Source organism: Streptomyces sp. V2I9 (assembly GCF_030817475.1).
Taxonomy (GTDB): domain Bacteria; phylum Actinomycetota; class Actinomycetes; order Streptomycetales; family Streptomycetaceae; genus Streptomyces.
In genome coordinates this window covers 566,901-624,366 of record NZ_JAUSZJ010000002.1, presented here as the reverse complement: position 1 = coordinate 624,366, position 57,466 = coordinate 566,901, and the positions used below count along the sequence as shown (strand labels likewise).

Below are 57,466 nucleotides of genomic sequence, written 5' to 3'. Positions count from 1 at the left end.
GCACCGCGGCCGCCGAGGCGATGGCGCTCGCCCGGCGCGTCGGCAAGGTCAAGAGCGGCGTCTTCCTGGTCGACGCCGACACCCTTCCCCAGACCGTCGCGGTGATCGAGACGCGCGCCGAGCCGACCGGCGTCGAGGTCGTCGTCGCCGACCTGAGCGACGGCATCCCCGCCGATATCGCCGAGCGCGGCGTCTTCGGCGTCCTGCTCCAGTACCCGGGCGCCTCCGGAGCCGTCCGGGCCATCGAACCCGTCATCGCGCAGGCCCACGAGCTGGGCGCGATCGTCACCGTCGCCGCCGACCTGCTGGCCCTCACGCTGCTCACCTCGCCCGGCGCGCTCGGCGCCGACATCGCGGTCGGCACCACCCAGCGCTTCGGCGTCCCGATGGGCTTCGGTGGCCCGCACGCCGGCTTCATGGCGGTCCGCGAGAAGTTCGCCCGCTCCCTGCCCGGCCGCCTCGTCGGCGTCTCCGTCGACGCGGACGGCAACAAGGCGTACCGCCTGGCCCTCCAGACCCGCGAGCAGCACATCCGCCGTGAGAAGGCCACCAGCAACATCTGCACCGCGCAGGTGCTCCTCGCCGTGATGGCCGGGATGTACGCGGTCTACCACGGACCGGACGGGCTGCGGACGATCGCCCGGCGCACCCACCGCTACGCCGCGATCCTGGCCGAGGGCCTGCGCGCCTCCGGTGCCGAGGTCGTGCACGGCGCGTTCTTCGACACCCTGACCGTCCGGGCGCCCGGCAAGGCTGCCGGCATCGTCGCCGACGCGCGGGAGCGCGGGGTCAACCTCCGCCTCGTCGACGCCGACCACGTCTCCGTCGCCTGCGACGAGACCACCACCCGCGCGCAGCTCTCCGCCGTCTGGGCCGCCTTCGGCGCCGAGGGCGACATCGAGGCGCTGGACGCCACGGTCGCGGAAGCGCTGCCCGAGGCGCTGCTGCGCACGGACGACTTCCTGACCCACCCGGTCTTCCACCAGCACCGCTCCGAGACCGCGATGCTGCGCTACCTGCGCAAGCTCGCCGACCGCGACTACGCGCTGGACCGCGGCATGATCCCGCTCGGCTCCTGCACCATGAAGCTGAACGCGACCGCCGAGATGGAGTCGATCACCTGGCCCGAGTTCGGCGCGCTGCACCCCTTCGCCCCGGCCGAGCAGGCGCAGGGCTTCCTCACCCTCATCCGCGAGCTGGAGGAGCGCCTGGCGGAGGTCACCGGCTACGACGCGGTGTCCATCCAGCCGAACGCCGGTTCCCAGGGCGAGTTCGCGGGGCTGCTGGCCGTCAGGGCGTACCACCGGGCCAACGGCGACGATCAGCGCACCGTCTGCCTGATCCCGTCGTCCGCGCACGGCACCAACGCCGCCAGCGCGGTCATGGCGGGCATGAAGGTCGTCGTGGTGAAGACCGCCGACGACGGCGAGGTCGACGTCGCGGACCTGCGCGCCAAGATCGAGCAGTACCGCGACGAGCTGGCCGTGCTGATGATCACCTACCCGTCCACGCACGGGGTGTTCGAGGAGCACGTCGCCGACATCTGCGGCGAGGTCCACGACGCGGGCGGCCAGGTCTACGTCGACGGCGCCAACCTCAACGCGCTGGTCGGGCTCGCCAAGCCCGGCAAGTTCGGCGGCGACGTCTCGCACCTGAACCTGCACAAGACCTTCTGCATCCCGCACGGCGGCGGCGGCCCCGGCGTCGGTCCGGTCGGTGTCCGCGCGCACCTCGCGCCGTATCTCCCCAATCACCCCCTCCAGCCGGGCGCGGGCCCGGAGACCGGGGTGGGCCCGATCTCGGCCGCCCCGTGGGGCTCGGCGGGCATCCTGCCGATCTCGTGGGCGTACGTCCGGCTGATGGGCGGCGAGGGCCTCAAGCGGGCCACGCAGGTCGCGGTGCTCGCCGCGAACTACATCGCCAAGCGCCTGGAGCCGCACTACCCGATCCTCTACACAGGCCCGGCCGGACTGGTCGCGCACGAGTGCATCGTGGATCTGCGCCCGATCTCGAAGGCGACCGGCGTCTCCATCGACGACGTGGCCAAGCGCCTGATCGACTACGGCTTCCACTCGCCGACCATGTCGTTCCCGGTGGCCGGCACGCTGATGATCGAGCCGACGGAGAGCGAGGACCTCGCGGAGCTCGACCGGTTCTGCGACACCATGATCGCGATCCGCGCCGAGATCGAGAAGGTCGCCTCGGGGGAGTGGGCTGCGGACGACAACCCGCTGGCCAACGCCCCGCACACCGCCGCCGCGCTGGGCGGTGACTGGGAGCACGGCTACAGCCGCGAGGAGGCCGTCTTCCCGGCCGGGGTGTCCGCCGCGGACAAGTACTGGCCGCCGGTCCGCCGGATCGACGGGGCCTTCGGCGACCGGAACCTGGTCTGCTCCTGCCCGCCGCTGGACGCGTACGACGCCTGAGCGAGCCTGTCGTGAGGCGTGCGCCGTGAGCGCGGTGGACGCCGGACATGCGTCGGGGCCGGTGCGGAGACTTCTCCGGGCCGGCCCCTCGTCCGTACGGCTGTTCTCAGGCGGCCTTCACCAGCGGCCGGTGCGGAGCGATGATCTGCCCGTTCGGCAGCAACTCGCCGGTGTCCTCGAAGAGGAGGACGCCGTTGCACAGGAGGCTCCAACCCTGTTCGGGGTGGTGGGCCGTCAGGCGGGCGGCCTCCCGGTCGGGTGAGTCAGCGGTGGGGCAGGGTGGCTGGTGCTGGCACATGGATGGGTTCTTTCGCTGCGTCGAGTCGAGTGTCCTGCGGCTGGATGAGGTGTTCATGCCGCCCCCGTATCAGTCGGTCCGGTCCCAGTGTTGCCCTACGGGGAAGAATCCGCAGGGATTTCGCCGCAGCACCCGTACTCCTCCCTTGACGCATCACCCGCGCGGACGGTTCACCGCAACTGCACTGTCCCTTTGGGTGGTTCGGGGTGGCCGGATAGGGCTAGTCCGAGTGGGGCCGCACCGTTCCCGCGGCGCCCGTACCGTCTCCCCGGTGTGCGGGGGCGGTAGGGGCGCCGCAGGGAACCGGTGAACGCGACGGGGGTCAGGCCGAGCTGAGGAGCGGCCCGGGGGTCATGCGCATCGAGATGACGGGCAGCAGATCGGCGACCCGGTGCGGCCGGTGCGCCGCGATGCCCGGCGGGGCCGGCGCCAGGGGTACCAGGACGTCCGCCGGGGCGAGCATGCCGCCGGCGGGATCGGCCTCGGTGTCGCCGTGGAGCCAGAGGGCGATCATGTAAAGCTCCGGGATGGACAGCAGCCGCGCCTGGCAGGGGGTGGCCGACGCCTCCGCCTGCCGGACGGCGAGCTCGGTCGAGGCGAGGTAGGGGCCCTCGAAGAAGTGCGAGAACCGCCAGCCGTCGGGGGTGAGCACGGTGTCCGCCGCGGCGACCGGACGGCCCTCGCTCCGGATCAGGAAGCGCCAGGCCGCGAGACGCGTCAGGGGTGCCGTCCGGTCAGGAGCGATCCGGCCCAGCACATGCACGGGAAGCGGGAGTTCGGGGCTCAGTGGCCCCCGGGCGGACCGGAGAGCGGATGTTCGGGCTTCGCGGACGGCCGTGGGAGAACCGAGGGCCGCGAGAACGCTGCGCAGGGCGGGCGCGGGAGCCGGGAGGACATGCAGCGGCATGGTGGGTCGCCTCTCACTTCGGAGACACGGTGACGCTTGGGCGGGTGCAGACGACATTGTCGGCATGCGGGAGGGGCCGGAACGGGCCGGTGACGGGCGAGTCGTAGCAGCTCTCTGCCTCGTTGAGCGGAGTTTATATGACACTTGTTCACACAGTGTTTCCGCTAGCAGTCCGGGATAGGGTGCACAAGACGCCATCCGGTCTGAGAGATGCGACATTCCTGGTGATTTGTCATTCGGCCCCCGGTATCGACCTGGTGCTATTCCGGCGATGCGGTAGGCCGAAATTCGCCATCATTTTCGGGGTGCATACTCCGCCGAGAAATGCCGCGCGTCGTATGCCAGGGGAATGTGCCCCCGGTCTCCTTGCACCAGACTATCGGGTATCGGAGGACCTTGGGGGCGTTACGGATCACTCCCGCTGGGCATTATCGATCGTGATGCGAGCGGCCTGGCCCGCGGGCCGCCACTGGAGGAGGGACCCCTCGATGGGGGAGAAGGTCGTGGCGGGAGCCGTTGACCTGTCCGATCGACAGGCCTACCGCGCCAAGCTCAACCAGTGCCTGGAGGGGCTGGACAGACTCCTGGTGGAGCGGAGGTTCGACCGTCCCCGGAATCTGATGGGGCTGGAGATAGAGCTGAATCTGGCGGGTTCCGACGGGATGCCCCGGATGATGAACCAGCAGGTGCTCCAGCGCATCGCGAGCCGGGATTTCCAGACCGAACTGGGCATGTTCAACCTTGAGGTGAACATCGTCCCGCACCGCCTCGGCGGCCGGGTATTCGATCAGCTCTCGGAGGAGTTGCGTACCGGACTCGCCTATGCGCACCGCAAGGCGGGAGAGGTGGACGCGGGGATCGTGATGATCGGAATCCTGCCCACCCTGGGAGAGCACGACGTGGTCTCCGCGAATCTCTCGGACGTCGACCGCTACACCTTGCTCAACGACCAAATGGCGGCCGCCCGGGGGGAGGATTTCCTCCTGGACATCGACGGCGTCGAGCGACTGGTCTGCACCTCGCCCTCGATCGCCCCGGAGGCGGCCTGCACCTCGGTCCAGCTCCATCTCCAGGTGACGCCGGACCGGTTCGCCGACGTGTGGAACGCCGCCCAGGCGATCACCGGCGTACAGATCGCGCTGGGCGCCAACGCCCCGTTCCTCTTCGGCAAGGAGCTGTGGCGGGAGTCCCGGCCGCCGCTGTTCCAGCAGGCCACCGACGTACGCCCGCCGGAGCTGGCGAACCAGGGGGTGCGGCCCCGGACCTGGTTCGGGGAGCGCTGGATCGACTCCGCCCACGAGCTGTTCGAGGAGAACCTGCGCTACTTCCCGCCGCTCCTGCCGATCTGCGACGACGAGGACCCGCTGAAGGTGCTGGACGAGGGCGGGGTGCCCGAGCTGGCCGAACTGGTCCTGCACAACGGCACGGTCTACCGCTGGAACCGGCCGGTGTACGGGATCGCCGATGGGGTTCCCCATCTGCGGGTGGAGAACCGTGTCCTGCCCGCCGGGCCGACGGTCACCGACGTGATCGCCAACGCCGCGTTCTACTACGGGCTCGTACGGGCGCTCGCGGAGGAGTCCCGGCCGGTGTGGAGCCGGCTGCCGTTCGAGGCCGCCGAGGAGAACTTCACCGAGGCGTGCCGGCACGGTATCGAGGCCGAGATGCTCTGGCCCCGCTCCGGCCGCTCGGGCGGTCTGGCCAGGATCCCCGCCGTACGGCTGGTGCTGGACGAACTGCTGCCGCTGGCCGCCGCGGGGCTGGACGCCTGGCACATCGAGCCCGCCGACCGGGACCGCTACCTCGGGGTGATCGAGGAGCGGTGCAGGCGGCGCGTCAACGGCGCCTCCTGGCAGGTCGCCACGTACCACCGGGCCCTGGACGCCGGGCTCCGGCGGGAGGCGGCACTCGCGGCCACCACCCGCCGCTACGCCGAGCTGATGCACGCGGGGGAGCCGGTCCACACCTGGCCGGTGGGCTTCCCGGCGCCCTGACGGGCGCGGGCGCGTCGCACAGAGGTGGCGACGGGCGCGGGCTTCCGGCACCGACCCCGTGCGACGCGGTGCGGCGGGCGCCGGGGGCCGACGGGGCCCGTCCGGCCTGCGGGGCCTCGGGCTGCTTCACCGTGGCGCGGCCGCCCGGCGGCCCCCTCGCCCCTTCCGCGGGGCGCGGGGCGGCAGGGCGGTGGTCACTCCTGGCCCGCCCGGCCGTTCTGGCCCGCCGTCATGATCGCCCGCAGGATCACCGCCTGGATGTCCGCCGGGTCGCTCACCTCGTAGCCGTCGCCACCGGTGACGCGGGCGATCTCGGCGACCTCCTCACGGTCCGCGTCCGGGCCCACCGCGATGGCGATGACCGGGACGGGACGCTCCGGGTCGACGAGTTCCTTCAGCTCCGCGACCAGCGTGCTCCGCGAGATGCCGTCCTCGTCCTGGTTGGAGCCGTCCGTGAGGACCACCAGGGCGTTGAACTTCCCCTTCACGTACGTAGACCGGGCCTCCTGGTAGGAGGCCAGCACCGTGTCGTACAGCCCGGTCGCCCCGCCCGGGACCGGCCGCAGCCCCGCGAACGCGGCCGTGAGCTTCTCCCGGTGGGTCGCGCCGCCCGCTGCCGGGTCGCCGAGCCGCTTCGTCGGCATGAGCCGCCGGTAGTCCTTCTCACCGTCCAGCGTGGTGGCGAACTCCCACAGCCCGATCTCGTCGTTCGGGGTGAACTGGTCCAGCGCCTGGATCAGCGACTCCTTGGTGACGTCCATCCTGGACTGGCCCCGGCCCGGCACGAGGGTCGCCATGGAGCCGGAGGCGTCGACCACCGTGGTGAGCCGGGCGCTCTGCACGGTGATCGTCCACATCCCGAGCGTCTTCCGGAGCTCCTCGGCCGAGGGCGCCTCGGCGGCCGGTTCGGCGTACGGCTGGGGCTTCCTGCCGCCGGCCGCTGCGACGAGGGAGTCCCGCGCGCTTCCGTCGCCGGCCCGGAACCCGTGCTCGGCGAACGTGGACCGGGCGGCCTCGTCGCCCAGCAGGTTCATGAACCGCAGGGCCGCGCGGGACTCCTGGATGCTCAACTCCGGCTCGTTCACCAGCGTGTACGGGTAGTCCAGCAGCGGAGTGCCGTCCTCGGGATAGAAGAGGTCCAGCTTGCCCCCGCCGGTCGCCTCCGCGTTGTGCGTGAAGGCCGCCTGCTCGGAGATCAGGACCGCCTGGTTGCGCTTCGGATTGCCCTCCTCGGCCCCGGACGTGCTCCGCGCCAGGGTCTCCAGCACCTGCGCGTCGCCGTCCGACATCCGCTCGGCGAGCACCTTCGCGGTCTCCGCCACCCGGGTGTCGCTGTCCCCGCCCTGTCGCGCCGACGAGGCGCCGATGCCGCTGAGGGCCAGCAGCCCGGTCGCACTGCGCGCCGGGTCCGCCGCCCCCAGGCGTATCCGGTCCGAACCGAGCGTCCTGGCCACCAGCTCGGCCCAGGTGTACGTCTTCGCGGGCCAGTCGAGCGCCTTCGACGCGGACGGCACCATGGCCACGGCCACCGGTGAGGAGGCCACCGAGTCGGAGGGGGAGACGGGTACGCCCTCGCCCAGCCCCTTGGCCCGCTCCAGCCACAGTTCGGAGTCGGGCAGCCAGACCTGGAAGTCGGGTTCGGTGTCCCCGGCGGCGAGGGCGTCGGCGACCTTGTGCGCGTCGCGGGCGCGCACCTCCACGACCAGACAGCGCCCGTCCGCCCTGACCTCGTCCGCGCGGGCCCGCCCGGCGATGGACCGTACGGCGGGGGCGATGTCCGGGGAGGCGACCACGGACAGGTGTACCGCGGAGTCCTCGCAGGACTCCGAGAACGACAACAGGCCGCCCTTGGCCGCGACAGCCGTGCCCGTCGCCACGGAGAGGACGAGCAGGGTCGCGATGACGACCGTACGGCGCCGGCGCGCGGGGCTCGGGTGGTCCCGGCGTTCCTCCGCCGCGCGGCTGTCGGGCAAGCTATGACGTCCCATGTCGGTGGTGCCCCCCTTGATGACGGAACAAGGAAACGGGGGACCCGACCACCAGTGATGGTGGTCGTCCCCCGGCCTGTCGCGCATGATCTTCGTACCTGCATTCGAGACCCTAGCGGGACGGCCGGTGGGATGAGACGCGATTGCAGAACAAAAGGCAGGTGTGCAGGTGGAGTCCGTGCGCGTGGCTGATTCTCTTCCCCAAGAGGCCGTGTCACGAAGGATCTTGCGGTCCGAGACGGTGCTGGTCCTGGCGCTCTCGCTGGGTGCCAGTGGAGTCTCTGCCCTCATCAGTTTCGTCGGATCCCTGACGAAACCGGGAGGATTGAAGGACCAGGCGGCGACGCTCAACGGTTCGTACGCCCCGGACCGTCCCTGGCTTGATCTGGCGTGGCAAATGTTCGGGATCGCAACGGCTCTGGTGCCGGTCGCCCTGGTGGCGCATCTGCTGATCCGGGAGGGGACGAGCCTGCGGGCGATCGGCTTCGACCGCACCAGGCCCTGGTCCGACCTGGGCCGCGGAACCCTGGTCGCGGCCGGCATCGGCAGCGCGGGCCTCGCCTTCTACCTCGTGGCCCGCGCCACCGGGTTCAACCTGACGGTCGTGCCGGAGTCCCTGCCCGAGGTCTGGTGGAAGTTCCCCGTGCTGATCCTCTCGGCGATCCAGAACTCCGTCGTGGAGGAGGTCATCGTCGTCGGGTATCTGCTGCGCAGGCTCGGGCAGTTGGGCTGGACCCCGATGGCCGCCCTGGTGGCCTGCTCCCTCCTGCGCGGGTCGTACCACCTGTACCAGGGGATCGGCGGCTTCATCGGCAACGTGGTGATGGGCGTCGTCTTCGTGCTGCTCTACCGGCGCTGGGGCCGGGTGGGCCCGCTGGTCGTCGCGCACGCGCTCCTGGACATCGGGGCGTTCGTCGGTTACGCCCTGCTCGCCGGCCGGGTCGACTGGCTGCCGACGCCCTGAGCCCCGCCGGTGCCCCGGAGCGGGCCGCCGTCGCTCCCCGGTGCGGGGCCCGTCGCCCCGTCGTCAGAGCGAGGTGAGCAGTTCGCCGTCGATCACCGTGACCGCCGTTCCGGTCAGCAGGGTGCGCCCGCCGCGCAGCTGGGTTCGGACGAGGCCGGAGCGGGCGGACGCCTGTAGCCCGGTGAGGTCGTCGCGGCCGAGGCGGGCCGACCAGAAGGGGGCCAGGGCGGTGTGGGCGCTGCCGGTGACCGGGTCCTCGTCGATGCCGAGGCGCGGGAAGAAGCCGCGCGAGACGTAGTCGTAGCCGCGGGCCGGGTCCTCTGCCACGGCGGTGGCGATGATGCCGCGCCGGGAGTGGGCCACCAGAGCGGCGAAGTCGGGGGCGAGCCCCCGTACGGTCGCCTCGTCGCGCAGCTCGACGAGCAGGTCACCGACGTGCTTGCCGGTGTCGTGCACCGAGAGGGGGTCCGCCCCGAGGACGTCCGCGAGACCGGACGGCACCGGCTCCTCGGTCAGCGGGGAGGTGGGGAAGTCCAGGGTGAGGCCACCGTCCGGGGCGGCGGTCGCGGTCAGGATCCCGCACCGTGCGGCGAACCGGACGGTTCCCGTCGTGAGGCCCGTGGTGTGCAGGACGTGGGCGGTGGCGAGCATGGCGTGGCCGCACATGTCCACCTCGGTGGCCGGGGTGAACCAGCGCAGCGCCCAGTCGGCGTCGCCACCGGGCGGCAGGGGGTGGGCGAACGCGGTCTCGGAGAGGTTGACCTCGGCGGCGATCTCCTGAAGGCGTTCTGCGGCCGGGAACCCGTCGCTCTCCAGCAGGAGCACACCGGCGGGGTTTCCGGAGAAGGGGCGGTCGGTGAACGCGTCGACGATACGAATCCTCATGGGGCGACCGTAGAGCGCCGCGACGGAGGCGGACCAAGGCCAATTCCGGGTGGGCGGCCCCTGCCCGTCGGGACGGCGGAGCTCCGGGGCCGGGCTCCGGGCGCAACCGGGCCACCGGAGAGGCCGGTGCTGTCGGCAGTACCGGGGCTGTCGAATGGCGGTGCTGCCGGAATGGCGGCGCTGTCGGCCATGCGGGAGGGCCGGACCTGCCGCCCACCGGATTCCGCCGACAGCCCCGGACACGACGCAGGCGGTGAGAGGTGCGGGGATCGTCGTCGGCGAGGGCCCGTGCGGGGCCGGTGCCCGGCAGCGGTGCCCCACTGCCGGGCACCGCCGACCCCGCGAGCACCACGGTCGTGGCCCGGCCGGGCGACCGTGCCGCCGGGACCGGGCCCGGCAGCGCTCCCGCCCGTGCGGCTCGATCCGGTTCGCCCGGCCCGAGCCGCACGGGCCTGGAGCGTCACGCGACGGCGGTGCCCTCCAACTCGACCAGCAGGCCGGGAACCGCCAGCCGCGCCACCCCGAGCATGGTGCTGGCCGGTGCCACCCGCGCCGCACCCAACCGTCCCGCCAGCACGCCGTAGTGCCGAAGGAGCAGGTCGACGTCGGTGGTGCAGACGTTGAGGCGGACCAGGTTCGTGAGGGACATGCCCGCCTCGCCGAGGACGGCCTCCAGGTTGTCCAGGCTCAGCGCCAGCTGGGCCGCCATGTCGCCCTCGTGCCGGGGTGTGCCGTCGTCGCTCGTCGCGGTCTGCCCGGCGATGTAGAGGGTCCGGGTCTGCCCGGAGACGAGTTCGCCCTGGTTGAATCCCAGATCCACCGACCAGGTCACCGGGTTGACGGCCGTGCGTTCCACTGCCACTTCAGCTCCATTCGATGCGCGGGGTCACATACGTCCCTGATCCGCCGGCCGGGCGGCCGCCGTCTCCGACGCGTGCGACGTCGTGGGTGACGTCGTGCGGGGGAGCCTTCCAACCATTCACGACACCCTTCGTCAGGTATTTCGCTACCGTTCCCGCATGCGCGCCGACCGACTGGTCTCGCTGGTCCTGCTGTTGCGTCAGCGCGGGCGGCTGACCGCCGACACGCTGGCCCGTGAGCTGGAGGTCTCCACCCGCACCGTGCTGCGCGACATCGAGGCGCTGTCCTCGGCCGGCGTCCCGGTCTACGCCGAACGCGGCCGGCACGGCGGGTTCGCGCTGCTGCCCGGCTTCCGTACCGAGCTGACCGGGCTGAACCACGATGAGGCCCTCGCCCTGCTGGCCGCCGGGTCGGGGCGCGGTGAGCAGGTGTTCGGCCTCGGTTCCGCGCTCGCCTCGGCCATGCGGAAGGTGGTCGACGCCCTCCCCGAGAGCCACCGGACCACGGCGAGCGACGCGGCCCGGCGCTTCCTCGTCGATCCGGAGACCGACCTGCTCGCCCGGCGCGCGATCGTCCAGGAGGCGCCCGGCGCGACGATGATGGCGGTCCGCCGCGCCGTACTCGCCGGGCACAAGCTCCGCATCCACTACGCGGCCGCGGACCAGCCGGCGAGGTGGCGCACCGTGGACCCGATCGGCCTGGTCACCGTACGGGACCGGGGGTATCTGCTGGCCACGCGATCCGGCGAGGACCGCACGTACCGGCTGTCGCGTGTGCTGGACGCCGAGGAACTGCCCGAAGCCGCACAGCGGCCCGACCGGGTCGACCTGGACCGGATCTGGCGGGAACGCTCCGCGCGGTTCCTCTCCGGCGGCGACCACCTCACCGTGCGGGTACGGGTGAACCCGGTGCGGCGGGAGGAGCTGCTGGACACCGTGCTGGCCGTCCGGGCGGAAGATCCCGACGCGGACGGCTGGTCGCGGCTGGAGGTCGCCTTCCAGGACGCACGGCACGCCGAATGGGCGCTGTGGCAGCTCGGCACGGATGCGGAGGCCCTGGCCCCGCAGTCCTTGCGGAGCGCTCTGCGCGACCGCGCCGCCACGATCGCGGCCCGCTACGAGGACCCGGCCTGAGAGCCGATCGGCCGCGGCGCGTCAGCTCCGGGCGGTGTCGTCGCCCGTCTGCCCGGCGCTCTCGGCGGCGCCCGCCCTCTCGCGCATCTTGCGCACCAGCTCCGCCTTCTGGTCGGCCGCACCCTGGCGGTCGAGGTTGCGGTGCGGACCGTTGTTCTGCCGTTCGGCGCGGGACAGCCTCTTGCGCTGGCCGCCACCCTGGCCCACGGGGTTGTTGATGTTCTTGCTCACGGTCACGGGTTCTCCCGGTCATGGTGTGGAGTGGTCCACGGATTCATCGGTGGGGGGCGGGCGGCGACGTCGAGGGACGTCAGCGGCGGACCGTCACGCTCTCACTCGTGGATCGGCGTCTGGAATGATAAAAACGTTACCCGGTTCCGCCGGTCCCGCACACCAACCGCTCCGCCGCCCCGGCGCCGGCCGACCTTCCGGAAAGCGCGAAGGACAGGGGCGCGCCCCTGTGCCCACGCGAATCGATCATTCGGCGCGACTCCTGGAGCGCGCTCTCGCGGCCTTCTCGAGCTCGCCGCCCATCAGCGGGAGCGCCGTGGCGGCACGCCTGGCTGACGGTTCATCAGCTCCGTTGGGCTCCCTGCCGGGTCGGCCTGTTCTGCCAGATCACCGCCGCGTCGAAGCGGTCCGACGCGCGGGGGTGGGGGCCGTCGTCGTGGCAGTGGAAGGCCGTCCAGAAGAGGTCGGCGGGCAGGGCGTCGCCGGGTGCGTACACGCGGTAGACGTACTGCAGCCCGTCCTCGGCGAGCAGAGCGACCATCCAGAACACCCGTGCTCCGCCTCCCTCCGTTCCCGGTGCCACCGCCGTGTGCGCTGTGGCGTGAGGGACGTGCGCGCGGGGGCCGGTGGTTGCCTGACGCGGCGCGCGGGGCAAGGCGGCACGCGCCCCTGGGCCTCACAACGGTCCCCTGCGGGGCGATCTCATCCGCAAGGATGACGGATCGCACCGGCGTCCCCAACTCCGGTGGATGCCCGATGGGCCGCTCCGTCGAGGACTCCGGCGCCGTTCCCGTCTCGACAGGTGTCACGGGGGGTGACGGTGCTGTCCACGGCTGCCATGATGTGCCGATGCACGTGTCTTCGGGAGTTCAGGGCAGAAGCGCCGGGCTGGGCCTCGCCCTGATCTCGGCCTTCGCGTTCGGCGGTTCGGGAGTGGCGGCCAAGCCGCTGATCGAGGCGGGGCTCGACCCCTTGCACGTGGTCTGGCTCCGCGTCGCGGGCGCCGCCCTCGTCATGCTCCCGGTCGCCTGGCGCCACCGGGGCCTCGTACGGGAACGCCCCGCCCTCCTCGCCGGGTTCGGCCTGTTCGCGGTGGCCGGGGTGCAGGCCTTCTACTTCGCCTCGATCTCCCGTATCCCGGTCGGCGTGGCGCTCCTGGTCGAGTACCTGGCGCCCGCCCTGGTCCTCGGCTGGGTGCGCTTCGTGCAGCGCAGGCCCGTCACGCGGGCCGCCGCGCTCGGAGTGGTGCTGGCGGTCGGGGGCCTCGCGTGCGTCGTCGAGGTCTGGGCCGGGCTCAGTTTCGATCTCCCGGGACTGCTGCTGGCCCTCGGCGCCGCGTGCTGCCAGGTGGGCTACTTCGTCCTCTCCGACCACGGCGGCGGGCAGGGCGGCGGGGACGCCGCGGGCGAGCACGCGGATCCGCCGCACCCCGTCGGCGTCATCGCGTACGGACTGATCGTCGGCGCCGTCGTCCTCACGGTCGTCGCCCGCCCCTGGGGCATGGACTGGTCCCTGCTCGGCGGCGGCGCGGACATGAACGGCGACGAGGTCCCCGCCTGGCTGCTGCTCGGCTGGATCGTGCTGCTCGCCACCGTGCTCGCGTACGTCACCGGGGTCGTCTCCGTCCGGTTGCTCTCGCCCCAGGTCGCCGGGGTCGTCGCCTGCCTGGAGGCGGTCATCGCGACCGGGCTGGCGTGGGTGCTCCTCGGGGAACACCTCTCCGCGCCGCAGCTCGTCGGAGGCTTCACCGTGCTGGTCGGTGCGTTCATCGCCCAGTCCTCCGCGCCGAAGCCCCCGGCGGGTCCGGTCGCCGCCGGGGCCGGGACCGGTGTGGCGGCCGAGCCCGCGGTGGACGAGTTGTCCGGCGGCCGGACCCCGCACTAGGGTGCCGGCCATGCGTCTGACTGTGCTGCCGCCGCCTGCCGCCTAGCGCGAGCGGCCACTCCTGACGAGGACCGGGCTCGGGCAGTCCCCGAGCGGTTCGTCGCCGCCCGTGTGCGGAGCCGAGCGACCCCACCGTCCCGTCTTCCTCCGGAGAAGTCACATGTCCCTTCCCGTCGCATCCGCGCTGCCCGTCGGGCGGAGCCTGCTGTATCTCGTCGTCGCCGGAGTCGCCCGGGGCACCGCCGGCGCGGCCGCGTCCCTGGTCTTCCGGGTGAGCGGTCTCGGCCCGTTCGCCCTGTCGTTCTGGCGCTGCGCCGGAGGTCTCCTCCTGCTCGCCGGGGCACTCGCCCTGCGCCCGCGCCGCGCGCTCCGGGAACCCGAGCCCCGGCGCCGCCGACTTGATCCGCGTCCTCGGTACCGGCATCGGCCTCACCGTCTTCCAGAGCGCGTACTTCGCCGCGGTCGAGGTCACGGGCCTCGCCGTCGTCACCCTCGGCGCCGGGCCCGTGCTGATCGCCGTCGGCGCGCGCCTGATGCTGGGCGAACGTCTCGGGCGGGGCGGCCTGGTCGCCGTGACCGGTGCGCTCACCGGGCTCGTCGTGCTGGTCCCGGGCGGCGAGGGCGCAGACGTCGTGCCGACCGGGGTGCTGCTCGCGCTGCTGTCCGCCATCGGGTACGCGGCGATCACGTTGCTCACCCGATGGCTCGGGCGGGACGGCGGCGGTGACCCGCTGACCACCAGCGCCCGGGCGTTCGGCGTCGGAGCGGTGGGGCTGCTGCCCATGGCCGCGGCCGAGGGGCTGGTGCCGCACACCGCCGAGACCGGACAGGTGCTGTGGCTCATGGTGTACGTGGCGGCGGTGCCCACGGCGCTCGCCCACGCGCTGTACTTCGCCGGAGCGGCAGCCGTCCGCTCGGCCACCGTCTCCGTGATCATGCTGCTGGAGCCGGTGAGCGCCGCCGTCATCGCGGTGACCGTCCTGGGGGAGCGGCTGACGGCGGCCACGGTCCTGGGCACGCTGCTCCTGCTGACCGCCGTGGCCGGACTGGCGCTCGCGGAGGCGCGCGGCGCGGTGGTCGCCCGCCGGGAGGAGTCCGTGGCGGTGTGACGGTCCGGACGTGTCCGACGCGGCGGCCGCACTCCCCTGCCCGATGACGGCACCGGGAGTCTCGCCCGCCGCGGTGGCGCGGCCCTGCCGGGGGGAGACAGGGCCGCCGCGTGCTCCGGCGGACGCGGCGGTCAGTCCCCCGTCGTACCCCGTCGGAGCGCCGCCAGATAGTCCGGTACGCCGATGGACGGGTCCAGGTCGTCCGCCGGGACCGGCGCCGCGTAGCCCCGCGTGAGCGGCACGATGCCGGTCCAGTGAGGGAGGGTGCTGTCCTCGGGCTCGTCGTTGGGGCCGCCGGTGCGGACCTTCGCGGAGACCTCGTCCAGGTCCAGCCGGATCACGGCCGTCGCGGCGAGTTCCCTGGCATCGGCCGGCCGGGAGTCGCGGGAGCGCCCCGGCACCACCTGTTCCACGATCGCGTCCAGGGCGAGCCGCCGCTCTTCGGGGTCGGTCACCGTCACGGCCGTGCCGTGCACCACCACCGAGCGGTAGTTCATCGAGTGGTGGAAGGCGGACCGGGCCAGGACGAGGGCGTCGACATGGGTGACCGTCAGGCAGACCGGCAGTCCCGGATCCGCGCTCCCCGCCGAACGCAGCGGGCGCGAGCCCGTGGAACCGTGGACGTACAGCCGCTCGCCGATCCGGCCGAAGAGGGTCGGCAGGACGACCGGCGCGCCGTCGCGTACGAAGCCCAGGTGGCACAGGTAGGCCTCGTCGAGGATCGAGTGGACCGACGCGCGGTCGTAGGAGGCGCGCTCCTTGGAGCGGGTGGGGACGGTGCGGTCGGTGGGAAGGTAGGGAGCGGCGGACTCCGGGCCCGCGTTCCCGGACGGCGCGGTGTGCTGCATTGCCATCTCCATTGCACTAGTGCATAATATTGTTTGTGCTAGGAGAGTATCGGATCAGTGGGCGGCGCGCATCGGAGATTGCCGCCAGCATCGAACGCGGGGTCGGCTCCGGGGACCTCCCATCAGGTCATGTTCTGCCTCCCATGCGGGAGTTGGCCGCGCGGTTGGAGGTCAACCCCAACACCGTGGCGGCCGCCTACCGGACGCTGCGCGAGCGCGGGGTGATCGAGACGGCGGGCCGCCGGGGGAGCCGGGTCCGCCCCGCCCCGGCCAGTACGACGCGCGGCTCCCTGCGGGTCGAGGCGCCCCCCGGCGTACGGGATCTGGGCGAGGGCAATCCCGATCCGGCGCTGCTGCCCGACCTCGGTCCGGCGCTCGCCGCCGCTGCCGCCGCCGACGCGGGGAGCCCCGGCCTGTACGGGCAGGCCGCGGTGGTCGCGGAGTTCGCCGCGTACGCCCGGCGGGCGATGGACGCCGACGGGGTGCCCGACGGGCCGGTCGCCGTGACGTCCGGCGCTCTCGACGCGATCGAGCGGGTGCTCGCGGCGCACCTCCGGCCGGGCGACGCGGTGGCGGTGGAGGACCCCGGCTGGGGCGGCACGCTCGACCTCGTACCGGCGCTGGGACTGCGCGCCGTACCGGTCGGTGTGGACGACTTCGGTCCGCTGGTCGCGGACGTGGAGCGGGCGCTGCGGGCCGGGGCGCGGGCCCTCGTCGTCACCGACCGGGCGCAGAACCCGACCGGTGCGTCGCTGGACGCCGCCCGCGCGCGGGCGCTGCGCACGGTCCTCGCCCGCCATCCGGACGTGCTGCTGATCGAGGACGACCACGGCCACGCGATCGTCGATCTGCCGCTGCACCCGCTGGCCGGAGTGACGGCCCACTGGGCCTTCATCCGCTCGGCGGCCAAGGCGTACGGGCCCGATCTGCGGGTCGCCACGCTCACCGGGGACCCCGTCACGGTCGACCGGGTGGCGGGGCGGCAGCGGCTCGGGCCGGGCTGGGTGAGCCGCCTCCTCCAGCGTGCCGTGCTCCATCTGTGGACCTCGGACGCCGTCGACACGCGGGCGGTGGCCCGTTCCTACGGCGACCGCCGGGACGCGCTCGTCCACGCCCTCGCCGAGCGTGGGGTGGCGGCGCACGGCCGCACCGGGATGAACGTGTGGGTGCCCGTGAGCGATGAGACCGGGGCCGTGGCCCGGCTGCTCCACGCCGGCTGGGCGGCGGCTCCGGGCGCCCGCTTCCGGCTGGACGCGCCCCCGGCGGTGCGTCTCACCGTCTCCCCGCTGGGCGCGGCGGACATCGGGCCCCTGGCGGACGCGGTGGCGGCCGCCGCGGGGCCGGCCCGACCGGTCAGCTTCGGCTGAACCGGGAGGGGGCTGATCCGGGGCCCGACACGGCAGTGCGGGCGCGGCTTCGGGTGAGGGCCGCGCCGGCGAGCACGACCAGAGCCCCGACCGGGGTGTTCCAGCTCAGCCGTTCACCGAGCAGGGCGACGCCCGCCGCCGTCGCGATCACCGGGATGAAGTAGGTGACCATCTGGGCGGTCGTCGGACCGACCTCCTGGACCAGGCCGTACTGGAGCAGCACCGCGAGGCCCGTGCCCAGTGCCCCGAGGGCGAGCACGGAGAGCGTCGGCAGGACGGGGAACGAGGTGGGTGCGGCGGTGAAAAGGGGTGTCACCACGGCCAGTTGCGCCGTGGCGAGCAGCAGCTGACTGCCCGTCAACGCCAGCGTCGACGCTCCCGTCCCGGCCAGGGTGCGGCGGACGTAGATCCAGCCGACCGGGTAACAGAACGACGCGAGCAGCGCCATGCCCGTCCCCGGCAGATCCACACCGGAGAAGCCCTGCCAGGCGCCCAGCACCGTGAGAACGCCGAGGAAGCCGACGCCGAGCCCGGCCACCCGCCGGAGGGTCGGGCGGTCCTCCGAGAGGGCGACGACCGAGAGCGCCATGCCCCACAGCGGCGAGGTCGCGTTGCAGATCCCGGCCAGCGTCGAGGGGATCGTCAGCTCCGCGTAGGAGAACAGGGAGAACGGCAATGCGTTGAGGAGGAGGGCGGCGACCGCGAGGTGTCCCCAGGTCCGGGCCGAACGCGGCAGCCGTTCCCGGCGCATCGCCATGGCGGCGACCAGGACCGCCGTACCGGCCAGCAGCCGCCCGAAGGTGACCTGGAACGGGGCGTACCCCTCGGTCCCGACCTTGATCAGCAGAAAGCTGAACCCCCAGATGAGGGAGAGCGCCACGAACCGGACGCGCCAGTCGAGGGCCGGTCGCGGGGCGCCGGGTCGCCGGCCCGGCGGTGCGGGGGGCGGGGTTGGCGCGATCGGCCCGGACGGGGCCGGCGGGGGAGGGGCTGACGCCGGGGACGTGGCCGTCGGCTCGCGGGGGACGCTCATGGGAGTGAGCCTGCCGAAGGCATCACCGTAGAACAAGTGAATGTTTCTGAGGTCGATGACGTAGCAACGCTTATCGGTAACATCATCCCCATGTTGAACCTGGAGCGGTTGCGCACTCTGGACGCCCTCGCCCGGCACGGCTCGGTGACCGGCGCGGCCGACGGCCTCCACGTCACGACCTCGGCTGTCTCGCAGCAGATGGCGAAGCTGGAGCGCGAGGTGGGGCAGCGGCTGCTCGCCCGGAACGGCCGCGGCGTCCGCCTCACCGACGCCGGACGGCTTCTCGCGGATCACGCGGCGCGGATCCTGTCGCAGGTCGAGCTGGCCCAGTCCGACATCGAGGCCCAGCGGGGCGAGGTCGTCGGTGAGGTGCGGATCTCCGCCTTCCCGACGGCGGCACGGGGCCTGTTCCCCGCAGCGCTCACCTCCCTGCGTGCCGACCACCCCGATCTCACGGTTCGTACGCAGGAGTTGGAGCCCGAGCAGGGGTTGCGCGCGGTGCTGCGCGGGGACGTCGACCTGGCCGTCGTGCTGGACTGGAGCAACAAGCGTCTGCCCGTGCCCGGAGGCCTGTCCAAGGCCGAACTCGTGGACGACGCACCGGACATCGCCATGCCGGCCGGACACCCGCTGGCGGACCGCGACGCCGTGGAGCTGGAGGACTTCGCGGACGACCCGTGGGTGTCCTGGCCCGAGGGCGAATTCTGTTACGACTGGCTGATGTTCACCCTGCGCTCCCGAGGCATCGAACCGCGCATCGCCCATCTGGCGGGTGAACACCACACGCAACTCGCGCTGATCGCGGCCGGGTTCGGCGTCTGTGTGGCTCCCCGGCTGGGGCGCGGCCCGGTCCCCGACGGGGTACGGCTGGTGCCGGTACGGCAGACGATGCGGCGGCACGTCCACGCGGTCTGGCGTACGGACGCGGACCGCCGACCCTCGGTCCGGGCGGCGGTGGAGGCGCTGCGGGCCGCGGGTGCGCGCGTCACGGCCGCCGGGGGGTGAGCCGGGCGGCGTCCGGCGTGCCGGAGTGCCGTGCCCGTCCGGGTGAGGCATCCGTACGAGGCGCGAAGCCCGGCCTCGGTCGCCTCGGATCAGGCAGGACCGGCGAGCTTGCGGAAGTCCCAGGAGGTGACCCTCGCCGGGGTGAGCCGCAGCCAGGCGTGCCGTCCGTCGTGGGGCATGTCCGTGATGCCGAAGTACTTCACCGGGAACAGCCGCTCCGGATCGGTGAGTTCGGGGCAGGGTTCACCCGAGCGGGGCGCCTCGCCCACGAACTCCGCCCGGCCGGTGAGTTCCACCCCGCGCAGCTCCTCGTACCCCTCGCCGTCGTCCACCACCACAGCGATCCTGGGGTCCTTGAGGAGCTGGGACCAGCGCAGGCTGCGAGTGAGGGAGTACAGCCAGAGGGAGCTGCCGTCCCAGACGAACCACAACGCACCGACATGCGGAGCGCCGTCGGAACCGAGCGTGGCCACCCGGCAGGTGCGCCGCTCACGGAGGTAGGCGTCCCGCTCCTCGGGGGTCATCATGATCCGGCGTCCTCGGCGCTGGGTGTCGGTCATGATCGCCCTCTCCGCCGGCTGCCTGTCAGGAATCATGGAGCTTCTTCCGCCGCGACGCAACGGCCGCTTCGCCCGCCCCGGTCCGTCCATCGACACCCCTCACGACGGACTCCGCCCACCGCCGGGGACGGGACCACGCGGCAGGGTGCTACACCAGCCTGATCGAGCCGCCCTCGACGGTGATCTCGCGGACCGGCAGCGGCCGGGTGGCGGGTCCGCCGGTCGGACTGCCCGTGGCGGCGTCGAAGGTGGAGTTGTGGCAGGGGCAGACGATCGAGCCGTCCGAGACGTCCTTGACCGCACATCCCTGATGGGTGCACGTGGAGGAGAACGCCTTGAACTCGCCCGGCTGCGGCTGGGTCACCACGACCTTCTGCGCGGCGAGCACCACCCCGCCGCCCTCCGGAATGTCCGCGGTCGCCGCGAGTACCGCGCCCCCGTCCCCCGGCTGCTCGACGGCATCCGACCCGGCCGAGCTGTCCCCGCCTCCCGAACCGTCCGCTCCGCCGCACGCGGTGAGGGCGGCAGCCGCTCCGGCGGCTCCAGCCGCGGCGATGACCGTACGGCGTCCGAGGAGGCTCCGGCGCTCCTGTGCTGCACTCATCACGGCGTTCCCTTCGTCAGTGTCCGGTCGGGGCGGACCGGTCTCGATGGTCTCCGCCGGAGATACGTGCCCCGAGACAGCTCTGTTCATCCGGAGGCCCCGCACGGAACCGGCGCGGTCCTGCGGCAGCCGGCGGACCTCCCGGACGGGCGCGCTGTCGCCCCCGGCCGCTCCGCCGGGGACCGGCGCGCCGAGGCGCTCGGCCGGCCGACAGCGGAACGGGTGACGCCGGTCCGCCCGGGGGCGTCTTCTCGTCACCGCGTTCCTCGGCCCGCGCCTCCGGTTCAGAGCGCCGGACCCACCAGACCGTTCACCCGGTACTGCATGACCCGGTAGTTCTGGGCGTCGTACCACTGGCTGACCGTGATGTGGAGATCGCCCGGCTCGGACCCCGGAACGATGAAGCCGCCGTACGGACTCGCCACGGCGTTGCCGGTCTCCAGGCCGGGTAGCGTGGGGACGATCATGGTCTGCTCCACAGCCGTGAACAGGTTCGACGTCGGCGACGCGACGATCTGCGCGCGGATGCCCAGCGGGCTCATGCCGAGCCAGGTGAGCACGTAACGCCCGCCCATGGCCCGGAAGCAGATCTCGCCCCAGCGGCGCGGCGACGTCACGGTCGTCGGCGGGTTGCCCCACGCCCACGCCCCGCCCGCGTACCCCCACGGCTCGTAGGCCGCCGGGTTTCCCGGTGAGTCCTGGCGGACCCGGTGGAGCAGCAGACCGGAGGTCACGTTCCGGTCGAAGGCGGTGGAGAGGACGTACAGATATCCGTCGTCCGCGACCGCGTACGTCTTCTGCTGGAACTGGCCGCCGTACAGCCCGCCCGGCCACTGGCACAGGTACCGCCAGGTCTCGCCGTTGTCGTCGGAGCGCCAGAAGTCGGTGTGATCGGTCCGATGGATCACCCCGCGCATCAGGTGCATGTACATCGTCGGCCCCACCGTGAACACGTCGGAGGGGAGGGCGGTGGTGCCACCCGTGTGCCCCTCCGGAACCAGGCCGACGGCGTGAGAACCCCCTACCGCGCCGTCGATGAGGAGCGATCCGGGCGCGGCGTTCGACGAACGCAGCCCCACGGGCGACCGCCAGTCCGGCCCGCCGACACCACCCCCGTCGAAGGTGTCGCCGCACAGGAACAGCAGGGAACCGTCGGGGCACCGCGCCGGGATGCCGAGGTCCGTCCAGGGCGCCGCGAACTGCCCGGTGAGGGCGGGTCCGGTCAGGTCGCGCACCTTCGTCCCGGTGACCCGCGGCGCGGCGCCCACCCGGGAAGCGCCGCCCGCGAGGCCCCCCGCGGCGATCCCGCCGGCCGCCGCGGAGCGCAGCAGCGAACGGCGGCTCGGGAAGCCCGGACGGCCGAAGCCGCCGGTCCGTGCGCCGTACCGGCCGGGCTGCGACGCGTGCTGTTCGGACATGAGGGCTCCCGAGGGTGGAGAAGGGCGGTGAGTCAGGCCTTACGGAGGCGGGCGACGATCCCGTCCAGGTCCCGCTGGAACAGGTCGGGGCGCACGAAGTGGCCGCCGGGCACCTCGTGCCACTCGTGCGGAATCCCCGCCGAGCCGAGGTGTCCACGGAACTCCCTCTGTCCCGCGAGGACTTGGGTCTCGTTGACCGTGTCGAACCAGTTGACCGGGTCGGGGCTGGTCCCGGCGACCAGGAACACCCGCTTGTTGCGGTAGCTCTCCACCCGCTGCACCGGGTTGTCGGCGCTCACGCGGGCCTCGTTCCACAGCGGTGCGCCGTAGACCGTGCCCCCTCCCAACTCCACGGCTGCCGAGGAGAGATTGGCCCAGTGGGTGACGAGTCCGGCGTCACGGCGCAGGCTGGCCGGGCCGGAGTGGGAGCTGACCGAGGCGAAGTGCCCGTAGTACTTGGCCGCGTACTTCAGGGCGCCGAAGCCGCCCATCGAGAAGCCGGAGACCGCCCGGCCGTCGTACTCGGCGTACGTCCGGAAGTTGGCGTCCACCCACGGGAGGAGCTGGGCGATGTGGAAGGTCTCCCAGTTGCGGGGGCCGACGTTGGAGCTGACCGGGTTGGAGTACCAGCCCGCCGCGCCGCCGTCCGGCATCACGACGATGAGCGGCTTTCCGGCGGTCCAGGCGCGGATGCCCATCCGGTCGAAGGTGATGAAGTCCTGCCCGGTACCGCCTCCGTGGAACAGGTACAGCACCGGATACCTGCGGCCCCCGGTGTGATAGCCGTCGGGCAGCAGGACGTTGACGCCGGGGTTCCAGCCGATGGCATCGGTCGAGAAGCGGAAGTACCGCATGCGCGGGTCGCGTTCGTCGCGGTCCACGATGCGCAGGCCGAACCCGTCGCCGACCGCGTGGGCGGCGGACGCCGACGCCAGGACGCCTCCCGCGCCGAGCGCCGTCGCGGCGGTGATGCCGGCGGCTGCCTTGATGACGCCTCTGCGGGTGGGCCGGTGCGTGCTCAACATGACCTCCTGGTCGGGAAAGGTGTTTCCGGGGGCGCGGGGCGGCAGTCGTGGCCTCCCGCGCCATCAGGTGAACTGCGGTCAGGTCAGGGCGGGTTCAGGCGCTGTAGCCCTTCGGGGGATCAGGGTGGCCAGCTGGTCGAAGGAGATCCAGTAGATCTGGTTGCCGCTGAACGACGCGGGGTCCGCGATGAGGACGGTGCGGTCCACCGCGTCGTAGCCGAAGACGGTGAAGTAGTGGTAGATCGTCTGGTCCGGCGGATAGCCGGGCGGCTGGTTGCCGGGCGGGGCGACGATGTTGGCGACCAGCGGGTAGTTGCGGTCGATGTCGAAAACGATGTCGTGCCACAGGAGATCCCGCTGCGCACGGGTGGGCGGGTCGTTCGGCATCTCCTTGGTCTCGTACCAGCCGCCGCCCAGACGGGCGTTGAGCACACGGGTGATCTGCCCGATGTGGTCCGTGCCCGCCTCGGTGGTACCGAGCTGCGCGGCCAGTTGGCTCTGGCTGGGCGCAGCCATACGGGCGGAGAGCGCGATGCGGGTCGCGGCGGGACCGCACCAGTAACCGGTCTGCTGGACCTGGTAGTCGATCGTCAGCCAGCGGGCGGCGCTCGTCCGGCCGGCGTCCACCCGCAGGCGGGCGCCCGGTTCGTCGTAGCCGGAGACGAGGGCGGTGCCGGCCGCCGAGTCGTGGGCCCGCACGTCGACCACCGGGACGGCGGGGGCGGGTGAGGCGTGGGCGGTTCCGGGGAGCAGCAGTGCTCCGAGGGCGATCGCCGCGATGGCGGGGACAAGTCTCGCGCGCATGAGGGCTCCTGTGGGGGCGGGGCCGTACGGGAACATCGGCGCGGGACGCCGTGGGAAGCGTCCTGCCGGGTGCGGTGCGGTGACAGGGGACAGCGTGGTGGTGCGGCGGCGCCCGGCACAAGCGCTGTAAGTCCAGGCTTACGGGCGCGGTGGCTCGAGGCTCACGGGCGCAGTCGGCCGTCCGGCGTGCGCCCCGTACCGAACGCTGTGGGCCGGGGCCGCCGGGCGGAGTCCGCCGCCCGGTCCGCTCCGCGGCACGAGCGGTGTGTCCGGGCGCCTCTACGGGCGCGGTTCGTCGCCCCGCCCGCGACCTGCACGGCGGTCCTCCGTCGCCAGCAGCGCACGGCCCTCCGCGGTCGCCACGTGGAAGGCGCGCCCGCCCGTGCGGACCGTGGTGGTCAGACCTGCCGCACGCAGCACGTTCATGTGCTGGCTCACCGCCGGGTGGGTCACCTGGAGCATCCGGGCCGCCTCCACGGTGGAGCAGCCGGTGCGCGCGGCCCGCAGCAGATCCGCGCGGGTCTGCCCGAGCAGCCGGCCGAGAGGGCCCCGGCCCGTGGCCGGCCCCACCGCCCCCGGAAGGGCGGCCCAGTCGGCGGTGTGCTGGATGGGGTGGACCAGGACGGGCGGCAGGTCGCCGTCGGCCAGGGTGGTCGGGGCGGGCCAGCAGAAGAACGACGGCTGGAGCACGATTCCGCGTCCGTTCAGCAGCAGGTGCTGGTCGACCGGGTAGGTGACCTCCAGGACGGGCGGCCGCCAGCGGACATCGGGCCCGAGGCCGGCCAGCAGCGCCTCGGTGCCGCCGTCCATCAGATGCCGGGTCCGCAGCGCCCGGTCGGCCTCGAGATCCGAGCGGACGTGCCGCCAGTGCGGTACGAGGGCTTCCGCCTGGTAGGCGTGGAGCGCTTCGCCCAGCCGCGCGAGCATGTCGGTGTCGCCCTCCGCCAGGGAGGCGGCCCAGGCCGGCAGCCGTGTCGATCGGGCCAGCCGCGCCAGCTCCGCGCGCAGCCTCGGTCGCGGTGTGCCGAGCAGGGTGTCGACGGCGGACCCGAGCGTGGTGCGGTCACCGGAGGTGGGGGTCAGGAAGTCGGGGGAGTACCCGCGGGGCGGCAGCAGCGGGGAGAGCAGCCGCCGGCTCTCCGGGAGCCGGGGCCGCACCCGGCGGCGCCACGTACCGAAGACCCGTTCCCCGTCCGTACGTTGGAGGGTCTGCACACTGTTGGTGATCTCCCACAGGACGTCCGGCCCCGGCGCCACCTTGACCCGCGTCAGGTCGTCGGGCGTGAAGTGGATCCGCAGCATGGACGCTCCATCGGAAGGCGGGCCGGTGTCCCCGCCCCCGCGGCCCTGCCGGCGGGTCCGTCGCGCGAGCACCGGCGGAGAACTGGCCACTACCCGTCCGCGCGGCGGGATATGCCGTCCCGTAGGCCGCGGGCCGTATGCGCGGGGCCGGGGGACCGGCCTCAGCCTCCCGGCCCCTCGTACGGGGACGGCTCCGGTTCACCGGGCGATCAGGGCCCAGTGGCTCGAACGCGAGCGGAGCTCAAGGAGTCCGAACGCGAACAGAGCTCAAGGAGCCCGAACGCGAGCGGGGCTCACGGAGTCCGAACGCGAGCGGGGCTCGGGCCCGCCGTTTCAGGGCTTTCTCGCGACCGCCCCGTACATGGCGATGTCCCGGCCGTCGACGCCGTCCTGCTCCGGTCCGGGGCGCCACGTGTGCACCTGGGTGACCCCCGGCTCCTGCAGCTCCAGCCCGTCGAAGAACGAGGTGGCGGTGGCGAGATCGCGCAGGGCCATGGGCATGTTCTGCTGCCGGTACTCCTCCGCCACCCGGCCCACCTCCTCGGGCGCGAAGTCGCCGGTGCCGATGGTCATCGCCAGATAGCTGCCCGAGGGCAGCGGGTCCAGCAGCCGTTTGACCAGGCGGCGGTCGTCCGGCGGCAGGATGAAGTGCATGATGCCGATCACCATGAGGCCGACCGGCCGGTCCAGGTCGATGAGTTCGCGGAACTCGGGACTGTCCAGGATGGCGTCGGGGTCGTGCATGTTCGCGTCCACGTAGGCCGTGGCGCCCTCCGGTGAGCTCTCCAGCAGGGCACGCGCGTGCGCCAGGACGATGGGGTCGTTGTCGACGTAGACCACATGCGACTCCGGCGCCACTTCCTGCACGATCTCGTGCAGGTTCGGCGAGGTCGGCAGCCCGGTCCCGACGTCGAGGAACTGGCGGATGCCCCGCTCCTCCGCCAGGAAGCGGGCGGCGCGGTGCATGAACCGGCGGTTCTCCAGCATGTGGACGGGGAGCGCGGGCCAGTGCCGGACCATGGCGTCGCCCGCTTCCACATCCGCGGGGTAGTGGTCCTTGCCGCCCAGGATGTAGTCGTACACCCGGGCGGAGTGCGCCCGTGAGCTGGCGAGCCCGCTCCGGCGTTCGTTCGGCGTGTTCATGCAGAGCCTCTTTCGTCCGAGGACGGCCTTCTCGACGGTATAGAGGGGCGGTACCGCGCGCAAACGTGGAGATCCCCGAACATCCGGTCCCCGGTCACCGGTCCGGCCGTGCCTGGAGGGCGATGACGGCGATGTCGTCCCGGCGGTGCTGGACGGGCGGCAGCAGACCGCGGATCAGGTTCGGCAGCGGCAGGCCCCTGCGGGTCAGCGCGTCGGTGCGCTCGCGCAGCCGCCGCAGGTTGTCGCCGATGTCCGTGTCCGGCGTCTCCACGAGCCCGTCGGTGTAGAGCACCAGGGTGTCGCCCGCGCGCAGGACCGCGTGGAGGGTGGTGCGGTCGAGGGCGTCGGCGACGCACAGCGGCGGGTCCGGTGCCGTGAGGCCGTGCAGATACCGCGACGGCGCCCCGGCCGGGAGCAGCAGGGGCGGCGGGTGGCCGGCGTTGGACAGGGCGATGCGCCAGTCGCCGCCGGACAGCCGCCGCAGCACCGCGTGCACCGCCGTGATCATCGACGGGCTGTCGAGCGCCTGCACGACCCGGTCGAGGCGGCTCAGCGTGTCCGCCGGGCTGGCGTTCGGACCGCTGTCGTAGGCGAGCCCCCGCAGGATGCTGTTGACGCGGCCCATCGCGGTGGCCGCGTCGAGGTCGTGGCCCGCGATGTCGCCGATCGACAGGGCGAGGGCGTCGGGCGAGAGCCGGACGGCGTCGTACCAGTCGCCGCCGACCTCGGCGGCCGAATCGGCCGGGTGGTAGAGCGCGGTGATGGTGAGGCCGTCGACGGGCGGCGGGGCGGCCAGGAACGACTGCTGCAGGGCGAGCGCCTTGCCGCGGATGCTCTGGAGTTCCATGGTCCGGCGCAGCGGCCCGCTCATCTGCTGGAAGACGTCCTGCAGCAGGGAGAGGTCGGCCTCGTCCGGGGGCGGGTTGCCCCGGCAGGTGGCGATGGTCGCCAGCGCCACCGTCCGGCCGTCGACCACGACCGGCAGCAGTGCCACGCCCGTCGCGCCGGCCTCCCGCAGCCACCGGGCGGAGGCGTCCGACAGTCCTTCCCCGGGCGGTCCGTCGGGTGGGAAGACGATCAGCTTCGCCTGCTGGCTCTCGATGGCCTGCCGGGCGACCGGACCCAGCACGAAGTCGGGCTCCAGCGGAGGCAGGGGAGGCAGTCCGGGGGCGAGCCCGACCCGCTCCGGCGACGTCACGTCCGGCGGCCCGCCGTCAGGTCGCACACCGGCCTCGACACCGTTCTGTACGCGGAAGACGGCGACGGCGTCGGCCAGTTCGGGCACGACGGCCGCCGCCGTGGTCAGGAACGCCTCGGACAGGTCGTGCGCCGCGGGCACCGCCGCCATCCGGGCCAGCAGCTTCTCCCGCATCCGGGTCCGCCAGTGACTCTCGGCGTCGCTGGCGGTCCCGACCCACTCCACCCTCCCGCCCTCGTCGAGCACGGGCGCGGCGATGATCTTCACATGGCGGAAACGGTCGGGCGCGCCGTCGAGCCGTACCCGTACGATCGTGTCGAGCGGCGTGCGCCGCTGCGTGGCCCCGCGCCAGGCCCGCTGGAACCAGCCCCGGTCCTTCGGATGCACGGCGTCCATCCACGGGGTTCCGCCCTCGGGACGCCACAGCTTCTCCGCGATGCCGCCTCCGGCCAACAGAGTGACGACGCCGTCGGGCGACATCACCCACACGGACTGCGGCACGGCCGCCATGAGCGCCTGGTACCGCCTGAGGAGACGTTCCTCGTTCACCGCCGCCCCCACCCCGCTCGGACAGGCGGTACCGCGCCCCCGGCCGGGGGCAGCGGACCCGGGCCGGGCGGGCAGCGCAGTGGATCATCGCCCCTCATGCTCCGATGATCCCCCGCATCCGGGACGTCAGCACACCGACCGGGCGCTCCCCGGCTCTCCTCCCCGTCCGCCGTCCGCAGGGAGGCGCCCGGACAGCGTCGGCGTGCGGAGCGGCGGTCGGTACCGGCGATCCCCATGACGACCACGGTCATCGCGGTACTCGTCCGGGGCCATCCAGGCCCGGCCCCTTCCACCGCCCCGGGCACCGGAGCCGAGCCGGTCCGGACCGGCGGACGTTCCCTAGATCCGTGAGTTGCGCAGCGACTGCCACACGGCGCCGGCCAGCGACCCTGTCGCCCTGGGGACCGACAGATGCTCGTGCGTGCGGTAGAGGTCCCAGTTGTACCGCACCAGCGACAGCTTGCCGGATGACAGCGACCCCGGCCGCTGGGCCCGGTACACGGCGAGCGGTTCGGCCAGTCCCCGGGCGTCGTGGCCGTCCCGCATGATGCTCAGCCAGAGCGCGTAGTCCTGCCGCTTGCGCATCTGGGGCATCAGCCGCGTACCCAGGGCCCTGCGGTCGTACATGGCGGTCAAGGCGCCGATGTGGTCCCGGCGCAGCATCGCGCGGTAGTCGACGCGCGGCCTCGCGCGGATGACCCGGCCGTTCGGGGCCCAGTCGGTGCTCTCCCCGGCGTGGTCGGCGTCCATCTTGAAGTACGACGTGAACGTCAACGGCGCATCGGCTTCCCCGGCGAAGGCGAGCTGCTTCTCCGTCTTCTCCGGGAGCCACATGTCGTCGGAGTCGAGGAAGGCGATGTAGTCCCCGCGGGCCCGCTGCATCGCAAGGTTGCGCGCCCGGCCCGCGCCGCCCTGCGTGGGCGCCGGCCGCGGCAGCACACGCTCGTCCTGCTCGGCGAACGCCCGGAGCAGGTCCATGGAGTCGTCGGTCGACCGGTCGTCGGTGACCAGCAGCTCCAGGTCGCCGTGGGTCTGCGTGAGGACCGAACGGACCGCCTGACCCAGCGTCGCCGCCGAGTTGTACACGGGCATCACGACAGAGACCAGGGGCACAGCGCTCTCCTCACCGGATCGGGAACGGCCCATTCAAGCATCTCGGCCCCTCCGGATCCGCCGCGCGGGCCGCCGTCGACGGGCGCACGCCTTTACCTCCTGCGCGGACTGAGCTTACTCTGGAGTAAGTAACGGTTCTTCCAGGGGAGTTGTGCGTGAGTTCCTATCGAGTCGTCATGGTCGGCACCGACGGGTCCGAGTCGTCGTTCGCTGCTGTGGAGGGGGCGGCCAGGCTCGCGGCCGGCTGCCGGGCCGAGCTCGTCATCGTGTGCGCCTACCAGCCGATGCGCGGTCCGGAACTCTCCCGCGCGCGGGACCAGCTCGGTCCCGAGGCGTACCAGGTGGTGGGGTCGGCTCCGGCCGAGGACACCCTGCGGATCGCGCGGGACCGCGCGCGGGGGCAGGGGGCGCTGGAGGTGCGGTCCGTCGCCGTCCAGGACGACCCCGTGCCCGCCCTGGTGAACGCGGCCGCCGAGCAGGGGGCGGACCTGCTGGTGGTGGGCAACCGCGGCCTGCGCTCGCTCGCCGGGCGCATCCTGGGGTCCGTGCCCGCCGACATCGCGAGGAAAGCCGGTCTCGACGTGCTGATCGTGCACACCACATGAGCGACGCGCGTCCGGCAGCCGTGGCGGAAGGCGGGCCCGACACGCCGGGCCCGCCCGTCGGCGCCCTGCGGGAACTGGTGCTGGGCGCCGCCCCCCGGTGGACGAGGAAGGACGTCGCCGAGCGGGCGGGGGTGGAACCGGAGAGGGCCGAGCGGATCTGGCGTGCGCTGGGCTTCCCCTCGGTGGAGGACGACGAACGGTTCTTCACCGACGCCGATGTCGAGGCGCTCCGGGGGGTGGCGCGCCTGGTCGGGACGGGGCTGGTGACCGGCGAGAGCGAGACCATGGTGGTGCGGGCCGTGGCCTACCACCTGTCACGGCTGGCCGAGTGGCAGATCGAAGCGTTCCGGGGGTGGCTCGACCGTGCCCCCGGCACGCCTCCCGGCGGCGCACCGCTGGAGCGGGCCGCGGAGCTGATGCCGGAGCTGGAGGCGTTGCAGCGGTACGTCTGGCGCCGCCACCTCGCCGCGTACGCCGAACGGTTCCGGGCCGCGCCGGGGACGACCGGGGAGGGGGGATCCCCGCAGGCGTCGACGACCGGCCCCGCAGCGCTTCCCGGTGACGCCGCGCTCCGGTACCGGGCCGTGGGATTCACCGACATGGTCGGGTACACACGGATGACACGCGGCCTGGAGGGCGCCGAACTCGGGCGGGTCATCGACAGCTTCGAGAGCCTCACCGGCGACGTGATCGCCGAGGGCCGCGGCCGGGTGGTGAAGACCATCGGGGACGAGGTGTTCTTCGTCTGCGAGTCCGCCTCCTGTGCCGCTGACATCGCACTGGAGCTGACGGCCCGGGTCCACGACGTACCCGAGCTGCCGCGGGTCAGGACCGGCCTGGCCTACGGCGAGGTGCTCTCCCGGTTCGGGGACCTGTACGGGACCGCGGTCAACGCGGCGGCCCGGCTGACCGCGGTCGCCCGCCCCGGCACCGTGCTCGTCGACACGGCCTTCTCCGGCGAACTGGCCGGACTGGCCGGATACGAACTGAAAGGGCTGCGCCCCGTCTCCGTACGCGGCTTCCCCCGGCTGCGCCCGGTGCTGCTGCGGCCCGTCGCGGCGGGCCGTCGGAAGACGAGTCGCTGATGCGTCGTCCACCCCTGCGCGGCGGTGCTGCCGGTCGCCCCCGCCGTGCTGCCGGCCGCCCCTGTCCGGCTCGCACCTCGGGGCTCCGCCGTCCCTGCGTTCGACTGAATCCGGTCGGCCGGCCGGGCCGCCGGGGGCTCCGCCGCGGGGACGCACGAGACCGTGGCGCCCGACCTCCGGGATGCCCGGACACCCGGTGAGGGCGCAGAGTGGACGGAAGGGCTGAGCCGGCGGCGTTCCGCGCACCGCCGGGTTCCGGGTGTGGAGGGAGCGTGCGATGGTCCACGACGCACCGCGCGAAGCCGATGCCTCCGGTACGGCCGGGGCCGGCGGTGGCACGGGCCCGGCGGGGGCCGGCGGTGCAAGGGGCCCGGCCGGGGCCGACCGTGGCACGGGTCCGGCGGGGGCGGGGAACCTGCTGGACTTCCTGAACGTCGCGGCGGTCGTCGTGGACACCGCCGGCCGGATCGTGTTCTGGAGCCCGCAGGCCACCGATGTCTTCGGGTACACCGCCGAGGAGGCGCTGGGCCGCTACGCCGCACGGCTCCTGCTCGGCGAGGAGGACCGGCGGCGGGCGACGGAACTGTTCGCCACCGTGATGGGGACCGGGCAGGACTGGGCGGGGACGTTTCCCGTCCGGCACCGCGACGGCGGCACCCGGCTGGTGGAGTTCCGCAACGTACGGCTGCAGGACGACCTGGGGGACGTGTACGCCCTGGGGATCGCCGTCGACCAGAGCGCGCTGCACGACGTGGAAGGCCGACTGGCGATCTCGGAGCAACTGGTGTCCCAGGCACCGGTGGGGTTCGCCCTGCTGGACGCCGATCTCCGCTACCGGCTGGTCAACCCGGCGCTGGAGCGGATCAACGGGGTGCCGGCCGCCGAGCACCTGGGCCGCCGCCCCCGCGACATCCACCTCCACGGCGGGGTGGAGACGATCGAGTCCGCGCTGCGGCACGTGCTGGCGACCGGCTCACCCCTCGTCGACCAGTACATCGTCGGCCGCACGCGCGCCGACCCCGACCACGACCACGCGTGGTCGGTGTCCTACTACCGGATCCACGGGCCCGCGGGGAGGGTGATCGGGGTGGCGTCCTCGGTCGTCGACGTCACCGAGCGGCACCTGGCCGCCGCCGAGGCCGAGCGGGCCCGCAAGCGGCTCGCCCTGCTCGCCGACGCCTCCGCCCGGATCGGCACGACGCTCGGGGTGGAGCGGACCGCGCGGGAACTCGCCGAGGTCGCGGTCCCGGACCTCGCGGACGTCGCCGCGGTCGACATCCTGGACGATGTGCTCGCCTGCCGCGTCCGCGCACGGGACGGCGAGGGTCCGGAGCTGTTCCGGGCCCTCGCCGTCACCTCCGCCTTTCCCACCGAGGTCACCACCGCGGCGGACCCGGTCGGAGAGGTCGCCGCCTACGGCCCCGACCGGCTGATCACCCGGTGCGTCCGCACCGGACAGCCCGTTCTCGTGGCCCGCTGCGAGGCGCGGGACCTGCGGCGCATCGCCCGAGACACCCGAGCGGCCGAGGCCCTCGCCCGAGCCGGTGCGCACTCCTACCTCGCGGTTCCGCTCATCGCCCACGGCGAGACGCTCGGCGCCGTGGACCTGCTGCGCACCCGCAACCCGGCGCCGTTCGACGAGGACGACGTCCTGCTCGTCCGGGAACTGGCCGCCCGCGCCGCGATCGCCATCGGCAACGCCCGCTGGCACCAGTACGTACGCACCGCCGCGGAGACCCTTCAGCGCAGCCTCCTGCCGCCGGCGCCGCCGAAACGCCCCGGTCTGCGGATCGCCTCCCTCTACCGTCCGGCCCAGTCCGCCAACGAGGTCGGCGGAGACTGGTACGACGTCATCCCCCTGGCCGACGACAAGACCGCTCTCGTCATCGGTGACGTCATGGGCAACGGGATCGACGCCGCCGCGGCCATGGGGCAGCTGTGCACCGCCGCCCGTGCCTACGCCGCCCTCGACCTGCCCCCCGACGACATCCTCCGGCACCTCGACCGGCTCACCCACGGCCTGGAGCACTACATCGCCACCTGCCTCTACGCCACCTACGACCCACGCACCGGGCGGTGCCGCGTCGCCAACGCCGGGCACCTGCCCCCGGTGCTCGCCCGCCCCGGACGTGAGCCGCGACTGCTGCGCCTGCCCCCCGGCGCCCCGCTCGGCGTCGGAGGCGTCGGTTTCGACACCGTCACCGTCGACCTGCACGCCGGCGACCGGCTCCTGCTCTACACCGACGGACTCGTCGAAACCCGGAACGACCCCATCGACGAACGTCTCGGCCTCCTCCTGCGCACCATCGGCTCCGTCGGCCCGTCCCTCGACGCCACCTGCGCCCGCCTCGTCGACTCCATGCGCAGGCCCGAGGACCCCGACGACGTCGCCCTCCTCCTGGTCGAGGCCCAGGACACCGCTCTCCTCCTGGAGTGAACGGTCGGAGGAGCGGGCCTGGTGGCACGGGGCGTCGTGCCACCGGGGGTGCTGCCAAGGACACGTTGAGTGACTGCCTGGCAAGGGTGGGGCAGAAGCCTGGTGTCGAGGGGGTTGAGCGTAAGGCGTGAGCTCCGATCCGGTGGACCGTCATCGAGGCATGCAAGCGCCTCATCGCCCTGGTCCCGGCCCCGAGTGGTAACACGGCCCTCTTGCCGCAGACCGGTGTCACACCAGGTGATCACGACTTTCGAGCCGCGGCGGGCCCGTTGGTGGACCTGGGTCACCTGAGGCAGGTGCCCAGTGTCGGCCGCCCGCTGTTGCTGGAGGCTGCTCCACTGGGCAGCCGGGTAGGCGTCGCGCTCGGGGCGCGAGCACAGACGGGTCGCGACGATGGCTGCGGTCACGACGGCGGCGAGCAGAGGGTCGGGACTGTGTACATGGCCTCACGTGTCCCATTCGTTCAGGTATCCGGAGCTGACGTACCAGGGGCTTGCGGCCAGGGCCCGGTAGAGGGCGGCCTGCCAGGAGTTGCGGGTGCCGTAGCTGGCGGCGCGGTGCTGCAGCTCGTCGGCGATAGCCCTGTACGGCTTGTCTCTCAGATAGTCGTTGAGGGCGCCGAGTTCGGTGCCGACTTGGGCGGCGTACAGCTTGCCGAGTTTGAACGTAGCAAAGTGCTGCTGGACCCGGGCTGTCAGGGTCGGTGTCCAACCGGGGGATGGGGTGACGTAGAAGGAGACCCCTGGCTCGGGGGGTTCGGTCAAGCGGGCCGCAAGCCACACATGATCTGTGATGTCGTCGAAGTAGGGGTGGAGGGTCTGTTCCTCGGCGCTGGCCGGGGCGTTTTCGCCTTTGGCGTGATTGCAGGTCAGGCAAGCCGGCACAAGGTTGGCCGGGGTGATGGCGAGCAGGGGGTAACTGCTCTTGGGCAGCTGGTGGTCGAGGGTGTTGGCGTAGCCGTGCCCGCACAGGGGGCATAGATCTTTGGCAGCTTGAAGCAGTTGGTTGTAGAGACTCCGGCCGGCGCTGCCCTTGCGGGCCATGCGGGAGGTGTAGCAGCTAATGAGCGCTTTGTTGCTAGTGGCGTTCTCGTCGTCGCCGTCGGGTTGGTTCTCCAGGTGGCCCAGGGTGTGCAGGGCTGCGGCTGCGGCGGCCTTCTCGTAGTCGGCTGCTGCAGCGGCGACCTGGTCCTCGAGTTCCTTGAGGCGTGCTTTGGCTTTGGCGGGCCGGGTTTTGGATATGCAGCTGGCGTACGTGGTGCGGGCGTCCAGAGCGGGCAGGGGCAGAGGCTTCATCAGGAGTGGTCTCCCGGAAGGCGCCATGCTTCGTCGCCGAGGTCTCGGTCGGCGACGAGGGAGCGGACGATGATCCTGGCCTCGCCGCCAAGCCGGCCGCCGAACCGCTCCATGATGCTCGCGTAGGAGTGCCCGCGGTCCACGAGCGAGGCCAGTTCCCGGTGGAAGCCGGAGGCGGTGACCTCCAGGCCGAAGACCTCGCGGGTCAGGACGCCGACGTTCTCCCCGAACGTCTCGATGCCGGGTTGGTCGGCGACGACACGCTCGCCATAGCGGCGCAGGATCCATACGCAATGGGCTGGGACTTCCTGCAGCACCACCGGCGAGTGAGTTGCCACGATCGCTAGGCCGTTGCGGTCGGTGAGCAGGTCGGACAGGACCCGGACGGAGAGCAGCGGTGGGTGTAGGTGCGTCTCCGGCTCGTCAATGATCACCAGGGTGCGTTCGCCGACGTGCTCCACCAGCCGGGTCACTGTCAGCAGCACGACCTTGTGGCCGGAGCTGAGCGAGGCGAACAGCTTGCGGGCCTTGGCGCGGCGGCGGCTTGGGTCGTCGGTGGCCTGGAAGTCTTCGAGCCAGTCGTCGTCCAGCAGGCCGCTGCCAGCGTAAGTGAGGGTGCGCAGGGCGCCCACCCAGCGGTGGCCCTGTTCGCCCGTCAGGCATGCCTCGACGCTGTCGGCGAAGTCCCGCTTGAGCTGCCACTGCGACTTCATGCGGTTGCCGCGGCCGGAGGACGGTGCTCGCAGGCCGACGTGGATGGTGGGGAAGGACTCGTCGTCCTGTGGCAGGAGAGGCAGGTCGTCGAAGGCGCTGAAGGAGACGCTGACGAGGTTGGCGAAGGACCGGAGCTGGTCGTGGTTGTCCTCGATGACCCTGCCGACCGCTTCTGGATCGGCCTCCGGGTCGGCGACGGCCCTGGCCAGGCGGTTGAGCAAGACCGACTTGCCGGCCCCGTTGCGGCCGGTGACGACGTGAATGTTGCTGGATGGGCGGGTATCGGGTTCCACGCGGAAGGACAGCGTGAGACCGTCCCCACCGCCGGGGGCCTGGTAGAGGACGTGGAAGGCGGCAATACGGTCGCCGCCGCGCGCGATTCGGCGGAACTGCCTTTGGACTATGCCCGGCTTGACGAATCGCAGCAACGAGGTCCGCGTGACCTCGTGGCTGCTGGCGGCTTCGAAGGCGCGTTCGTCGAAGGCGATGTCCCGCAGCCCGGCCAGCACGTCCAGGCGGATGCCGTCCCCGCGCTGGCGCAACCGCTCGTAGAAGGTGTCGTCCTGCCCGAGGGAGAAGAAAGTGTCGTCCAGCGTGGTGAACCGTTCGGGCAGGCGGACCGCACCGTTCTCGCGTTCCATCATGCCGAGGTCGGCGATCTTGACGCTGCCCACCTCGTGCCGTTCGCCTCCGGCGTCGATGATCGACAGACCGAACGTGGTGCGGAACCCGAAGTCGTCCCACCTGTCCTTCTCGAGTACCGCTAGGGGCCGCGGTCCCGCGGGGATGTGCTCGCCCTCCTCGACGACGATGAATTGCACTGCACTCACTCTCTGACGGCCGTACCGGACGGCGCTCGCGCTGCCCCGGCGATCCTACGTTCAACCCGGAGAGCCCAAGGCCCGTCCCGGGATCATTGCGGGTCGGGAAGACGCGCTTCTTCCCCTTCGGGTTCGGGCCCGCCCCGGGGTCGACATGGTGGTGTGCCCGCAAGCCTTCGCTGACGTGCGAAGTGCCGGTCCGCACCTGTTCATGCGCACGAACGGAACCGTTCCGGGTTCGGTAGAGACTTGATTCCGTGAAAGGACGTGAGTCATTGCACGTCCCTTCTCCTGCCCCGTTGAGCTGCGCAAACGAGCGGTACGTTTCGAGGTCGACCACCGTGTCCACGGGGCCAGGGAGGTCTGGCGCGAGCTGCACCGCCAAGGCCACATCGTGGCCCGGTGCACCGTCGAACGCCTCAGGCGCGTCGCGGCCTCGATCGGCTCGGTCGGCGACGCCTACGAGAACGCCCTCAGGGAGTCCACGATCGGCTTGTTCAAAACCGAGCTGATCAAGCACGGACGGCCCTGGCGAACCCTTTCCCAGTTCGAACTCGCCACCGCCGAGTGGATCGACTGGTACTGCCACCGCCGACTCCACGGTGAATCGCACATCTCACCCGCCGATACGAGACCAACTGCTACCGATCAACCTCGACACCAGGTCACAACCGCAATCTGATGTTTTACCGAACCCGGAACGGTTCAATGACGGTACGCGAATGATTCCAGCCAGTGACTGGCTAGTGCCGTCGAGTGCCCCGCTCGGCGGCAGCACTCTCACGTACAGTCTTTCGGACCTGTGGGGGCGATCTTGGGGGAGCGTTATACATGACCGAGATGGGGCTTCCGTATCCCGTTGAGGAGTTTCTGACGGCGGTGCGCGCCGAGATCCTCGCGGAACACCGGAGCGATGCCGACGGGGCGGTGAAGGTTGCCCTCTCCAAGGGGCGGCTTCTCGCGCACTCCGGGGAGACACGTGAGTATCTCTTCGAGTGCCGCACGTGGCAGGACAGCCTGGACGGTGTCCCCGTCCTCGCTCGGCCGTCACGATCCCGGAAAGCATGGGGCCCGGCCGAGGCGTCCCGCGCTCCGGACGGGACCGTACGGCTCGTGACGAGAGCCGATCTCGGAACCGCGCCCGCGAACGTCCAGATCCGTAAGGACGACGCGGCCGGCTGGGCCACCCTGGCCGAACGCCTGGAGACGGTCGGCGGGCAGGACAGCCCCGTCGATCCTGGCCGCGCCGGCTGGTTGGTCGGCCGGGGCAACCCCCGTACCGGCCGTGCCGAGAACCCGGGGCGATGGGTGGCGAACTGGGCGGGACTCCAGTTGAACCCGCGTCAGCGTGACGCCGTCGCACAGGCCCTCGCCAGCGACGTGCTCTTCCTGTGGGGGCCGCCCGGCACCGGCAAGACGGATGTCGTCGGCCACATCGTCGAAGGCAGTTTCCGCCAAGGTCTCAGGGTCCTCTTCCTCGCCCCCACGAACGTCGCAGTGGACCAGGCGCTGGAGCGGATGTGCTCCCTGCTGGAGCACGAGGAGGGCTTCGCCGAGGGAATCGTCCAGCGGGCCGGGAACATCGTCCTGCCGTCGCTGCGCAGCCGCTACGGCGACCAGGTCGACCCTGCCCGTATCGCCGCTTTGCTTGTGGCGAGTATCGACCGGCAGATCGGCACGGCTACCGACCAACTCAAGGGCGCGAGGGCGGCGATAGCCCTGCACGACCGCGTCCGGGACCTGGAGTCGGACCTGGCCACCGCCACGGCGGAGATGGCCGAGGCCGGGCGCGACCAAGCTGCGGCGGCTCTGACGGTGGCGACCGCGGACACCCTGGCCGTACAACTGCGTTCGAAGATGGAGAAGGTGGGGCCCCCGACCGGATTCCGTGCGGAGCGCAGAGCGGCGAAACTGAGTGACCTCTGGACGGCCCTGGCGGCAGAAGAGGACCGTGCGGCACAGGCCAGAGAGGCTGTCGCGCGCGCCGTCCGCCGCCACACGGCGGGGCAGGAGCAGGCGGCCGAAGCCCGCCGTGACCTCTCCGGTGCCTACGCCGCCGTCGTGGGGATCCCGCCCCGGCAGACCGTCGTCGAGTCCGCCGTCGCACTCCAGAAGCTCATCGACGAGCTCGGGCAGAAACGCAAGCGCATCCAGGACGAGGTCCGGTCCCACTGCCGGGTGCTCGGAGCGACCGTGGCCAAGGCCGTCCAGTCGAGGAAGCTGCTCGACGAGATCGATGTCGTGGTGATCGACGAGGCAGGAATGGTCAACCTGCCCTCGGCATGGTTCGCCGCCGGTCTCGCCCGCAAGCGTGTGATCGTGGCGGGCGACTTTCGGCAGTTGCCCGCCGTGACCAAGGGTGACAGCGACCGGGAGGCGAGCGAGGAGGAGCGGGCCCACTCTCGCGAATGGACAGCGCGAGACGCCTTCCACGCCGCAGGTCTGGTCGACTCTTCCGGTCGGGTGGCCCAGGACCCTCGGCTGGTGGCGCTCGACACTCAGTATCGGATGAGGGAACCGATCTGCGCGGTCGTCAACGAGGTGGCGTACCCCGACGCACCGCTCAGGACCGGGCGGGGCGAAACGAGCCGCCTGCCGTTCGCCCCGCTCATCGACTCCCCGGTGATCCTGATCGACACATCCGGCCGTCGGATCGCCGGTGGCGGTCGCAAGCCCCACATGACGAACGCCGTCCATGCCGCCGTCATCCACGAACTGGTCCGAGGACTCCAGTTCGAGGGAATCCTCCCCGGCCGCAAGTGGCAGGAGGTCCCCGAGGGAGAACGGGCGACCGACCGGCTCGCCGTCATCTCGCCATACCGGGAGCAGGTCAAGGCCCTCAAGAGCAGCCTGGCCCACCGATTTGGGGAGGATTACGACGGTCTGGTGGACACCGTCCACCGGTTCCAGGGCAGCCAGCGCCCCGTCGTGCTCCTCGACACAGTGGCGGGCGCCGGCAAGGACCCCGGCTTCTTCTACAGCGGAACGGGGCTGTCCTCGCAGACCTGCCGCCTTCTCAACGTCGCTCTCAGTCGGGCCCAGGACCACTTGGTCGTTGTGGCGGACGTCGCCTTCCTGCGCAAGCACCTGGCCCCGCACAGCGAGGCACTGGCGATGATCGACCATGTGGAAGCGCACGCGCAGACCATCTCAGCCGATCAGCTGATCCCCATCCGGGATGCGGACCAGCTTGCCGTTCTGTCGGAGGAGGAGCTGGCACGGCCCGCGTTCTTCGAACACAGCGAGGTCCTGAGCGCGGTGGAGTGGGACGTGGAGCGCGCCCGGCGCAGCATCGAGCTGTACTCGGCGTTCATGGACGCGCCACCGGTCCGGCGGTGGGCCCGGATGCTCGGGCCGAGGACGGCTGCCGGAATCCGAGTGACGGTCTTCACTCGCCGTCCGGAAGAGCAACAGGAACCGTCCCGCGTGGCACGGCACCGGGAACTCGTGCAGCAACTCGAGGCTGTCGGCTGCCGGGTCGAGTTCCGCGACCGCATGCACGAGAAGGTTCTCATCCTCGACGGTTCGGTCCTGTGGCACGGTTCGAAGAACCTGCTCGCGAACATCGGGCCGACGGATTTGATGATGCGCTACACCGACCCGGCCTCCTGCGACCGCGTACGGCGGCTGATGGAGCGCACCCGCATGGAACGCCCGGCACGAGGACCGTGGCGCCCGGCCGAGCAGGCTGCTCCGGCGCCCGAGGTGTCGGCCCAGCGACCGGTGGGGGCCGACAAGGTGTACCCGGGGCTGATCCGAAACGGCCGCCTGTACCTGAAGGTCCCGTATGCGCAGAAGGACGAGGCGAAGCGCCTGCTGAGAGCCCGGTGGGACAAAGAGGCCGAGCACTGGTGGGTCGACTCGGCCAAGGTCACCCGGGAGCAGGCGGCGCGCTGGCTGCCGTAGCCGCTGATGCCGGGCGCTGCGCGGTGCCCCGGTCGTCAGACGCTTGCGGCCGTACAGGGACAGCTGATCCTTCGGCTGGGGTGCGCGGTGGCTGCCGCTGCCCTCCGGTGACATGCCTTCACGTCCGTTCCCTCGCGGGTGTGGCTTCCTTCCACCATGACCGTCACGTCGTTGGTCGCTGTACCTTCGGAGCCCGGTGAGAGGGGGAGCTGATGCCGAGGATTCGTTACGACCAGCGTGTGCTGGTGCTCGTCGAGGTACGGGGGGAGCAGCGCGACTGGGACGAGGCGGAGCGGGTGTTCGACCAGCAGGGCTGGCCGGTCGTGACCGCGTTCGCCCGGAGTGAGGGCGCGTCGCGGGGTGTGCTGAGCGAGGCCGACCCGGCACGGTTGTACTCCGTCGAGGTGCGGTTCTTCGGTGCTCGCAACCGGCGCACCGAGCGGGCGGCCACCTGGCGGGTGGAGTGGCTGGCACGGGCGGCCGGGTTGGAGATGTACGCCCGGCGTTGCGAGCTGGTGGACCGGGACCGGGAGCAGCTGACCGGCTGGCGGGCGCATACGGTGGCCCATAGGCCACCGCGCGTACCCGTCCCCGGGCCGCGGACGTCGATGGAGGGGTTGCGCGACGCGGCGGTGCTGGCGCGTGCGCGATTTTCGGAGAGGCGTGGCTACCACGACACGGGCATGGTGGTCACTGGTACGGCGTCGGAAGCCCGCCGGCTTTCCCGCATGAACATGCCCGGCGGTTCCGCTCCGAGGGCTGTCATCGACGTACGGCCGCTCTACGGCCGGGAGCGAAGGCACATCGTGCCGCGTCGCGACGAAGACAGTCGGCGTCGTACGTTCCGCCTCGTGGCCTGGCTGCTCACCATGACCTTCTGCGCCGTGGTCGCCCGGCACCACAGCGGTGTGCGAATGTGGGTGTGGACCGGTGCAGCGGTGTTGTGCTTTGCCGGAGGAACCCGATGGGCGTACGGCATGTTCGCGACCGGCGGTCGCGTGGCGAGCCTTTTCATTGCCGGTGTCGTGTCCGTCTACCTCCTTGTCGTCGCGTTCGGCGCGGGCATGGAGGACGACAGAGGCTGGACCCCGGTGGAGATGCTGTCGCTCTTTGCCGTCACGGCGACGGTGGGAGGGATCTGGCTCCTGGTCCGCCAGTGGACGTGGGGCGAATGGCTGGCCTGGGCGGCGCCGCTCGTGTTCACGGCTGTCGTGTCGTTCGTGGTGGCATCTGGATCGGTGTTGCACGCGCTGTACGCGGACAGCCTCGGCCTGACCCCCGATGACCTCGACGTTGCGGGGATCTGGCAGGCCGCGTCGGCGGTGAAGCTGTCGAGCCTGCTCAGCTACGCCCTGTTCGTCCCGGCTCTGTGGGGGATCGCGAAGCATGTGCACGCCCCGTTCGTCAGCCCTGTCGAACGGCTCGGCGTCCCGCTGTACGTCGTCACCCAGGTGACGGTGGTGGCGATGTGCGCGCTGGGAGCGGTGGACTCGGCGGGAGAAGCGGTGAAGGACTTCCGCACGGCCGCAGTTCGGAAGATGGTTCCGCCTTCGTACTTCGGGGTGACGCCGGAGTGGACGTGCGTCGAGCCGACGGTCACCGCGGCGCAACTCGGCAGCCGAGGTGGCGTGCTCCGTCCCGAGCGGCCGTACCTCTCGTTCGGGGCGGCCGGAGGAACAGTGTCACTGTGGGATGAGCCGGCGGGCACGGCGCTCCAGATGCCCGCCGAGCAGGTGCGCCTCGTCCCTGCGGCCGATGGCCGGGTTCGGTGCTCCTTCTCGTACGCGAGCCTGCCGAAGGACGGCTGACCTGTACCAGGGTCCGGACGCGCCTCGCTGCCGATCACCCTCGGTTACTATGCTCACTTCGTGCCGGAAGCCGGAAGCCGGAAGCCGGAAGCCGGAAGCCGGAAGCCGGAAGCCGGAAGCCGGTGGCACGGGGCGCGGGCCCGCCGACGATCTGCTCGGGGGAGCCGGGGGGGCCGGCTCGCACGCCGGGACCCTCCGGCCCGCCCCCGGCGCTGCGGGCCGGTGATCCCTGCCCCGGAGTCCCGCAGACGTCGTTCGTGAAACGCAAGGCTGAACAGATGGGTGGCCTGGGAAAATGCTGAAGGAAGTCGTGGCGACCCGCTATGTCACGCCCCTGCGTGAAGGCGGTTCGCTGCCGGGCATCGTCGAGGCCGACGATCTCGGCACGTACGTCATGAAGTTCACCGGAGCGGGGCAGGGCCGCAAGACGCTCGTGGCGGAGATCATCTGCGGGGAGCTCGGCCGGCGGCTGGGGCTGCGGGTGCCCGAGCTGGTGACCATGGAGCTGGACCCCGTCATCGGGCTCGCCGAGCCCGACGAGGAGGTGCAGGAGCTGCTGCGCGCCAGCGGTGGGCTGAACCTCGGCATGGACTACCTGCCGGGCTCGTTCGGCTTCGACCCGCTCGCCTACGAGGTCGGGGCCGCCGAGGCCGGGCGCGTCGTCTGGTTCGACGCGCTGATCAACAACGTGGACCGCTCCTGGCGCAACCCCAACCTGCTCGTCTGGCACGGCGACCTCTGGCTCATCGACCACGGCGCGACCATGATCTGGCACCACAACTGGCCGGGGGCACGGGCGTCCGCCGCCAAGCCGTACAACGCGTCCGACCATGTGCTGGCCCCCTTCGCGCCGGACATCGCGGCCGCCGCCGCCGAGCTGGCCCCCCTGGTCACCGAGGAGCTGCTCACCAAGGTCGCCGCCGACGTCCCCGACGTATGGCTGGCCGACGAGCCCGGCTTCGACTCCGCCGACGAGGTCCGCCGGGCCTACATCGCCCCGCTGCTCGCCCGCGCCGCCGACATCCATGAGCGGATCACGCTGGACGCGCCGACCGCGATCCGGCCCTCCCAAGCCCCCGGCTGGCTCACCGACCGCCTGCCGCCCCGTGCCCGGCGGGGCGGCGACGGCCGGGAAGCGGCAGCCGCCCGTACCGGCGAGGAGGCCGGCCGATGACACGCGACGTCTTCGAGTACGCCGTTCTGCGCGTCGTCCCACGGGTCGAGCGGGGTGAGTGCTTCAACGCCGGGGTGCTCGTCTACTGCCGGGCGCGGTCCTTCGTCGCCGCCCGCACGCACCTCGACGAGGCCAAACTCAGGGCGCTGGACCCGGACGCCGACGTCGTCGGGGTACGGGCCGCCCTGCGCGCCGTCGAAGGGGTCTGCGGCGGCGGTGACGGCGCCGGGCAGGCGGCGGGCGACGACCCCGGACGGCGGTTCCGCTGGCTGATCGCCCCGCGCTCCACCGTCGTCCAGCCCGGCACCGTGCACAGCGGCCTCACCACCGACCCGGCCGGCGAGGTGGAACGGCTGCTCGACCTCCTCGTGCGCTGATCCACGCCCCGGCGGGACCTCCACGGCACAGCGGCGGGCGCTCCCGCCCGGTGTGACGTGCGGCCCGCCGGGGCGCGCGCCGTTGACACCGGGTGCCAGGGCTTCTAGCGTCTCGACTGCTGAAGGTACTAAGCGGTTGCTCAGTCATCGGGAGCCTGTCCGTCAGGGACCGCCCCGACGTCCGCTGAGCCGCGATCCAAGGGCGAGGAGAACCAAGCATGTCCACCACCGAGCAGCGTGTCGCCATCGTGACGGGAGCGGCGCGGGGCATCGGCGCCGCCACCGCCGTACGCCTCGCGGCCGAGGGCCGCGCCGTCGCCGTACTCGACCTCGACGAGGCGGCCTGCAAGGACACGGTCGAGAAGATCACCGCCGCCGGGGGCGCCGCGCTCGCCGTCGGCTGCGACGTGTCGGACGCGGGCCAGGTGGAAGCCGCCGTCGCGCGGGTCGCCGCCGAGCTGGGCGCGCCGACGATCCTCGTGAACAACGCGGGTGTGCTCCGCGACAACCTACTGTTCAAGATGAGCGAGTCCGACTGGGACATCGTGATGAACGTGCACCTCAAGGGCGCGTTCCTGATGGCGAAGGCCGTACAGGCGCACATGGTCGAGGCGAAGTTCGGCCGGATCGTCTCGCTCTCCTCCTCCTCGGCCCTCGGCAACCGCGGCCAGGCCAACTACTCCGCGGTCAAGGCGGGGCTCCAGGGCCTCACCAAGACGCTCGCCAAGGAGCTCGGCAAGTTCGGCGTCACCGCCAACGCCGTGGCGCCCGGTTTCATCGTCACCGAGATGACCGCGCAGACGGCCGCCCGTGTCGGCATGGGCTTCGAGGAGTTCCAGGCGGCGGCCGCCACCCAGATCCCGGTCCAGCGCGTCGGCCGTCCCGAGGACGTCGCCAACGCGATCGCCTTCTTCGCGGGTGACGACGCCGGCTTCGTCTCCGGCCAGGTCATGTACGTGGCCGGCGGACCCCTCAACTGACCCGAAGGGCGACGGACATCATGACGGTGCAGGACAGCGGAAAGGTCGCGCTCGTCACGGGCGCGAGCAGGGGCATCGGCTACGGAGTCGCCGAGGCGCTGGTGGCGCGCGGCGACCGGGTGGCCATCACCGGGCGCGGCGAGGAGGCGCTGAAGGAGGCCGTGGAGAAGCTCGGCTCCGACCGGGTGATCGGCATCGCGGGCAAAGCGCACGACGAGGCCCACCAGGCGGCGGCGGTCGAGCGGACCATGGAGGCGTTCGGCCGGGTCGACTTCCTGGTCAACAACGCCGGGACGAACCCGGTCTTCGGCCCCATGGCGGAGCTCGACCTGAACGTGGCCCGCAAGGTCTACGAGACCAATGTGATCTCGGCGCTCGGCTTCGCCCAGCAGACCTGGAAGGCGTGGCAGCGGGAGAACGGCGGGGCGATCGTGAACATCGCCTCGATCGCCGGGGTCTCCGCCTCGCCGTTCATCGGCGCGTACGGGATGAGCAAGGCGGCGATGGTCAACCTCACCCTCCAGTTGGCGCACGAGTTCGCCCCGGTCGTCCGGGTCAACGCCATCGCCCCGGCCGTGGTGAAGACGAAATTCGCCCAGGCCCTCTACGAGGGGCGCGAGGCGGAGGCGGCCGCCGCCTACCCCCTGGGCCGGCTCGGGGTGCCCGAGGACATCGGTGGTGCGGCTGCCTTCCTCACCTCCGCGCAGTCCGACTGGATCACCGGGCAGACCCTCGTGGTCGACGGAGGAATTTTCCTCAACGCCGGTGTGGGCTGAGTTCGGACTGAGCCGATTTGGCCCCGATTGAGCCAAGTGCCCCGCCGGGCCGGCGGATTGGCCCGGTGGGGCGCTGCGGTATGGTCTGCCGACCCAAGGCTGATCGAGGAGCGTGCACGTGTTCTACCGGGCCAGTCTGCAGGTTGCTGCAGCCCTAGCTTCCCTTTCTCTGCTGGCCGGATGCGGTCTCCTCTCCGACAGTGGATCGGAGGCGGAGCAGAAGATAACCGTGGGAACGACCAGCTCCCCCTCCACCCTCGATCCGGCGGCAGCCTGGGACAGCTCCTGGGAGCTGATGAGGAACGTCTACCAGACCCTGGTGAGCTTCCCCACCGGCAGTACGAGCCCGGAGCCGGACGCGGCCGATTCCTGTGAGTTCACCGACGCCACGAGCATGGCGTACCGGTGCACGCTCAAGAAGAACCTGAAGTTCTCCAACGGCGAGAAGCTCGACGCCGAGGCCGTGAAGTACTCCATCTACCGGATCGTGGACATCCACTTCAAGGGCGGCCCGGCCGGAATGCTCGGCTCCCTGGACCGGATCGAGACCAAGGGCGACGACACGGTCATCTTCCACCTGAACCAGTCCGACGCCACGTTCCCGTTCATCCTGGCCACGCCCGCGATGTCGCTCGTCGCCCCCGGCGACTACCCCAAGGACAAGATCCGCGAGGACGGCAAGGTCACCGGCTCCGGCCCCTACCTCCTGGAGTCCTACGAGGAGGGCCGGACCGCCGAACTGAAGAAGTACGCGGACTACAAGGGCTTCGCCGACCGGAAGAACGACGCGGTCACCATCCGCTACTTCGGCAAGTCCGCCGACATGGTGGACGCTCTCAAGGCCGACGAGATCGACGCCACCTACCGGGGCCTGACCGCCGAGGAGGTCGTCAGCCTGGAGGACGACAAGGCCGACAACGCCGGCCTCCAGATCGTCGAGTCCACCGGCGCCGACATCCGCTTCCTGGTCTTCAACCCGAAGGACCCGGCCGCCGCCAACCCCGCCGTCCGCAAGGCCATCGCCCATGTCGTGGACCGGGACGCCCTGGTCGCCAAGGTCTACCGGGGCACCGCCGAGCCCCTGTACTCCATGATCCCCAAGGGCATCGCCGGACACACCACGAGCTTCTTCGACACCTTCGGCGACCCGGACGTGAAGAAGGCGGAGCGCGTTCTCACCGAGGCCGGCATCACCGAGCCCGTGAAGATGAAGTTCTGGTACGCCACCGACCGCTACGGCTCCTCCACCGAGACCGAGTTCGAGGAGATCAAGCGGCAGCTGGAGGCGTCCGGGCTGTTCGAGATCACCCTTCAGGGCGAGCCCTGGAAGATCCTTCAGGAAGGCTTCACGAAGGGCGAGTACCCGGTCTTCGGCCGCGGCTGGTTCCCGGACTTCCCGGACCCCGACAACTTCGTCGCCCCGTTCGTGGGCAAGGAGAGCGTCACCGGCACTCCGTACCTGAACAAGGAGATCACCCAGCAGCTGATCCCCGCCTCGCGGCAGGAGAGCGACCGGGGCGCGGTCAGCAAGCAGTTCGAGCGGGCCCAGGAGATCCTCGTGGACGACGTCCGGCTGCTGCCGCTGTGGCAGGGCAAGCTGTACGTCGCCGCGGGTGAGGACATCGGCGGCGGCGAGCGCGCACTCGACCCGCAGACCGTCATGCAGCTGTGGGAGCTGTACCGCAAGGCCAGCTGGTAGCCGTCCGGGAGCAGCCGTGCGCGGGGCTCCCGGAGCTCGTTGTCAGTGGGGCCCGGTAGGTTCGGGGATCAAGAACCTGTTGCTCACCGGAGGTTGTGGACGTGACCGATATCGACCTGCTGCCCGAGTCCTGGCGTGCCGTCCTCGGCGAAGAACTGCAGAAGCCGTACGTCAAGGAACTGGCGGACTTCGTCGAGGAGGAGCGCGCCAAGGGGCCCGTGTACCCGCCGCGCGAGCAGGTCTTCGCCGCCCTGGACGCCACGCCGTACGACAAGGTCAAGGTCCTGGTCCTCGGCCAGGACCCGTACCACGGCGAGGGTCAGGGCCACGGCCTCTGCTTCTCCGTGCGGCCCGGTGTCAGGACGCCCCCGTCGCTGCGCAACATCTACAAGGAGATGCAGGAGGAGCTGGGCCTGCCGATCCCCGACAACGGCTATCTGATGCCGTGGGCCGAACAGGGCGTCCTCCTGCTCAACGCGGTCCTCACCGTCCGGGGCGGCGAGGCCAACTCCCACAAGAACAAGGGCTGGGAGAAGATCACCGACGCCGTGATCCGCGCCGTCGCCGACCGGCCCGACCCGGCGGTCTTCGTGCTCTGGGGCAACTACGCGCAGAAGAAGCTGCCGCTCATCGACGAGGAACGCCACATCGTGGTGAAGGGCGCGCACCCCTCGCCGCTGTCCGCCAAGAAGTTCTTCGGCTCCCGCCCCTTCACGCAGATCAACGAGGCCGTGGCGGCCCAGGGGCACCAGCCCATCGACTGGCGGATCCCCGACCTCGGCTGACGGCCGGCCCTCCGAGCCCGTGTCTGACCGGTTCCGCGCGAGCCCGGCGTTAGCGTCGGACGAAGGGGAAGCGGTCGGACGGGTGACGAGGAGCGAGCAGTGGTGGAGCAGCAGCAGGTGTCCGAGGACGCCGTCATGACCCGGATCGGCCAGGCCATCATGCTGCTGCACGCGGGCGACCGCGAGGAGGCCCGCAACCGCTTCGGCGCGCTCTGGGCCGAGCTGGGCGCGGACGGCGCGCCGCTGCACCGCTGCACCCTCGCGCACTACATGGCCGACGCCCAGGACGACCCCGGCGACGAGCTGGCCTGGGACCTGCGCGCGCTGACGGCCGCGGACGCACTGCGGGACACCGGGGGGCCGGGGGACGCCTCGGGGCAGGGAGACGCCTCGCGGTCGAGGGGTGCGGGGCAGCCGGGGGGAGGCGAGGGGGCCGACGGCGAGCGGGCGGCCGAGCACCGGGACCTGCCGGCCGTCCGGGCGTTCTACCCCTCCCTGCACCTCAACCTCGCGGCGGACTACCTCAAGCTCCAGCGCCCCGACGCGGCCAGGATTCACCTCCGGCGCGCCCGCGCGGCAGCCGTCGCGCTCGCGGACGACGGGTACGGAGGCGGGGTCCGCGCCGCCATCGAGCGCCTCGAACTCCGCCTGTGGAAGCAGTGACCCCGGCGGCTCCGGGAGAGCCGGGCCGCCGGGGTCGCGCGAGCCGGCCTGCGGGACCGGGGCGTCAGCGGTCGTACGCCTCCGAGCAGATGCGGGACTGCGGGCTGCCCGCCGGCCACTTCCCGTACCCCCGGCCCCAGGCGCACACATCGGCCCCGCCGGGGGCGCGCGGCAGGGCGGGGTCGGGGGCGGCGACGGGCGGTTCGGCGCGGGGCCGGTGGGGGGCCCGCTGTCGCGGCGGGTCCGCGCGCTCGGCCGGCCCCACAGCCCCCGGCGGCCCGCCCCGCGAGGGTGCGGTGGGGGCGTCGGCGGGGGAGGGCCGGTGGGCGGACGGCGGGGACGGGCTCGCATCGGGTACGGCCTCCAGCGCCTCGCGGGCGGGCGGCTGCACGATCTGCGGGGCCACGTCCTGCCCCGGCCCGCTGCTGCCGGGGCGCGGGGAGGGAACGACTCCGGGCTCCACCGACACGCAGCCGGAGACGGCCGTGACCGCCAGCCCGACCAGGAGCTTCGTGGTGATGCTGGTTCTCTGCACCCCGCAACTCTGCGGCCCGGACAGGGCTCCGGGGAGCCGGTGCGCGGGGAATGGCCCGCACGAGTGACCCGGTCAGCACGGCGCCCCGGCCCGCACTCGCGGGAACGCGGCACCGCACTCGCGGGAACGCGGCACCGCACCCGCCGGGCGGCGTCACCCGTCCCGGCCCCGGGCCCGAGTCGTGGCTTGCGGGGCGGGGAGCCGGTGGTCAGGCGCCGGGGGTGCCGTCCGCGCGCTCGCGCAGCGGGTCGGCGTGTCCGTATGTGCCGGGCGTACTTCTCACGCCCGGAGTCCATGGCGGACTTCTCACGCCCGGCAGCGGCCATGGCGGTCTTCGTAATCCATGATCATGGCCCTGGCCAGGGAGTTCGTTGTCGGACCGGCCGGTGGGCGGCCGGCCTCGGCGACGTATGCTGCCGGGGCGCGGACAGCCGCGCACAGCGGCGCGGCACGGCGACAGGGAGACCTCGTGAAGATCGGTTGCATCGGGCTCGGCGACATCGCCCGGAAGGCGTACCTGCCGGTGCTCACCGCCGTGCCGGGGGCCGAGCTGCATCTGCAGACCCGCACCCCCGCCACGCTCCTGGCGGTCGGCGACGCCCACCGCGTCCCCGCCGAACGCCGTCACACGACCCTCGACTCCCTCATCGACGCGGGGCTGGACGCGGCGTTCGTGCACGCCCCGACCGCCGTGCACCCGCAGATCGTGGAACGCCTCCTCGACGCCGGGATCGCCACCTATGTCGACAAACCGATCGCCTACGAGTTCGCCGACTCCGAGCGGCTGGTGAACCTCGCGGAGGAGCGCGGCGTCAGCCTCGCCGTCGGCTTCAACCGCCGCTTCGCTCCGGGGTACGCGCAGTGCGCGGAACACCCGCGCGAGCTGATCCTCCTGCAGAAGAACCGGGTCGGACTGCCCGAGGACCCCCGGACCATGATCCTCGACGACTTCATCCACGTCGTCGACACCCTGCGCTTCCTGGTCCCCGGCACGGTCGACCACACCACCGTGCGGGCCCGGATCGTGGACGGGCTCATGCACCACGTGGTGCTCCAGCTGTCGGGAGACGGGTTCACCGCCATCGGCATGATGAACCGGCTGAACGGGTCGACCGAGGAGATCCTCGAAGTCTCCGGCCAGGACACCAAGCGTCAGGTGCTCAACCTCGCGGACATCGTCGACCACAAGGGCCAACCCAGCGTGCGGCGGCGCGGCGACTGGGTGCCGGTGGCCCGTCAGCGCGGGATCGAGAGCTGCGTCCTCGCCTTCCTCGACGCCGTGGGCCGGGGCGAGACCCTCAGCGCGCGGGACGCGCTGGCCACCCACGAGCTGTGCGAACGGGTGGTCACGGAGGCCCTGGAGCAGGCTTCCTGAACGCCCGTACCCCCTCGACGGCGCACAGCACGGCGATCGCCGCCAACGCCCCGTACACCGGCCAGTCGCCGAACCGGCCGTAGAGCGTCTCCCCGCGTGCCAGCGGCAGGTCGAACACCTGCGCCGCGCTCGCCTCCGTGCCGAGCGGGCGGCCGACCCGGTCCCCCCGGGGCCCGTACGCGGCACTGATCCCGGTGAGCGTGGCGTGGACCATCGGGCGGCCGTTCTCGGCCGCGCGCAACGCCCCCAGCGAGGCGTGCTGGGCAGGGGCCCAGCTCTCCTGGAACGTCGAGGTGGCTGACTGGGCGACGATCACCTGCGCACCGTCGCGCACCAGCCGGCGGCTCATGTCGGGGAACGCCGTCTCGAAGCAGACCAGCGGGCCGATCCGCAGCCCCCGCGCCCCGTCCGGCAGCGCCATCACCACCTGGCGGTCGCCGCGCAGCCGGTCCTCACCCGCCGCCTTGCCCACGGAGGTCGCCCACCCCAGCAGGGAGCGGGCCGGGACGTACTCGCCGAACGGGACCAGCCGCATCTTGTCGTAACGGTCCCCGGTCGGGCCGCCGGGCCCCACGAGCACCGCCGACTTGAAGATCCCCGACCGCCCCGAGCCGTCCGTCTGCCGGGCATCCACGTTGACCAGCAGGTCCGCGCCGACCCGGCGGGACAGCTCCGCCAGGCGCCGCACGGTCTCCGGGTGCTGCCACGCACCCGCGCCGATGCTGCTCTCGCCCCACACCACCAGGTCCACGTCCCGGCCCGCCAGCGTCCGGGTCAGCTCCTCACCCCGGTCCAGGCGGCGCGCGACGCTCCCCGGACCCTCCACGACGCCCGGCTGCACGACGGCGATCCTGACCGTGCCCGCGCCCTGGGGCCGGGGCGCCCAAGCCGCCACCGCCGCGACCGACAGGCCGCACACCCCCAGCAGGACCCCGGCGGCCGTCCGCGCCGCACGGTCGGCGATCAGCAGAGCCGCACCGGTGTTCACCGCGACCACCAGCAGGCTCACCAGCCACACCCCGCCCACCGAGGCGACCCGCAGGGCAGGGCCCACCTCCCACTGACTCGCGCCGAGGAGCCCCCAGGGTCCGCCCAGGCCCTCCCAGGACCGGACCAGCTCGATCATCAGCCATCCGGAGGGCACGACGAGCACGGCGGCCACGGCCCGCGTCGCGTTCGGAGCCCCGCCGAGCAGCCGGGCCACCAGCAGACCCCAGGGGGCCCACAGGAGCCCGAGCAGCGCGGCCAGCAGCACGATGAAGACATGGAGACTCGGCATCAGCCAGTGGTGCACGGCGACGACGAACCCGATCCCGCCGAGCCACCCGTCCAGCGCCGCCCGGCGCGGTGAGTGCGCGGTGCGGATCAGCAGCAGCCAGGGGACCAGCGCCAGGTAGGCGAACCACCAGAGGCCGGGCTCGGGGAAGGCGAGAGCCGGCAGGGCCCCGGCGAGCAGCGCTGCCGCGCCCCGGATGCCGGGGGAGGCGAGCGGCCCGGTGCGGGGGGAGCCCCGGCCGGCCGCCGTCGGACCGTCACCGGAGGTGGACGCGGTGCCGCCACGAGCGGCCGTCCCACCGGACGCAGGCCCGCCGCCACCGCCGGGAGTGGTGCCCGTGTCCCGGTCGTCCGGGAGTCGCCGCCCGCCCCGCATGTGCATGCCGTGCCCTCCTCGGTCGTGCACGGGCGGGCGGTCACCGTGGTCACCGGTCACCGCGCCGGCCCGTGGACCCCTGGACCATCCGGCCCCCTGGACCTCCCAGTGTGGGGGAGGCGACCTCCGCCGGACACAGGACGCGAGCCGGGCGGGGCAGGGCGAGCGATGTGCACCCCCTCACGCGCCCTGTGCCCGCCGCCCCTTCCCGTGGACGGTGACCCGGTGGATCAGCCTCACGGCCCGGCGCGTCGCAGCTCGACGGCGTAGCGGCCGCCGGTCGTGACGCCGGGCATGACATCGCCGGGCGGACGGCTTCCCGGAGTCGAGCGGCTCAGCGTTTCCGGAGCCGCGCCCTTCCCGGAGCCGCGCGACTCAACAGGGGACGACGGCGACCGGCCCCGGCGCGTGCGTGATCGTCGTCTGCGCCACCGGGGACAGCCCGAGCCCGAGCGACTCGCCGCCCTTGCGCCGTCCCACCACCGTCAGGGCCGCCGTCGCCGAGGCGGTCACCAGGGTGTGCGACGCGGAACCGTTGACCGGCTCCCGGACGATCTCCACCTGCGGGTACATCTCCTGGCGGCCCGAGGTCAGCTCGGCCAGCGTACGGGCCGCCGAGCCCGCAGCCTCCTCGCGGTCCAGGACGGGTCCGCCCGCGAGCATCGAGGAGAACATCGTCCAGCCGTGCACGATCCGCAGCCGGGCGCCGGGGCGGGAGGCCGCGGTGGCGAAGGCGAACTCCAGGACCGCCTCGCTGCTCTCGTCGGCGGCCACCCCCGCCACGATGTCGGTACGGGCGCCCGCGTCGCCCGCCCGGTCGTCGTCCCCCTCCGGGCGGTCGTCCCGCACGACCACGACGGGGCAGCTCGCCATCGATGCGGTGGCGAGGCTGTTGGAACCGATCATCAGCGATCGGAAGCCGCCGAGGCCGCGCGAACCGACCACGATCATCGACGCGTCCCGGCTCAGCGAGACCAGGGCCGCGGACGGGAAGTCCAGCGGGGCCAGCGTCGAGGGCCGCAGCTCCGGAGCGATGAGCGCGCTCCGGCGGACGGACTCGGCCAGCAACTCCTCCGACTCGCGCCTCCCGGTCTCCTCGTCGGCCGGCCGCGCGAGCGGGCGGACGTGGACGATCAGGAGGGGCAGTCCGCGCCGCACGGCTTCACGGGTGGCCCAGTCGAGCGCCCGCCGACCGTGGGTCGAACCGTCGACGGCGGCGATCACGGGAAGATCGTTGGTGGTCATGGCCCGAGCGTACGACGCGGGACGGTCGGCCTTCACACGGCTCCCGCCCGTCATGGTGACCGGGGTCCGCGACTTCCGCCCGTCATCGCTTCCGGGGTGCGCGGCTCCCGCCCCCGATCGCGGACGACCCCTCAGTCGTGGTGGTGGGTGGAGGACGTGTCCTCCGGGGGCACGGCGCGCCCGCCGTCCCTGCCGGTGGCCACCACGGCGACCAGCGCCACCACGACCGCCACCACCGCGAGCCGGCCGGCGAGGCGCAGGGCCCATCGTGTCCGGCCCCCCGAGGTCGCGCCGGTCCGGGCGGAAAGGGCCTCGGAGCGGCGGGCGGGCCGCATCAGCCGCAGGAGCAGCAGCACGGCGATCGGCAGCTGGAGGAGCCAGACACCGGTGCGGAACCAGCCGTCGTACCAGACGTTGGTCCCGTACAGCAGGGTGTGCCAGACGCTGAGGACGTAGACGACGATCACGCAGCGGTGCAGGACCCGCCAGGTCCTGGGGCCGATGCGGTGGCGTACGTAGAAGAGCAGCCCGAGCGGGACCGCGAGGTACAGGGCCGCCTGGCCGACGGGGATGGCGATCCGCCCGGTTCCCGAGTCGTAGCCGCCGGGGACGAACGCCTCCACGAAGGCGGTGGCGACCGCCGAGTTCCAGGACGCCGTGTCGTGGCGGACCAGTTCGGCCGCGAACAGCAGGGCGTGGGCCGCGATCAGGGCCATGGTGTTGAGGCTCGTGGTGCGGTGCAGGCGTTCCAGCCGGGGGGCCGACAGCGGCAGGCGGCCGGGCCGGGGGCCCGACAGCATCAGCCCGAGGATGACGGTGCCCCAGGCCCAGAGCAGGGCGGACCAGCCGAACGCCTGGCTGAGGAAGTACATCCAGAAGCCGCCCGCGTCGGCCATGAACGGCATCACCGAGACCGTGGAGGAGGTCTTGTCGCGGATGCGCAGGTAGAGGAGGACGAAGACGGCGGCGGTGACGAGGAGCGCCACCAGGCCGTCGGGCCACGAGGCCCGCAGGTCGGAGCCGAGCGTCGGCCGTCGCGGCCCGCCCGTCGTCCGGGGGGAGGGGACGCGGCCGTCGCCAGGTGCGGAAGAGGTGCCGGGAGGCGCGGTGTCCGGGCCGGTCGCGGTGGCGGTCGCTGTCTTCGGCGCTGCCGCGGGGGCCGGTCCGGGAGCCGCCTCCGATCCGGATATGCCGGCCGGTGGCGGCGTGCTTCCGGATGTCTCGGCGGCCGCTGCCGGTTCGCGGGCGGGGGGCGGGTTCGTCATGCGGCCTCTTCGGGGCGGGGAGGGCATCGGCGGGTGGGGGCGGATGCGGCGGCCCCGGACCACGAGGCGTACACAGGCGCGTTGTCGGAGCAGTCGGGCGGGGAGGAGCGAAAGTTCCCGGCAGGAGTCTGTGATATGGATCACAGTGCGGTGTCGAGGGGGCAAACGCGGTGAACTCCCGCTGTTTCGGCATCTGGTGCCCTTCTCCCCCGCGCGGGGACTGCTGGCACGATGGCTCCATGGGGGCCGGAACCGCACTCCGACTCGGGCGCACCGCACTGTTCGCGGTGGTGTGCGTCGCCGTGTCCGGACTCGGCCACGCGCTGATGTCCGGCGCGCCCCTGGCCCTGCTCGTCCAGGGAGCCGCGCTGCTGCCGGTGTGCGGGGCCGGGTGGTGGCTCGCCGGGCGCCGGCGGAGCGCCCCGGTGACCGTCGCGGCCCATGTCCTGGGCCAGTTGGGGCAGCACACCTTCTTCTCCCTCGCCGGATCCCGGCTGCCGGGCGGACACGGCGCGCACCACGCGGCCGGCGGGCACCCTGCGGAGGGCGCGATGCGTCACTCCGCCCACGAGGTCCCGATCGGCGGCCCGTCGGACCTGCTCGGGCTGCTGTCCGCCTTCGACGGCACGGCGTTCACCTTCGGCATGGCCCTCGCCCACGCGCTGGCCGGGCTGATCTGCGGCTGGTGGCTGTGGCGCGGCGAGGTCGCCCTGGCCCGGCTGGCCCGCTGCCTGGTGCTGTTCGTCGGGACTCCGCTGCGGACGGCCTGGCGCCTGTGGTGCGCGTCGCCGCCCGCCCCGGCCCCGGCCGCCCCGCGAGGCGTCCGGCGCCGACAGGGACGCCGCCCACGGGGCCTGCCCGCCCTGCACGCCCTCTCCCGGCGCGGGCCGCCGCCCGCCCTCCGCTCCCGCTGACCTCACACGCTCTCCGGCCGTCCTGCGCCGGAGGCGGTACGGGTGTGCCCGCGCACGCCCGTGACAGGCATGCCGGTCCCACCGTGCCGCCGCCCTCCGCGGCCGCCCGGGACCGGCGTGCGGAGCCGGGCGAGCACCGCGCCGGCTCCGCACGGACGCGAAGGACCACTGTGAAACTCCCCGCCCCCGCACGACCGGCCCCCGCACGGCCGGCCCCTGTGCCCCCGGCCCCCGGACCACGACCTCCCGCATCATCAGCCGCCGCGGCAACGGCCCCGGCACCGACGGCCCCCGCGCCCCCGACACCCGCACCGACAGCCGCCCGCCCTCCCGCATCTCCGCCTCCCGCGCCGAGCCCCCCGGCCGTCGGAGCACCCGGCTCCCTTCCGCCAGGCCCCCATCCGTCCGGTACACGACGGCTCGGCCCGCCTCCGGCCGGTGCCCACCCGGACGGCCCCCGTGTCCCGGCCGCCCGGCAGAACGACGGGCAGATCACCGACTGGGCACTGGCCGCAGGCGGTGGGGACCGGGAGGCCGCCGACCGGTTCGTCCGGGCGACCTACGAGGACGTGCGCCGGTTCGTCGCCTACCTCAGCTCCGACGCCCCCGGCGCCGACGACCTGGCCCAGGAGACGTACCTGCGGGCGATGGGCGGACTGGCCCGGTTCGCCGGGCGTTCCTGCGCCCGGACCTGGCTGATGTCGATCGCGCGGCGCGTCGTCGTCGACCGGCACCGGGCCGCCGCCGTACGCCCCCGGACCGCCGACACCGCGGACTGGCAGACCGCCGTGGAACGGGCTCAACCCCGCCACCTGCCCGGATTCGAGGAGGCCGCCGCGGTGCTGGACGCCCTGCGCCGCCTGGACCCGGCGCGTCGTCAGGCGTTCGTCCTCACCCAACTGCTGGGCGCTTCCTACGCGGAGGCCGCGGCCGCCGCCGGGTGCCCGGTCGGCACGGTGCGCTCCCGCGTGGCGCGCGCTCGCCGCGAACTCGCCGGACAATGGCGTGCGGAACCGGACGCGGCCGCACCCGCCACCGGCTAGGCGGTATCCGTCCGGGACCCCTCGGGGTCCCGGACGGTACGGCGGCGGAACAGCGGCAGCACCGGCAGCAGGAGGCACTGGACGCAGACCGCGGCCCAGAACCCGCGCGCCGAGCCCGCCGCCTCCGCAGCCCCGTACAGGTGACCGCCGACCAGCCCGCTGGCGAACGCGCCGATGCCCGCCGCCAGCCGCTGCCGCCCGAACACGCTCGCCGGGGCGGCCGTGGAACGGGCCAGCGCCTCCAGGTCGTTCTTGAGGAAGAGCACGATCTCCCCGAGACACAGCAGCGCCGCACCGGCCGCGATCCCCACGTGTCCACCGGCCCCGATCGCCGCCGTACCGGCCGCCATCGCACCGAAACCCCACCGCACCGCCGCCGGGTAGCTCAGCGCGGCGACCCGTTCCGCCAGCAGCGGCTGGGCGACGACGAGCAGGGACGCGTACCCCGTCAGCACCGCGCCGTAGAACACCGCCGAGGTGCGGGGGACCGCGTACAGCGCCAGATAGTGCTGGAAGAACATGAACGCGTACACGCTCGACACGGTCACCACGAACGGCGAAGGGCCCGGCCGCGGTGCGTCGGGAACCCGGCACGCGGGAAAGGCGGGCGCCTCCTCATCCCGGTACGACGCCTCGCGCGGCAGCAGCGCATGCCCCGCCCCGACGAGCGCGAACAGCACGGTGACGCACGAGAACAGCACGCCGGGGGAGCCCATGACGAACGGCGCGGCGGCCGGAGGGCCCAGCGCCATCCCCGCGTTGAACGCCGACCCGCTCGCCGACAGCAGCCGGGGCCGCTGCGACACGGGCGCGCCGCCCACCAGATACGCCTTGTTGGCCGGGAGGTACAGGGCCGCGCCCGCCGACACCAGCAGCAGCGCCCCGACCGCCAGGACCGCACTGGTCGTACCGGGGACGAACGCCGCGAAGCCCGCCGTGCGCAGCGCGAGCGCCAGCAGCATCGCGCGCCGCAGCCCGATGCGTCCGGCCACCGGCCCCGCCACCGCGCCCCCGGCGAACTGGATCAGCGAGGCGACGGCCAGCACCGTGCCGACCGTGCCGAGCCCGAGACCGAGCCGCTGGTGCAGCAGCACCGACATGTAGGGCAGCACGGCGAAGCTGCCCAGCGTGATCAGGAACGAGCCCGCCAGCAGGCAGCCCTGCGGGCCGGTGAACCGGGCCCGCGCGGCGGTCCCCTCAACGCTCACCCGGCCCTCCGGAGGGCCACCCGCCGGCCGACGCCTCGCGCCTGCCGACCGACGCCTCGCACCCGCCGGGGAGCCTCCCGCCCGAGGGCTCCGCCCTCACGGCCCGTCCGCGATCACGGGCCGGACCCGGACGGCCGCGCTCCACGCCCGGTGCAGGGCCAGCTCCGCCGTCGCGCCCTTTGCCAGCACCATCCCCGTACAGCCGCGCTGGTCGCCCACGTGCAGCACGCTCTCGCCCGGCTCGCGGACCGGGAACCACTCCACCGCTCCGGGGAACGCCCCGAGTTCGTCGAGGCCGAGCCAGCCCGTGAGCACTCCGGGCCGTTCGGCGTACACCAGGACGAAGCCGTACGCCGGTCCCGCGGGGTCCAGCGGGGCGTCCAGCAGCTCCGGGCGGCGGCCCAGCGCCTCGTCCGCCATCGCCGTGTAGACGTTGGTCCGCAGCGTGCGGCACAG

General features: G+C 72.6%; 47 protein-coding genes and 4 pseudogenes (2 of these 51 only partly in view). 25 read left to right on the top strand and 26 right to left on the bottom strand.

What is annotated here, in order from left to right:
• Positions 1–2,426, top strand: partial view of an aminomethyl-transferring glycine dehydrogenase gene (gene gcvP, locus QFZ71_RS02790; RefSeq protein ID WP_307666653.1) — the 3' portion only. Its footprint begins 460 nt before the window's first position; the window shows 2,426 of its 2,886 coding nt (coding positions 461–2,886); the start codon falls outside the window, past its left edge; its stop codon occupies positions 2,424–2,426.
• Positions 2,427–2,532: 106 nt separating this feature from the next.
• Here gcvP and QFZ71_RS02785 read toward each other — a convergent pair whose 3' ends face one another.
• Together QFZ71_RS02785 and QFZ71_RS02780 are read right to left on the bottom strand one after the other, a co-directional pair.
• Positions 2,533–2,724, bottom strand: a complete 192-nt coding sequence (locus QFZ71_RS02785; RefSeq protein ID WP_228992381.1) for a DUF5999 family protein — start codon at positions 2,722–2,724, stop codon at positions 2,533–2,535.
• A gap of 322 nt (positions 2,725–3,046) precedes the next feature.
• A complete protein-coding gene (locus QFZ71_RS02780) occupies positions 3,047–3,631 on the bottom strand; it encodes a hypothetical protein (RefSeq protein WP_307666652.1) in 585 nt (194 codons plus the stop codon).
• 488 nt (positions 3,632–4,119) lie between these two features.
• Between QFZ71_RS02780 and QFZ71_RS02775 the strand changes: the two genes are divergently transcribed.
• Positions 4,120–5,625 carry a glutamate--cysteine ligase gene (locus QFZ71_RS02775; RefSeq protein ID WP_307666651.1) on the top strand — a complete coding sequence of 502 codons (1,506 nt, stop codon included), beginning with the start codon at positions 4,120–4,122 and terminating at the stop codon, positions 5,623–5,625.
• A 194-nt stretch (positions 5,626–5,819) separates the two neighbouring features.
• Here QFZ71_RS02775 and QFZ71_RS02770 read toward each other — a convergent pair whose 3' ends face one another.
• Complete coding sequence (locus QFZ71_RS02770) at positions 5,820–7,613, bottom strand: substrate-binding and VWA domain-containing protein (RefSeq protein WP_307666650.1); 1,794 nt, start codon at positions 7,611–7,613, stop codon at positions 5,820–5,822.
• Between the two features lie 184 nt (positions 7,614–7,797).
• Here QFZ71_RS02770 and QFZ71_RS02765 point away from each other — a divergent pair, with 184 nt between their 5' ends.
• Entirely contained in the window at positions 7,798–8,577 is a 780-nt protein-coding gene (locus QFZ71_RS02765; protein WP_307666649.1) for a CPBP family intramembrane glutamic endopeptidase, read from the top strand.
• A 63-nt stretch (positions 8,578–8,640) separates the two neighbouring features.
• Here the strand turns inward: QFZ71_RS02765 and QFZ71_RS02760 are convergent, their stop codons facing one another.
• Positions 8,641–9,462 (bottom strand): PhzF family phenazine biosynthesis protein, encoded by an 822-nt coding sequence (locus tag QFZ71_RS02760; RefSeq protein WP_307666648.1) that lies wholly within the window; start codon positions 9,460–9,462, stop codon positions 8,641–8,643.
• Between the two features lie 460 nt (positions 9,463–9,922).
• Positions 9,923–10,318 carry a RidA family protein gene (locus tag QFZ71_RS02755; RefSeq protein ID WP_307671325.1) on the bottom strand — a complete coding sequence of 132 codons (396 nt, stop codon included), beginning with the start codon at positions 10,316–10,318 and terminating at the stop codon, positions 9,923–9,925.
• Between the two features lie 163 nt (positions 10,319–10,481).
• Between QFZ71_RS02755 and QFZ71_RS02750 the strand changes: the two genes are divergently transcribed.
• Complete coding sequence (locus QFZ71_RS02750; protein WP_307666647.1) at positions 10,482–11,456, top strand: YafY family protein; 975 nt, start codon at positions 10,482–10,484, stop codon at positions 11,454–11,456.
• Between the two features lie 21 nt (positions 11,457–11,477).
• Here QFZ71_RS02750 and QFZ71_RS02745 read toward each other — a convergent pair whose 3' ends face one another.
• Positions 11,478–11,693, bottom strand: coding sequence for a DUF6243 family protein (locus tag QFZ71_RS02745; RefSeq protein ID WP_307666646.1), 216 nt, complete (start codon positions 11,691–11,693; stop codon positions 11,478–11,480).
• Positions 11,694–12,030: 337 nt separating this feature from the next.
• Entirely contained in the window at positions 12,031–12,237 is a 207-nt protein-coding gene (locus QFZ71_RS02740) for a hypothetical protein (RefSeq protein WP_307666645.1), read from the bottom strand.
• A gap of 299 nt (positions 12,238–12,536) precedes the next feature.
• Here QFZ71_RS02740 and QFZ71_RS02735 point away from each other — a divergent pair, with 299 nt between their 5' ends.
• Positions 12,537–13,571 carry a DMT family transporter gene (locus QFZ71_RS02735; RefSeq protein ID WP_307666644.1) on the top strand — a complete coding sequence of 345 codons (1,035 nt, stop codon included), beginning with the start codon at positions 12,537–12,539 and terminating at the stop codon, positions 13,569–13,571.
• 160 nt (positions 13,572–13,731) lie between these two features.
• Positions 13,732–14,680, top strand: a pseudogene (locus QFZ71_RS02730) (DMT family transporter).
• A 131-nt stretch (positions 14,681–14,811) separates the two neighbouring features.
• Here the strand turns inward: QFZ71_RS02730 and QFZ71_RS02725 are convergent.
• Positions 14,812–15,528, bottom strand: a complete 717-nt coding sequence (locus QFZ71_RS02725) for a pyridoxamine 5'-phosphate oxidase family protein (protein ID WP_307666643.1) — start codon at positions 15,526–15,528, stop codon at positions 14,812–14,814.
• A gap of 35 nt (positions 15,529–15,563) precedes the next feature.
• Between QFZ71_RS02725 and QFZ71_RS02720 the strand changes: the two genes are divergently transcribed.
• Entirely contained in the window at positions 15,564–16,895 is a 1,332-nt protein-coding gene (locus QFZ71_RS02720; RefSeq protein WP_307666642.1) for an aminotransferase class I/II-fold pyridoxal phosphate-dependent enzyme, read from the top strand.
• Here the strand turns inward: QFZ71_RS02720 and QFZ71_RS02715 are convergent.
• Complete coding sequence (locus QFZ71_RS02715; protein WP_307666641.1) at positions 16,882–17,928, bottom strand: DMT family transporter; 1,047 nt, start codon at positions 17,926–17,928, stop codon at positions 16,882–16,884. The two genes, QFZ71_RS02720 and QFZ71_RS02715, sit on opposite strands and share 14 nt — an antisense overlap.
• A gap of 90 nt (positions 17,929–18,018) precedes the next feature.
• On the opposite strand from QFZ71_RS02715, the gene QFZ71_RS02710 reads away from it, so the two are divergent.
• Entirely contained in the window at positions 18,019–18,933 is a 915-nt protein-coding gene (locus QFZ71_RS02710; protein WP_307666640.1) for a LysR family transcriptional regulator, read from the top strand.
• Between the two features lie 89 nt (positions 18,934–19,022).
• Here the strand turns inward: QFZ71_RS02710 and QFZ71_RS02705 are convergent, their stop codons facing one another.
• From QFZ71_RS02705 to QFZ71_RS02665, 9 genes and pseudogenes are all read right to left on the bottom strand, one after another.
• Positions 19,023–19,493, bottom strand: a complete 471-nt coding sequence (locus tag QFZ71_RS02705) for a pyridoxamine 5'-phosphate oxidase family protein (protein WP_307666639.1) — start codon at positions 19,491–19,493, stop codon at positions 19,023–19,025.
• A 148-nt stretch (positions 19,494–19,641) separates the two neighbouring features.
• Entirely contained in the window at positions 19,642–20,097 is a 456-nt protein-coding gene (locus tag QFZ71_RS02700; RefSeq protein WP_307666638.1) for a Rieske (2Fe-2S) protein, read from the bottom strand.
• Between the two features lie 284 nt (positions 20,098–20,381).
• A complete protein-coding gene (locus tag QFZ71_RS02695) occupies positions 20,382–21,515 on the bottom strand; it encodes a DUF4185 domain-containing protein (RefSeq protein ID WP_307666637.1) in 1,134 nt (377 codons plus the stop codon).
• Between the two features lie 32 nt (positions 21,516–21,547).
• A complete protein-coding gene (locus tag QFZ71_RS02690) occupies positions 21,548–22,537 on the bottom strand; it encodes an alpha/beta hydrolase family protein (protein WP_307671324.1) in 990 nt (329 codons plus the stop codon).
• Between the two features lie 97 nt (positions 22,538–22,634).
• Positions 22,635–23,344: pseudogene (locus tag QFZ71_RS02685) on the bottom strand (C39 family peptidase).
• A 279-nt stretch (positions 23,345–23,623) separates the two neighbouring features.
• Positions 23,624–24,646 carry a winged helix-turn-helix domain-containing protein gene (locus tag QFZ71_RS02680; RefSeq protein WP_307666635.1) on the bottom strand — a complete coding sequence of 341 codons (1,023 nt, stop codon included), beginning with the start codon at positions 24,644–24,646 and terminating at the stop codon, positions 23,624–23,626.
• 333 nt (positions 24,647–24,979) lie between these two features.
• Positions 24,980–25,789, bottom strand: a complete 810-nt coding sequence (locus QFZ71_RS02675) for an SAM-dependent methyltransferase (RefSeq protein ID WP_307666634.1) — start codon at positions 25,787–25,789, stop codon at positions 24,980–24,982.
• A gap of 94 nt (positions 25,790–25,883) precedes the next feature.
• Positions 25,884–27,536, bottom strand: a complete 1,653-nt coding sequence (locus QFZ71_RS02670; RefSeq protein ID WP_307666633.1) for a SpoIIE family protein phosphatase — start codon at positions 27,534–27,536, stop codon at positions 25,884–25,886.
• Between the two features lie 339 nt (positions 27,537–27,875).
• Positions 27,876–28,649 (bottom strand): glycosyltransferase family 2 protein, encoded by a 774-nt coding sequence (locus tag QFZ71_RS02665; protein WP_307666632.1) that lies wholly within the window; start codon positions 28,647–28,649, stop codon positions 27,876–27,878.
• Positions 28,650–28,804: 155 nt separating this feature from the next.
• On the opposite strand from QFZ71_RS02665, the gene QFZ71_RS02660 reads away from it, so the two are divergent.
• The 3 genes from QFZ71_RS02660 (at position 28,805) to QFZ71_RS02650 (ending at position 32,776) form a co-directional block, all read left to right on the top strand.
• On the top strand, positions 28,805–29,254 hold the full coding sequence (locus QFZ71_RS02660) for a universal stress protein (protein ID WP_307666631.1): 450 nt from the start codon (positions 28,805–28,807) through the stop codon (positions 29,252–29,254).
• A complete protein-coding gene (locus QFZ71_RS02655) occupies positions 29,251–30,339 on the top strand; it encodes an adenylate/guanylate cyclase domain-containing protein (protein WP_307666630.1) in 1,089 nt (362 codons plus the stop codon). Before QFZ71_RS02660 ends, QFZ71_RS02655 begins: the two co-directional genes overlap by 4 nt.
• 277 nt (positions 30,340–30,616) lie before the next feature.
• Complete coding sequence (locus tag QFZ71_RS02650; protein ID WP_307666629.1) at positions 30,617–32,776, top strand: SpoIIE family protein phosphatase; 2,160 nt, start codon at positions 30,617–30,619, stop codon at positions 32,774–32,776.
• Between the two features lie 446 nt (positions 32,777–33,222).
• Here the strand turns inward: QFZ71_RS02650 and QFZ71_RS02645 are convergent, their stop codons facing one another.
• Together QFZ71_RS02645 and QFZ71_RS02640 are read right to left on the bottom strand one after the other, a co-directional pair.
• A complete protein-coding gene (locus tag QFZ71_RS02645) occupies positions 33,223–34,071 on the bottom strand; it encodes an HNH endonuclease (RefSeq protein ID WP_307666628.1) in 849 nt (282 codons plus the stop codon).
• Positions 34,071–35,615, bottom strand: coding sequence for an AAA family ATPase (locus QFZ71_RS02640; RefSeq protein ID WP_307666627.1), 1,545 nt, complete (start codon positions 35,613–35,615; stop codon positions 34,071–34,073). The genes QFZ71_RS02645 and QFZ71_RS02640 overlap by 1 nt, the downstream gene beginning before the upstream one ends.
• A gap of 265 nt (positions 35,616–35,880) precedes the next feature.
• On the opposite strand from QFZ71_RS02640, the pseudogene QFZ71_RS02635 reads away from it, so the two are divergent.
• The 11 genes and pseudogenes from QFZ71_RS02635 to QFZ71_RS02585 all read left to right on the top strand — a co-directional run.
• Positions 35,881–36,024: pseudogene (locus QFZ71_RS02635) on the top strand (IS3 family transposase); the annotation flags it as partial.
• 18 nt (positions 36,025–36,042) lie between these two features.
• Positions 36,043–36,288: pseudogene (locus QFZ71_RS02630) on the top strand (integrase core domain-containing protein); the annotation flags it as partial.
• A gap of 149 nt (positions 36,289–36,437) precedes the next feature.
• Positions 36,438–39,512 (top strand): AAA domain-containing protein, encoded by a 3,075-nt coding sequence (locus QFZ71_RS02625; protein WP_307666626.1) that lies wholly within the window; start codon positions 36,438–36,440, stop codon positions 39,510–39,512.
• 239 nt (positions 39,513–39,751) lie between these two features.
• A complete protein-coding gene (locus QFZ71_RS02620) occupies positions 39,752–41,320 on the top strand; it encodes an NnrS multi-domain protein (protein WP_307666625.1) in 1,569 nt (522 codons plus the stop codon).
• 295 nt (positions 41,321–41,615) lie between these two features.
• Positions 41,616–42,494, top strand: a complete 879-nt coding sequence (locus QFZ71_RS02615) for a HipA family kinase (protein WP_307666624.1) — start codon at positions 41,616–41,618, stop codon at positions 42,492–42,494.
• A complete protein-coding gene (locus tag QFZ71_RS02610) occupies positions 42,491–42,871 on the top strand; it encodes a DUF3037 domain-containing protein (RefSeq protein ID WP_307666623.1) in 381 nt (126 codons plus the stop codon). Before QFZ71_RS02615 ends, QFZ71_RS02610 begins: the two co-directional genes overlap by 4 nt.
• Positions 42,872–43,089: 218 nt before the next feature.
• The gene (gene fabG, locus QFZ71_RS02605; RefSeq protein WP_307666622.1) at positions 43,090–43,851 is read left to right on the top strand and encodes a 3-oxoacyl-ACP reductase FabG; all 762 of its coding nucleotides are present in this window, start codon (positions 43,090–43,092) and stop codon (positions 43,849–43,851) included.
• 20 nt (positions 43,852–43,871) lie between these two features.
• A complete protein-coding gene (locus QFZ71_RS02600; RefSeq protein WP_307666620.1) occupies positions 43,872–44,627 on the top strand; it encodes an SDR family oxidoreductase in 756 nt (251 codons plus the stop codon).
• Between the two features lie 118 nt (positions 44,628–44,745).
• Entirely contained in the window at positions 44,746–46,326 is a 1,581-nt protein-coding gene (locus tag QFZ71_RS02595) for an ABC transporter substrate-binding protein (protein WP_307666619.1), read from the top strand.
• A 101-nt stretch (positions 46,327–46,427) separates the two neighbouring features.
• Positions 46,428–47,111, top strand: coding sequence for a uracil-DNA glycosylase (locus QFZ71_RS02590; protein ID WP_307666618.1), 684 nt, complete (start codon positions 46,428–46,430; stop codon positions 47,109–47,111).
• Between the two features lie 99 nt (positions 47,112–47,210).
• Positions 47,211–47,774 (top strand): hypothetical protein, encoded by a 564-nt coding sequence (locus QFZ71_RS02585; RefSeq protein ID WP_307666617.1) that lies wholly within the window; start codon positions 47,211–47,213, stop codon positions 47,772–47,774.
• Between the two features lie 64 nt (positions 47,775–47,838).
• Here QFZ71_RS02585 and QFZ71_RS02580 read toward each other — a convergent pair whose 3' ends face one another.
• Positions 47,839–48,309: a hypothetical protein gene (locus tag QFZ71_RS02580; protein WP_307666616.1), complete on the bottom strand. Its 471-nt coding sequence runs from the start codon at positions 48,307–48,309 to the stop codon at positions 47,839–47,841.
• 469 nt (positions 48,310–48,778) lie between these two features.
• On the opposite strand from QFZ71_RS02580, the gene QFZ71_RS02575 reads away from it, so the two are divergent.
• Positions 48,779–49,684 (top strand): Gfo/Idh/MocA family protein, encoded by a 906-nt coding sequence (locus QFZ71_RS02575; RefSeq protein WP_307666615.1) that lies wholly within the window; start codon positions 48,779–48,781, stop codon positions 49,682–49,684.
• Here QFZ71_RS02575 and lnt read toward each other — a convergent pair.
• The 3 genes from lnt to QFZ71_RS02560 all read right to left on the bottom strand — a co-directional run bounded on the left by lnt (position 49,656) and on the right by QFZ71_RS02560 (position 53,845).
• Positions 49,656–51,341 carry an apolipoprotein N-acyltransferase gene (gene lnt, locus QFZ71_RS02570; protein WP_307666614.1) on the bottom strand — a complete coding sequence of 562 codons (1,686 nt, stop codon included), beginning with the start codon at positions 51,339–51,341 and terminating at the stop codon, positions 49,656–49,658. The genes QFZ71_RS02575 and lnt overlap by 29 nt on opposite strands.
• Positions 51,342–51,710: 369 nt before the next feature.
• Positions 51,711–52,580 carry a universal stress protein gene (locus QFZ71_RS02565; RefSeq protein WP_307666613.1) on the bottom strand — a complete coding sequence of 290 codons (870 nt, stop codon included), beginning with the start codon at positions 52,578–52,580 and terminating at the stop codon, positions 51,711–51,713.
• A 131-nt stretch (positions 52,581–52,711) separates the two neighbouring features.
• A complete protein-coding gene (locus tag QFZ71_RS02560) occupies positions 52,712–53,845 on the bottom strand; it encodes a ferric reductase-like transmembrane domain-containing protein (RefSeq protein ID WP_307666612.1) in 1,134 nt (377 codons plus the stop codon).
• 239 nt (positions 53,846–54,084) lie between these two features.
• Between QFZ71_RS02560 and QFZ71_RS02555 the strand changes: the two genes are divergently transcribed.
• Both QFZ71_RS02555 and QFZ71_RS02550 read left to right on the top strand, forming a co-directional pair.
• A complete protein-coding gene (locus QFZ71_RS02555; protein WP_307666611.1) occupies positions 54,085–54,759 on the top strand; it encodes a hypothetical protein in 675 nt (224 codons plus the stop codon).
• A gap of 491 nt (positions 54,760–55,250) precedes the next feature.
• Positions 55,251–55,802, top strand: coding sequence for a sigma-70 family RNA polymerase sigma factor (locus QFZ71_RS02550; protein WP_307671323.1), 552 nt, complete (start codon positions 55,251–55,253; stop codon positions 55,800–55,802).
• On the opposite strand, the gene QFZ71_RS02545 is transcribed toward QFZ71_RS02550, so the two are convergent.
• Positions 55,799–57,010 (bottom strand): MFS transporter, encoded by a 1,212-nt coding sequence (locus QFZ71_RS02545; RefSeq protein ID WP_307666610.1) that lies wholly within the window; start codon positions 57,008–57,010, stop codon positions 55,799–55,801. The two genes, QFZ71_RS02550 and QFZ71_RS02545, sit on opposite strands and share 4 nt — an antisense overlap.
• Before the next feature lie 96 nt (positions 57,011–57,106).
• A protein-coding gene (locus tag QFZ71_RS02540) for an ATP-grasp domain-containing protein (RefSeq protein WP_307666609.1) crosses the window boundary here: on the bottom strand, positions 57,107–57,466 show its 3' portion. The gene runs 864 nt beyond the window's last position; only the last 360 of its 1,224 coding nucleotides appear in the window; the start codon falls outside the window, past its right edge — the gene reads right to left on this strand; it ends in the stop codon at positions 57,107–57,109.

What these genes read in the sequence shown, in the direction of transcription:
- QFZ71_RS02655 (WP_307666630.1), top strand. Translation starts at nt 29,251, where the DNA reads ATGAGCGACGCGCGTCCGGCAGCCGTGGCGGAAGGCGGGCCCGACACG.
- QFZ71_RS02735 (WP_307666644.1), top strand. Translation starts at nt 12,537, where the DNA reads ATGCACGTGTCTTCGGGAGTTCAGGGCAGAAGCGCCGGGCTGGGCCTC.
- lnt (WP_307666614.1), bottom strand. Translation starts at nt 51,341, where the DNA reads ATGCACATGCGGGGCGGGCGGCGACTCCCGGACGACCGGGACACGGGC.
- QFZ71_RS02725 (WP_307666643.1), bottom strand. Translation starts at nt 15,528, where the DNA reads ATGCAGCACACCGCGCCGTCCGGGAACGCGGGCCCGGAGTCCGCCGCT.
- QFZ71_RS02695 (WP_307666637.1), bottom strand. Translation starts at nt 21,515, where the DNA reads ATGTCCGAACAGCACGCGTCGCAGCCCGGCCGGTACGGCGCACGGACC.
- fabG (WP_307666622.1), top strand. Translation starts at nt 43,090, where the DNA reads ATGTCCACCACCGAGCAGCGTGTCGCCATCGTGACGGGAGCGGCGCGG.
- QFZ71_RS02775 (WP_307666651.1), top strand. Translation starts at nt 4,120, where the DNA reads ATGGGGGAGAAGGTCGTGGCGGGAGCCGTTGACCTGTCCGATCGACAG.
- QFZ71_RS02770 (WP_307666650.1), bottom strand. Translation starts at nt 7,613, where the DNA reads ATGGGACGTCATAGCTTGCCCGACAGCCGCGCGGCGGAGGAACGCCGG.
- QFZ71_RS02785 (WP_228992381.1), bottom strand. Translation starts at nt 2,724, where the DNA reads ATGTGCCAGCACCAGCCACCCTGCCCCACCGCTGACTCACCCGACCGG.
- QFZ71_RS02555 (WP_307666611.1), top strand. Translation starts at nt 54,085, where the DNA reads ATGGGGGCCGGAACCGCACTCCGACTCGGGCGCACCGCACTGTTCGCG.
- QFZ71_RS02600 (WP_307666620.1), top strand. Translation starts at nt 43,872, where the DNA reads ATGACGGTGCAGGACAGCGGAAAGGTCGCGCTCGTCACGGGCGCGAGC.
- QFZ71_RS02760 (WP_307666648.1), bottom strand. Translation starts at nt 9,462, where the DNA reads ATGAGGATTCGTATCGTCGACGCGTTCACCGACCGCCCCTTCTCCGGA.
- QFZ71_RS02780 (WP_307666652.1), bottom strand. Translation starts at nt 3,631, where the DNA reads ATGCCGCTGCATGTCCTCCCGGCTCCCGCGCCCGCCCTGCGCAGCGTT.
- QFZ71_RS02715 (WP_307666641.1), bottom strand. Translation starts at nt 17,928, where the DNA reads ATGAGCGTCCCCCGCGAGCCGACGGCCACGTCCCCGGCGTCAGCCCCT.
- QFZ71_RS02680 (WP_307666635.1), bottom strand. Translation starts at nt 24,646, where the DNA reads ATGCTGCGGATCCACTTCACGCCCGACGACCTGACGCGGGTCAAGGTG.
- QFZ71_RS02700 (WP_307666638.1), bottom strand. Translation starts at nt 20,097, where the DNA reads ATGAGTGCAGCACAGGAGCGCCGGAGCCTCCTCGGACGCCGTACGGTC.
- QFZ71_RS02560 (WP_307666612.1), bottom strand. Translation starts at nt 53,845, where the DNA reads ATGACGAACCCGCCCCCCGCCCGCGAACCGGCAGCGGCCGCCGAGACA.
- QFZ71_RS02675 (WP_307666634.1), bottom strand. Translation starts at nt 25,789, where the DNA reads ATGAACACGCCGAACGAACGCCGGAGCGGGCTCGCCAGCTCACGGGCG.
- QFZ71_RS02610 (WP_307666623.1), top strand. Translation starts at nt 42,491, where the DNA reads ATGACACGCGACGTCTTCGAGTACGCCGTTCTGCGCGTCGTCCCACGG.
- QFZ71_RS02650 (WP_307666629.1), top strand. Translation starts at nt 30,617, where the DNA reads ATGGTCCACGACGCACCGCGCGAAGCCGATGCCTCCGGTACGGCCGGG.
- QFZ71_RS02705 (WP_307666639.1), bottom strand. Translation starts at nt 19,493, where the DNA reads ATGACCGACACCCAGCGCCGAGGACGCCGGATCATGATGACCCCCGAG.
- QFZ71_RS02615 (WP_307666624.1), top strand. Translation starts at nt 41,616, where the DNA reads ATGCTGAAGGAAGTCGTGGCGACCCGCTATGTCACGCCCCTGCGTGAA.
- QFZ71_RS02710 (WP_307666640.1), top strand. Translation starts at nt 18,019, where the DNA reads ATGTTGAACCTGGAGCGGTTGCGCACTCTGGACGCCCTCGCCCGGCAC.
- QFZ71_RS02750 (WP_307666647.1), top strand. Translation starts at nt 10,482, where the DNA reads ATGCGCGCCGACCGACTGGTCTCGCTGGTCCTGCTGTTGCGTCAGCGC.
- QFZ71_RS02645 (WP_307666628.1), bottom strand. Translation starts at nt 34,071, where the DNA reads ATGAAGCCTCTGCCCCTGCCCGCTCTGGACGCCCGCACCACGTACGCC.
- QFZ71_RS02625 (WP_307666626.1), top strand. Translation starts at nt 36,438, where the DNA reads ATGACCGAGATGGGGCTTCCGTATCCCGTTGAGGAGTTTCTGACGGCG.
- QFZ71_RS02565 (WP_307666613.1), bottom strand. Translation starts at nt 52,580, where the DNA reads ATGACCACCAACGATCTTCCCGTGATCGCCGCCGTCGACGGTTCGACC.